This is a genomic window from Streptomyces smaragdinus, from assembly GCF_009604385.1.
Classification (GTDB): domain Bacteria; phylum Actinomycetota; class Actinomycetes; order Streptomycetales; family Streptomycetaceae; genus Streptomyces; species Streptomyces smaragdinus.
In genome coordinates this window covers 112,242-165,625 of sequence record NZ_WEGJ01000010.1, presented here as the reverse complement: position 1 = coordinate 165,625, position 53,384 = coordinate 112,242, and the positions used below count along the sequence as shown (strand labels likewise).

At 72.0% G+C, this 53,384-nt stretch carries 62 protein-coding genes and 1 tRNA gene (2 of these 63 cut by a window edge); 35 read left to right on the top strand and 28 right to left on the bottom strand.

Annotated elements, in window-relative coordinates; all coding sequences use genetic code 11:
* From SRB5_RS16345 to SRB5_RS16330, 4 genes are all read left to right on the top strand, one after another.
* On the top strand, positions 1-1,170 hold the 3' portion of the coding sequence (locus SRB5_RS16345) for a hypothetical protein (RefSeq protein WP_153452695.1). Its footprint begins 327 nt before the window's first position; only the last 1,170 of its 1,497 coding nucleotides appear in the window; its start codon lies off the left edge, out of view; the stop codon is at positions 1,168-1,170.
* A 226-nt stretch (positions 1,171-1,396) separates the two neighbouring features.
* The gene (locus SRB5_RS16340) at positions 1,397-3,700 is read left to right on the top strand and encodes an RNA degradosome polyphosphate kinase (protein ID WP_153452735.1); all 2,304 of its coding nucleotides are present in this window, start codon (positions 1,397-1,399) and stop codon (positions 3,698-3,700) included.
* Positions 3,687-4,634, top strand: coding sequence for a CHAD domain-containing protein (locus SRB5_RS16335; protein ID WP_323377997.1), 948 nt, complete (start codon positions 3,687-3,689; stop codon positions 4,632-4,634). The genes SRB5_RS16340 and SRB5_RS16335 overlap by 14 nt, the downstream gene beginning before the upstream one ends.
* A complete protein-coding gene (locus SRB5_RS16330; protein WP_153452694.1) occupies positions 4,631-5,047 on the top strand; it encodes an NUDIX hydrolase in 417 nt (138 codons plus the stop codon). Before SRB5_RS16335 ends, SRB5_RS16330 begins: the two co-directional genes overlap by 4 nt.
* Positions 5,048-5,108: 61 nt before the next feature.
* On the opposite strand, the gene mshD is transcribed toward SRB5_RS16330, so the two are convergent.
* Positions 5,109-6,038 carry a mycothiol synthase gene (gene mshD, locus SRB5_RS16325; RefSeq protein ID WP_153452693.1) on the bottom strand — a complete coding sequence of 310 codons (930 nt, stop codon included), beginning with the start codon at positions 6,036-6,038 and terminating at the stop codon, positions 5,109-5,111.
* A gap of 205 nt (positions 6,039-6,243) precedes the next feature.
* On the opposite strand from mshD, the gene SRB5_RS16320 reads away from it, so the two are divergent.
* A complete protein-coding gene (locus SRB5_RS16320; protein ID WP_153452692.1) occupies positions 6,244-8,031 on the top strand; it encodes a bifunctional metallophosphatase/5'-nucleotidase in 1,788 nt (595 codons plus the stop codon).
* Between the two features lie 74 nt (positions 8,032-8,105).
* Here SRB5_RS16320 and SRB5_RS16315 read toward each other — a convergent pair whose 3' ends face one another.
* From SRB5_RS16315 to SRB5_RS16290, 6 genes are all read right to left on the bottom strand, one after another.
* Entirely contained in the window at positions 8,106-8,525 is a 420-nt protein-coding gene (locus SRB5_RS16315; protein WP_153452691.1) for an SSI family serine proteinase inhibitor, read from the bottom strand.
* 100 nt (positions 8,526-8,625) lie between these two features.
* Positions 8,626-10,095: a sensor histidine kinase gene (locus SRB5_RS16310; protein WP_323377996.1), complete on the bottom strand. Its 1,470-nt coding sequence runs from the start codon at positions 10,093-10,095 to the stop codon at positions 8,626-8,628.
* Positions 10,092-10,811, bottom strand: a complete 720-nt coding sequence (locus tag SRB5_RS16305) for a response regulator transcription factor (RefSeq protein ID WP_323377995.1) — start codon at positions 10,809-10,811, stop codon at positions 10,092-10,094. The genes SRB5_RS16310 and SRB5_RS16305 overlap by 4 nt, the downstream gene beginning before the upstream one ends.
* Before the next feature lie 3 nt (positions 10,812-10,814).
* Positions 10,815-11,756, bottom strand: coding sequence for a S1C family serine protease (locus SRB5_RS16300; protein ID WP_153452690.1), 942 nt, complete (start codon positions 11,754-11,756; stop codon positions 10,815-10,817).
* 89 nt (positions 11,757-11,845) lie between these two features.
* Positions 11,846-12,862, bottom strand: a complete 1,017-nt coding sequence (locus tag SRB5_RS16295; RefSeq protein WP_323377994.1) for a LacI family DNA-binding transcriptional regulator — start codon at positions 12,860-12,862, stop codon at positions 11,846-11,848.
* Positions 12,863-12,928: 66 nt separating this feature from the next.
* Positions 12,929-13,687 carry a response regulator transcription factor gene (locus SRB5_RS16290; RefSeq protein WP_153452689.1) on the bottom strand — a complete coding sequence of 253 codons (759 nt, stop codon included), beginning with the start codon at positions 13,685-13,687 and terminating at the stop codon, positions 12,929-12,931.
* A gap of 360 nt (positions 13,688-14,047) precedes the next feature.
* Between SRB5_RS16290 and SRB5_RS16285 the strand changes: the two genes are divergently transcribed.
* A complete protein-coding gene (locus SRB5_RS16285) occupies positions 14,048-14,836 on the top strand; it encodes an alpha/beta hydrolase (protein WP_153452730.1) in 789 nt (262 codons plus the stop codon).
* Between the two features lie 4 nt (positions 14,837-14,840).
* On the opposite strand, the gene SRB5_RS16280 is transcribed toward SRB5_RS16285, so the two are convergent.
* The 7 genes from SRB5_RS16280 to SRB5_RS16255 form a co-directional block, all read right to left on the bottom strand.
* On the bottom strand, positions 14,841-15,083 hold the full coding sequence (locus SRB5_RS16280) for a DUF3099 domain-containing protein (protein WP_153452688.1): 243 nt from the start codon (positions 15,081-15,083) through the stop codon (positions 14,841-14,843).
* A 67-nt stretch (positions 15,084-15,150) separates the two neighbouring features.
* Positions 15,151-15,438: a DUF1416 domain-containing protein gene (locus tag SRB5_RS16275; RefSeq protein WP_153452687.1), complete on the bottom strand. Its 288-nt coding sequence runs from the start codon at positions 15,436-15,438 to the stop codon at positions 15,151-15,153.
* Positions 15,439-15,469: 31 nt separating this feature from the next.
* Positions 15,470-16,309, bottom strand: a complete 840-nt coding sequence (locus tag SRB5_RS16270; protein WP_153452686.1) for a sulfurtransferase — start codon at positions 16,307-16,309, stop codon at positions 15,470-15,472.
* Between the two features lie 215 nt (positions 16,310-16,524).
* The gene (locus SRB5_RS37740) at positions 16,525-16,602 is read right to left on the bottom strand and encodes a putative leader peptide (protein ID WP_407703928.1); all 78 of its coding nucleotides are present in this window, start codon (positions 16,600-16,602) and stop codon (positions 16,525-16,527) included.
* A gap of 180 nt (positions 16,603-16,782) precedes the next feature.
* Positions 16,783-17,457 (bottom strand): LmeA family phospholipid-binding protein, encoded by a 675-nt coding sequence (locus tag SRB5_RS16265; RefSeq protein WP_153452685.1) that lies wholly within the window; start codon positions 17,455-17,457, stop codon positions 16,783-16,785.
* Positions 17,458-17,545: 88 nt separating this feature from the next.
* On the bottom strand, positions 17,546-18,271 hold the full coding sequence (locus SRB5_RS16260; RefSeq protein ID WP_153452684.1) for an LmeA family phospholipid-binding protein: 726 nt from the start codon (positions 18,269-18,271) through the stop codon (positions 17,546-17,548).
* Positions 18,272-18,323: 52 nt separating this feature from the next.
* Positions 18,324-19,106 carry a class I SAM-dependent methyltransferase gene (locus tag SRB5_RS16255; protein WP_323377993.1) on the bottom strand — a complete coding sequence of 261 codons (783 nt, stop codon included), beginning with the start codon at positions 19,104-19,106 and terminating at the stop codon, positions 18,324-18,326.
* Positions 19,107-19,233: 127 nt separating this feature from the next.
* Between SRB5_RS16255 and mshA the strand changes: the two genes are divergently transcribed.
* From mshA to SRB5_RS16240, 3 genes are read left to right on the top strand one after another with little or no spacing between them, the layout of a single operon-like run.
* Positions 19,234-20,607, top strand: a complete 1,374-nt coding sequence (gene mshA, locus SRB5_RS16250; RefSeq protein ID WP_407703925.1) for a D-inositol-3-phosphate glycosyltransferase — start codon at positions 19,234-19,236, stop codon at positions 20,605-20,607.
* Positions 20,600-21,088, top strand: a complete 489-nt coding sequence (locus tag SRB5_RS16245) for a type III secretion system chaperone family protein (protein ID WP_153452682.1) — start codon at positions 20,600-20,602, stop codon at positions 21,086-21,088. The genes mshA and SRB5_RS16245 overlap by 8 nt, the downstream gene beginning before the upstream one ends.
* Before the next feature lie 60 nt (positions 21,089-21,148).
* Positions 21,149-21,910 carry a phosphoglyceromutase gene (locus SRB5_RS16240; protein WP_153452681.1) on the top strand — a complete coding sequence of 254 codons (762 nt, stop codon included), beginning with the start codon at positions 21,149-21,151 and terminating at the stop codon, positions 21,908-21,910.
* A 71-nt stretch (positions 21,911-21,981) separates the two neighbouring features.
* On the opposite strand, the gene SRB5_RS35890 is transcribed toward SRB5_RS16240, so the two are convergent.
* Together SRB5_RS35890 and phoU are read right to left on the bottom strand one after the other, a co-directional pair.
* Positions 21,982-22,146 (bottom strand): hypothetical protein, encoded by a 165-nt coding sequence (locus SRB5_RS35890; RefSeq protein ID WP_194292943.1) that lies wholly within the window; start codon positions 22,144-22,146, stop codon positions 21,982-21,984.
* Between the two features lie 117 nt (positions 22,147-22,263).
* A complete protein-coding gene (gene phoU / locus SRB5_RS16235) occupies positions 22,264-22,929 on the bottom strand; it encodes a phosphate signaling complex protein PhoU (RefSeq protein ID WP_153452680.1) in 666 nt (221 codons plus the stop codon).
* Between the two features lie 201 nt (positions 22,930-23,130).
* Here phoU and SRB5_RS16230 point away from each other — a divergent pair, with 201 nt between their 5' ends.
* Both SRB5_RS16230 and SRB5_RS16225 read left to right on the top strand, forming a co-directional pair.
* Positions 23,131-24,399 carry a sensor histidine kinase gene (locus SRB5_RS16230; protein WP_153452679.1) on the top strand — a complete coding sequence of 423 codons (1,269 nt, stop codon included), beginning with the start codon at positions 23,131-23,133 and terminating at the stop codon, positions 24,397-24,399.
* 133 nt (positions 24,400-24,532) lie between these two features.
* Positions 24,533-25,213, top strand: coding sequence for a response regulator transcription factor (locus SRB5_RS16225; RefSeq protein WP_323377992.1), 681 nt, complete (start codon positions 24,533-24,535; stop codon positions 25,211-25,213).
* Positions 25,214-25,289: 76 nt separating this feature from the next.
* Here the strand turns inward: SRB5_RS16225 and SRB5_RS16220 are convergent, their stop codons facing one another.
* Positions 25,290-25,964 carry a DUF461 domain-containing protein gene (locus SRB5_RS16220; protein WP_323377991.1) on the bottom strand — a complete coding sequence of 225 codons (675 nt, stop codon included), beginning with the start codon at positions 25,962-25,964 and terminating at the stop codon, positions 25,290-25,292.
* 514 nt (positions 25,965-26,478) lie between these two features.
* On the opposite strand from SRB5_RS16220, the gene SRB5_RS16210 reads away from it, so the two are divergent.
* From SRB5_RS16210 to SRB5_RS16180, 7 genes are all read left to right on the top strand, one after another.
* Positions 26,479-26,961 (top strand): CarD family transcriptional regulator, encoded by a 483-nt coding sequence (locus SRB5_RS16210; protein WP_153452678.1) that lies wholly within the window; start codon positions 26,479-26,481, stop codon positions 26,959-26,961.
* Between the two features lie 317 nt (positions 26,962-27,278).
* On the top strand, positions 27,279-28,034 hold the full coding sequence (ispD, locus tag SRB5_RS16205) for a 2-C-methyl-D-erythritol 4-phosphate cytidylyltransferase (RefSeq protein WP_153452677.1): 756 nt from the start codon (positions 27,279-27,281) through the stop codon (positions 28,032-28,034).
* Positions 28,035-28,044: 10 nt separating this feature from the next.
* The gene (ispF, locus tag SRB5_RS16200; protein ID WP_153452725.1) at positions 28,045-28,521 is read left to right on the top strand and encodes a 2-C-methyl-D-erythritol 2,4-cyclodiphosphate synthase; all 477 of its coding nucleotides are present in this window, start codon (positions 28,045-28,047) and stop codon (positions 28,519-28,521) included.
* Positions 28,522-28,619: 98 nt separating this feature from the next.
* Positions 28,620-29,024 carry a PPOX class F420-dependent oxidoreductase gene (locus SRB5_RS16195; protein ID WP_323377989.1) on the top strand — a complete coding sequence of 135 codons (405 nt, stop codon included), beginning with the start codon at positions 28,620-28,622 and terminating at the stop codon, positions 29,022-29,024.
* Positions 29,025-29,105: 81 nt separating this feature from the next.
* Positions 29,106-30,500 (top strand): cysteine--tRNA ligase, encoded by a 1,395-nt coding sequence (cysS, locus tag SRB5_RS16190; RefSeq protein WP_323377988.1) that lies wholly within the window; start codon positions 29,106-29,108, stop codon positions 30,498-30,500.
* An 89-nt stretch (positions 30,501-30,589) separates the two neighbouring features.
* A complete protein-coding gene (gene rlmB / locus SRB5_RS16185; RefSeq protein ID WP_323377987.1) occupies positions 30,590-31,543 on the top strand; it encodes a 23S rRNA (guanosine(2251)-2'-O)-methyltransferase RlmB in 954 nt (317 codons plus the stop codon).
* Positions 31,544-31,689: 146 nt separating this feature from the next.
* A complete protein-coding gene (locus tag SRB5_RS16180; RefSeq protein WP_153452721.1) occupies positions 31,690-33,162 on the top strand; it encodes a DoxX family protein in 1,473 nt (490 codons plus the stop codon).
* A gap of 61 nt (positions 33,163-33,223) precedes the next feature.
* Here SRB5_RS16180 and SRB5_RS16175 read toward each other — a convergent pair whose 3' ends face one another.
* From SRB5_RS16175 to SRB5_RS16165, 3 genes are all read right to left on the bottom strand, one after another.
* Positions 33,224-33,952 carry a nucleotidyltransferase family protein gene (locus tag SRB5_RS16175; protein WP_153452676.1) on the bottom strand — a complete coding sequence of 243 codons (729 nt, stop codon included), beginning with the start codon at positions 33,950-33,952 and terminating at the stop codon, positions 33,224-33,226.
* A 47-nt stretch (positions 33,953-33,999) separates the two neighbouring features.
* Entirely contained in the window at positions 34,000-34,413 is a 414-nt protein-coding gene (locus SRB5_RS16170) for a hypothetical protein (protein WP_323377986.1), read from the bottom strand.
* 214 nt (positions 34,414-34,627) lie between these two features.
* The gene (locus tag SRB5_RS16165) at positions 34,628-35,743 is read right to left on the bottom strand and encodes an ABC transporter ATP-binding protein (protein ID WP_153452675.1); all 1,116 of its coding nucleotides are present in this window, start codon (positions 35,741-35,743) and stop codon (positions 34,628-34,630) included.
* A gap of 183 nt (positions 35,744-35,926) precedes the next feature.
* Here SRB5_RS16165 and SRB5_RS16160 point away from each other — a divergent pair.
* The 7 genes from SRB5_RS16160 (at position 35,927) to SRB5_RS37735 (ending at position 39,267) form a co-directional block, all read left to right on the top strand.
* Positions 35,927-36,000: transfer RNA gene (locus SRB5_RS16160), tRNA-Thr, on the top strand.
* Positions 36,001-36,267: 267 nt separating this feature from the next.
* Entirely contained in the window at positions 36,268-36,636 is a 369-nt protein-coding gene (locus SRB5_RS16155; RefSeq protein WP_323377985.1) for a hypothetical protein, read from the top strand.
* A 92-nt stretch (positions 36,637-36,728) separates the two neighbouring features.
* Positions 36,729-37,202 (top strand): carboxymuconolactone decarboxylase family protein, encoded by a 474-nt coding sequence (locus SRB5_RS16150; RefSeq protein ID WP_153452674.1) that lies wholly within the window; start codon positions 36,729-36,731, stop codon positions 37,200-37,202.
* A 14-nt stretch (positions 37,203-37,216) separates the two neighbouring features.
* Positions 37,217-38,131 carry an RNA polymerase sigma-70 factor gene (locus SRB5_RS16145; protein WP_323377984.1) on the top strand — a complete coding sequence of 305 codons (915 nt, stop codon included), beginning with the start codon at positions 37,217-37,219 and terminating at the stop codon, positions 38,129-38,131.
* Between the two features lie 58 nt (positions 38,132-38,189).
* Positions 38,190-38,381: a helix-turn-helix transcriptional regulator gene (locus SRB5_RS16140; RefSeq protein WP_153452672.1), complete on the top strand. Its 192-nt coding sequence runs from the start codon at positions 38,190-38,192 to the stop codon at positions 38,379-38,381.
* Positions 38,371-38,781: a hypothetical protein gene (locus SRB5_RS16135; RefSeq protein WP_153452671.1), complete on the top strand. Its 411-nt coding sequence runs from the start codon at positions 38,371-38,373 to the stop codon at positions 38,779-38,781. The genes SRB5_RS16140 and SRB5_RS16135 overlap by 11 nt, the downstream gene beginning before the upstream one ends.
* Positions 38,782-38,886: 105 nt before the next feature.
* Positions 38,887-39,267, top strand: coding sequence for a peptidase inhibitor family I36 protein (locus SRB5_RS37735; RefSeq protein WP_407703927.1), 381 nt, complete (start codon positions 38,887-38,889; stop codon positions 39,265-39,267).
* A gap of 74 nt (positions 39,268-39,341) precedes the next feature.
* On the opposite strand, the gene SRB5_RS16125 is transcribed toward SRB5_RS37735, so the two are convergent.
* A complete protein-coding gene (locus SRB5_RS16125; protein ID WP_153452669.1) occupies positions 39,342-40,277 on the bottom strand; it encodes a CBM35 domain-containing protein in 936 nt (311 codons plus the stop codon).
* A 226-nt stretch (positions 40,278-40,503) separates the two neighbouring features.
* On the opposite strand from SRB5_RS16125, the gene SRB5_RS16120 reads away from it, so the two are divergent.
* On the top strand, positions 40,504-41,001 hold the full coding sequence (locus SRB5_RS16120; RefSeq protein ID WP_153452668.1) for a lamin tail domain-containing protein: 498 nt from the start codon (positions 40,504-40,506) through the stop codon (positions 40,999-41,001).
* 31 nt (positions 41,002-41,032) lie between these two features.
* Here SRB5_RS16120 and cdgB read toward each other — a convergent pair whose 3' ends face one another.
* Positions 41,033-42,673: a diguanylate cyclase CdgB gene (gene cdgB / locus SRB5_RS16115; protein ID WP_153452667.1), complete on the bottom strand. Its 1,641-nt coding sequence runs from the start codon at positions 42,671-42,673 to the stop codon at positions 41,033-41,035.
* 320 nt (positions 42,674-42,993) lie between these two features.
* Here cdgB and SRB5_RS16110 point away from each other — a divergent pair, with 320 nt between their 5' ends.
* The gene (locus tag SRB5_RS16110; protein WP_153452719.1) at positions 42,994-43,482 is read left to right on the top strand and encodes a flavin reductase family protein; all 489 of its coding nucleotides are present in this window, start codon (positions 42,994-42,996) and stop codon (positions 43,480-43,482) included.
* Between the two features lie 6 nt (positions 43,483-43,488).
* Here the strand turns inward: SRB5_RS16110 and arfB are convergent, their stop codons facing one another.
* Positions 43,489-43,953 carry an alternative ribosome rescue aminoacyl-tRNA hydrolase ArfB gene (gene arfB, locus SRB5_RS16105; protein WP_153452666.1) on the bottom strand — a complete coding sequence of 155 codons (465 nt, stop codon included), beginning with the start codon at positions 43,951-43,953 and terminating at the stop codon, positions 43,489-43,491.
* A 144-nt stretch (positions 43,954-44,097) separates the two neighbouring features.
* On the opposite strand from arfB, the gene SRB5_RS16100 reads away from it, so the two are divergent.
* Both SRB5_RS16100 and SRB5_RS16095 read left to right on the top strand, forming a co-directional pair.
* Positions 44,098-44,673 carry a TerD family protein gene (locus SRB5_RS16100; protein WP_153452665.1) on the top strand — a complete coding sequence of 192 codons (576 nt, stop codon included), beginning with the start codon at positions 44,098-44,100 and terminating at the stop codon, positions 44,671-44,673.
* Between the two features lie 91 nt (positions 44,674-44,764).
* Positions 44,765-45,007, top strand: coding sequence for a GNAT family N-acetyltransferase (locus tag SRB5_RS16095; protein WP_153452664.1), 243 nt, complete (start codon positions 44,765-44,767; stop codon positions 45,005-45,007).
* A gap of 10 nt (positions 45,008-45,017) precedes the next feature.
* Here SRB5_RS16095 and SRB5_RS16090 read toward each other — a convergent pair whose 3' ends face one another.
* Positions 45,018-45,608 carry a Uma2 family endonuclease gene (locus tag SRB5_RS16090; protein ID WP_228390083.1) on the bottom strand — a complete coding sequence of 197 codons (591 nt, stop codon included), beginning with the start codon at positions 45,606-45,608 and terminating at the stop codon, positions 45,018-45,020.
* Positions 45,609-45,633: 25 nt separating this feature from the next.
* On the opposite strand from SRB5_RS16090, the gene SRB5_RS16085 reads away from it, so the two are divergent.
* Positions 45,634-46,131, top strand: a complete 498-nt coding sequence (locus tag SRB5_RS16085) for a hypothetical protein (protein WP_323378000.1) — start codon at positions 45,634-45,636, stop codon at positions 46,129-46,131.
* Positions 46,132-46,141: 10 nt separating this feature from the next.
* Here SRB5_RS16085 and SRB5_RS16080 read toward each other — a convergent pair whose 3' ends face one another.
* Positions 46,142-46,804, bottom strand: coding sequence for a pentapeptide repeat-containing protein (locus SRB5_RS16080; RefSeq protein ID WP_153452661.1), 663 nt, complete (start codon positions 46,802-46,804; stop codon positions 46,142-46,144).
* Positions 46,805-46,900: 96 nt separating this feature from the next.
* On the opposite strand from SRB5_RS16080, the gene SRB5_RS16075 reads away from it, so the two are divergent.
* The 5 genes from SRB5_RS16075 to SRB5_RS16055 all read left to right on the top strand — a co-directional run bounded on the left by SRB5_RS16075 (position 46,901) and on the right by SRB5_RS16055 (position 51,386).
* On the top strand, positions 46,901-47,896 hold the full coding sequence (locus SRB5_RS16075) for a zinc-binding dehydrogenase (RefSeq protein WP_153452660.1): 996 nt from the start codon (positions 46,901-46,903) through the stop codon (positions 47,894-47,896).
* 47 nt (positions 47,897-47,943) lie between these two features.
* Positions 47,944-48,321 (top strand): hypothetical protein, encoded by a 378-nt coding sequence (locus SRB5_RS16070; RefSeq protein ID WP_153452659.1) that lies wholly within the window; start codon positions 47,944-47,946, stop codon positions 48,319-48,321.
* Positions 48,322-48,751: 430 nt separating this feature from the next.
* On the top strand, positions 48,752-49,603 hold the full coding sequence (locus SRB5_RS16065) for a helix-turn-helix domain-containing protein (RefSeq protein ID WP_153452658.1): 852 nt from the start codon (positions 48,752-48,754) through the stop codon (positions 49,601-49,603).
* Positions 49,604-49,618: 15 nt separating this feature from the next.
* Complete coding sequence (locus tag SRB5_RS16060; RefSeq protein WP_323377983.1) at positions 49,619-50,188, top strand: class IV adenylate cyclase; 570 nt, start codon at positions 49,619-49,621, stop codon at positions 50,186-50,188.
* A gap of 670 nt (positions 50,189-50,858) precedes the next feature.
* Positions 50,859-51,386 (top strand): DUF6879 family protein, encoded by a 528-nt coding sequence (locus tag SRB5_RS16055; protein WP_153452718.1) that lies wholly within the window; start codon positions 50,859-50,861, stop codon positions 51,384-51,386.
* 14 nt (positions 51,387-51,400) lie between these two features.
* On the opposite strand, the gene SRB5_RS16050 is transcribed toward SRB5_RS16055, so the two are convergent.
* The 3 genes from SRB5_RS16050 to nagA form a co-directional block, all read right to left on the bottom strand.
* Positions 51,401-52,246 (bottom strand): class II fructose-bisphosphate aldolase, encoded by an 846-nt coding sequence (locus tag SRB5_RS16050; protein WP_153452657.1) that lies wholly within the window; start codon positions 52,244-52,246, stop codon positions 51,401-51,403.
* Positions 52,246-53,172 carry a 1-phosphofructokinase family hexose kinase gene (locus SRB5_RS16045; protein ID WP_153452656.1) on the bottom strand — a complete coding sequence of 309 codons (927 nt, stop codon included), beginning with the start codon at positions 53,170-53,172 and terminating at the stop codon, positions 52,246-52,248. The genes SRB5_RS16050 and SRB5_RS16045 overlap by 1 nt, the downstream gene beginning before the upstream one ends.
* 129 nt (positions 53,173-53,301) lie before the next feature.
* Positions 53,302-53,384 carry the final stretch of an N-acetylglucosamine-6-phosphate deacetylase gene (nagA, locus tag SRB5_RS16040; protein WP_153452655.1) on the bottom strand. 1,057 nt of this gene lie beyond the right edge of the window, so only the last 83 of its 1,140 coding nucleotides appear in the window; its start codon lies beyond the right edge, outside the window; it ends in the stop codon at positions 53,302-53,304.

Sequence of the window (53,384 nt, the reverse complement as noted above, 5' to 3'; positions counted from 1 at the left end):
GGTGCTTCGTACGGCGGTCAGCAGGGCGTCGCCGAGGGCGGCTCGTACGGCGGTCCGCAAGGTGTCGCCGAGGGCGGCTCGTACGGCGGTCAGCAGAGTATCCCGGACGGTGGCTCCTACGGCGGTCAGCACGCCTACGCCACCGACGCCGCCGAGACCGCGTTCCTCCCGCCCGTGGCCGCCGCCGCGCAGGAGATGACCGCCGTCATGCCGCCCGTACCGGCGCAGCAGGACGCGGCGGGCGGTCCCTGGCCCGACGGCTGGGAGCGCCGCCCCGGGGAGCAGGCCCCCCGGCGCCCGCGCCCCGCGCGGGGCGCCCGCCCCGCGCGCCCCGGACCGGCAGCACCCGGCACCCCCGGCGTCCCCCCGAACCAGAGCGAGCCCACCGTCTACGGCGCCCCCACCCGCCGCCGCCCCCTCCCGTCCGCGGAGGAGCTGCGCGAGGGCGGCACGACGATGATCGCCCCCGGTCTCGAGCCGGCCGGGATCACCGCCGGCATCGCGCTGGCCCTGGCCGTCGCGGCCCCCCTCGCACGTCCGGGGCTGGCCGTCGTCGTGCTGGGCCTGCAGGCGGTGACGGCCGCCGGCTGGTTCCGGCTGAACGGTATGTGGCCCGCCCGCCAGGGCATCGCCGTCGCGTTCGCCGGCGGCCTCACGGCGTCCGTCGCGATGCTGTTCACCGGCCGCGAGCACGCCCCCGCCGCCGCCCTCGGGGCGCTCGGCGTCTGGCTGCTGCTGGCGGTCGCGGCGCAGGTCCGCGGCGACGTCCCCGGCGCCGAACGGCTCACGGCCCTCTCCGCCACCCTCGCGTCGACGGCGTTCGCCGTGGCCGCGTCCGGCTACCTCGCCGCCGAGCCCGCCGCCGTCACGGTCGGCGCCCTCGCGGTCGCGGCGGCCACCGTGGTCCGCGCGATCCCGCTGCCGCCGACCACGTCACCGCTGGTGGCGCTCTTCGGGGCGACCGTCATCGGCGCGGCGGCGGGCGCCTTCACGTCCCTGGGCGTGGCGGGCGCGCTGCTGGGCCTGGTGGCGGGCGCCGCGGCGCTGGCCGGGCTGCACGTCTCGAGCTACGACCGCCCCTCGCGCTTCGTCCACCTGACGGCGGGCGTCGCCCTGCCCCTGACGATGGCGGTCCCGGCGGTGTACCTGCTGGGCGAGTGGCTGGCGTAGGACAGGGACGTACCGGCCGCGTACCTCCCGCGGGTGCGCGGCCGACGACGCCCGCCCGCCACCTTGCCGTTACCGACGGTTAAGGCGGGCTTGCGACGATCGGCCCATGCGGCGCCCCACCACCCCCCTCGCTGCCGTACGCGACCTGCCGTCCGTACGGGATGCGGAGCCCCCGGCTCCGGGCCTCGCCGTGCCCGAACCGGCCGGGGCGCGGAACAATGAGGGCATGGAAGAGCCCGCCACCACCGCCGAGCCCCGATCCGCCGACGGCGTGACCGCCGTCCCGGTGACCTCGCGCTCCGGCCAGCCCGCCGCCCAGTCCGCGGCCCAGCCCTCCGTCGGCTCCATCGCCGCCCACCGGCCGCACGCCGTGGCCGTGACGGGCGTACCCGGGATGGACCCCGACATCGACGCGGACGCCGACGACTACGAGGACGACGCCGAGGGCGGTGTCGAGCTGCCGCAGGGCCGGTTCCTGGACCGCGAGCGCTCCTGGCTGGCGTTCAACGAGCGGGTCCTGGAGCTCGCCGAGGACCCGGCGACCCCGCTGCTCGAACGGGCGAACTTCCTGGCCATCTTCGCCAGCAACCTCGACGAGTTCTTCATGGTCCGCGTCGCCGGCCTGAAGCGCCGGATCGCCACCGGAGTCGCCACCCGCAGCGCCAGCGGACTGCAGCCCCGCGAGGTGCTGGAGCTGATCTGGACCCGCTCGCGCGAGCTGATGGCCCGGCACGCCGCCTGCTACCAGCAGGACGTCGCCCCCGCGCTGGCCGACGAGGGCATCCACCTGATCCGGTGGCACGAGCTGACGGACAAGGAGCAGGCCCGCCTGTTCACCCTGTTCCGCCAGCAGATCTTCCCCGTGCTGACGCCCCTGGCGGTCGACCCCGCCCACCCGTTCCCGTACATATCGGGCCTGTCCCTGAATCTGGCCGTCGTCGTACGCAACCCCGTCTCCGGCCACGAGCACTTCGCCCGCGTCAAGGTCCCCCCGCTCCTCTCGCGCTTCCTGGAGGTCGGCAACCACAGCGGCGTCCAGCGCTTCGTCCCCCTCGAGGACGTCATCGCGGCGCATCTGGAGGAGCTCTTCCCCGGCATGGAGGTGCTGGCCCACCACACCTTCCGGGTCACGCGCAACGAGGACCTGGAGGTCGAGGAGGACGACGCGGAGAACCTGCTGAAGGCGCTGGAGAAGGAGCTCATGCGCCGCCGCTTCGGCCCGCCCGTACGGCTGGAGGTCGAGGAGTCGATCGACCCGTACGTACTGGACCTGCTGGTCCGCGAGCTGAAGATCTCCGAGGCCGAGGTCTATCCGCTGCCCGGCCCGCTGGACCTGACGGGCCTGTTCGGCATCGCCTCCCAGGACCGGGCGGAGCTCAAGTACCCCAAGTACATCGCCGGCACCCACCGCGACCTCGCCGAGGTCGAGTCCGCGTCCGCGCCCGACATCTTCGACGCGCTGCGCAAGCGGGACGTGCTGCTGCACCACCCGTACGACAGCTTCTCCACCTCCGTGCAGGCGTTCCTGGAGCAGGCCGCCGCCGACCCGGACGTGCTGGCGATCAAGCAGACGCTGTACCGGACGTCCGGCGACAGCCCCATCGTCGACGCGCTCATCGACGCCGCCGAGAGCGGCAAGCAGGTGCTGGTCCTGGTCGAGATCAAGGCCCGCTTCGACGAGCAGGCGAACATCAAGTGGGCGCGCAAGCTGGAGGAGGCCGGCTGCCATGTGGTCTACGGGCTCGTCGGCCTGAAGACCCACTGCAAGCTGTCGCTGGTCGTCCGCCAGGAGGGCGAGACGCTGCGCCGCTACAGCCATGTCGGCACCGGCAACTACCACCCCAAGACCGCGCGGCTGTACGAGGACATCGGCCTCCTCACCGCGGACCCGCAGGTGGGCGCGGACCTGTCCGACCTGTTCAACCGGCTCTCCGGCTACTCGCGCCGCGAGTCCTACCGCCGCCTCCTCGTCGCCCCGACGTCCCTGCGCGACGGGCTGGTGCAGCGGATCAACAAGGAGGCCGCCAACGCCCGCGCGGGGCGGCCCGCGCACGTCCGCTTCAAGATCAACTCGCTGGTGGACGAGGCCGTCATAGACGCCCTCTACCGCGCCTCGCAGGCGGGCGTCGTGGTCGACGTCTGGGTCCGCGGCATCTGCGCCGTCCGCCCGGGGGTGGCCGGGCTGTCGGAGAACGTACGGGTGCGCAGCGTGCTGGGCCGCTTCCTCGAGCACTCCCGGGTGTTCATCTTCGAGAACGCCGGCGAGCCCGAGGTCTGGATCGGCAGCGCCGACATGATGCACCGCAACCTCGACCGCCGCATCGAGGCCCTGGTGCGGGTCACCGACCCGTCCCACCGGGCGTCCCTGGTCAAGCTCCTCGACACGGGGATGTCGGACACGGTGGACGCCTGGGAGCTCGGCCCGGACGGCACCTGGGAGCGCCAGAGCCTCGATCCGGAGGGGCAGCGGCTGCCCAACGTCCAGGAGATGCTCATCGACGCCCGGAGGCGCCGGCGTGGTTCGGGGTGAGGCGGCCGCACGGCCGGCGGGGGGCGGCGCCGCCCGTACGGTGCTGGCGGACTATCTGGGGGCGCGGGCCACGGAGCTGCTGCGCGGCCTGCGGCAGTACGACGAGGCCGGAGGCCGTCCGGCGGCCGACGCGGCATGGCTCGTACGCGGCGCGGCGCGGCGGATCTGCGTCACGCTGGGCGCGCATCCGGGGAAGACCGATCCGGAGTGGGCGCGGCAGCTGTGCGGGGAGCTCCAGTGGTTCTCCGAGCTGATCGTCCGTGAGCACGTCCAGGCGGCCCGGCTGGAGCGGCTGCTGGCGGGCCTGCACCGGCTGAGCGGCGCGGACGAGGCGGGCTCCGGCCGGGCGGCCGGGGCGGCGCGGGCGGCGGCGCTGCTGCGGCGCAGGCTCGGGCTGGCGCGCGGCCGGGCGCACACCGCGGCGCTGGACGCGATGGGGTCGGGGCGGTTCCACGCCGCCGTGGACGCGGTGGCGCTGCTGGCGTCGGAGGCTCCCCCGGCGGGGGAGGGCTCGGCGGATGTGCTGCGGGACGCCGTGGAGGCCGCGGAGAAGCGGCTGGCGGAGGCCGTCGCCCGGTTACCGCTGCGGCGGGCCGGTCACCCGTACAACGCGGAGGCGCTGGCGCGGGGGCTCGATCCGGGGGCGGCGCAGGACGTGCCGTGGCGTCAGGTACGGACGCTGTTGCGCCACGTCCGGTACGCCCACGAGCTCCTCGCCCCCGCCGCGCCGCCGCATCTGACGGCGGCCGGACGAGCCCTGGACCGGCACCGGGACGCCGAGCAGGCCGCCGAGGCCGCGGCCGCCGCCGCGCACACCCCGCGCATCACGCCGCCCACGGCGTACGCGCTGGGGGTGCTGCACGCCGACCAGCGGCACGAGGTGGAGGCGGCGCGCTTCACCTTCGGGCGGCTGTGGGAGCGGGGAGCGGGATGACGGACACGATCCGCGCCGCCGGGTGCGTGCTGTGGCGGCATGCGCCCGGGGGCGGGCCGGTCGAGATCGCCCTCGTCCACCGGCCGCGGTGGGACGACTGGTCGCATCCCAAGGGCAAGCTGAAGCGCGGCGAGGACGCCCTGGCCGGCGCGCTGCGCGAGGTCGAGGAGGAGACGGGCTACCGCTGCGCGCCCGGGGCCCGGCTGCCGGCCGCCCACTACGAGGTGGACGGGCGGCCGAAGACCGTCGAGTACTGGGAGGCCGAGGCGGGTACGGGCCGCTTCACGCCGAACGACGAGGTGGACCGGTTGCTGTGGCTGCCCGCCGGGCCGGCGCGGGCGCGGCTGACGCGGGACCGGGACCGGGAGCTGATCGACGCGGCGCTGGCGGCGCTGCATTCTTCCGGGGGATAACCCCCGGACCCCCAGCCGGACAAGCGGGTCGGCCGGGGTTCCGGGTGCGGGCCGCCGGCGCTCAGCCCTCCGTGCGGTACATCAGATCCGTCTCGTGCGTCGTGAACCCCAGCCGCTCGTACACCGTCACCGCCGGTACATTGTCCGCGTCGACGTACAGCATCGCCGTCGGCATCGCCCGGTCCCGGGCCAGATAGCGCAGGCCCACCGTGGTCAGCGCCTTGCCCAGGCCGCCGCCCTGGGCCGCGGGGTCGACGCCCAGGACGTACACCTCGCCGAGGCGTTCGGCGCTGTGCACCTTCGTCCAGTGGAAGCCGATCAGCTTCCCGTCCCGCTCGGCGAGGAAGAAGCCGCGCGGGTCGAACCACGGCTCCGCCTTGCGGTCGTCGAGGTCCCGCTGGGTGAGCGTGCCCTGCTCGGGGTGGTGGGCGAACGACGCCGCGTTCAGCGCGAGCCACGCCGCGTCGTCCTCGCCGGGGACGAAGGTCCGTACGGACACGTCCGGCGGGAACGACGGCTCGGGCAGGTCGAGGTCCGCCAGCGGGCGTCGCATCTGGCGCAGCTCGCGGAACAGGGTCAGGCCCAGCAGCTGCGCCAGATGACGCGCCGCCGGATGACCGCCGTGCGCCCACACCCGCAGCCGGTGCCCGGACTCCTCCAGCAGCGCCTGCATGACGGCCCGCCCGTGGCCGTGCCGCCGGTGCGCGGGGTGGACGACCAGCTCGGCCGCGGGGGCCTCCACCGGGTCGTTGTCCTCCAGTTGCGCGTAGCCGGCGAGCTCCGCGCGGTCGTGCAGCAGCAGATGCCGTACGCCGGGACGCCGGCCGCCGCGCAGCTGCAGCCGGCCCTGCTCGGACACGGCCTGGCGGCCGTCGGTCCGGGCCGCCGCGTCCAGCAGCGCGAGCACCGCGTAGACCTGGGAGGGCGTGAGTTCGTCGTGGAACTCCACCCGGCGGGAGAGATGCGACGCAGCGGCTCCGGAGTCACTCATGGTGCGCATGCTAGGCCCTGCGCGGTGAGCTGCGGAATCGTGGGGCCCGCCAAGCGGGTGTCCGGCTTCTCCCCGCCCGGAGCGTGCGCCTCCGGAACGGCCACGGTTCACCCATATTTCACTCCCGGGCCGTGACACGCTACGCGCGTTGACCTTAGGCTGCCCCCCGTCTTGACAACCCGTCGCGTGTTTGTGGGGAGAGTGCATGAGGGTTCGTACCTATGTGAGCGGGGTGGCCCTGCTGGCCGCCACCGCCGGGCTGATGGGGGCGGCCCAGCCCGCGGGCGCCAGCGCCCCGGGCATCGCCGAGAAGCCCGTGAAGGACAACGGGCGCACGGTCGATGTGCAGTTGCTGTCCTTCAACGACTTCCACGGCAACCTCGAGGTTCCCACGGGTTCCTCCGGCCGGCTCACCGAGATCCAGCCGGACGGCAGCGTGAAGACCATCGAGGGCGCCGGTGGTGTGGAGTACCTGACGACCGCGCTGCGCGACGCCCGCGCCGGTAAGCGCTACAGCATCACCGCGGCGGCCGGTGACCTGATCGGCGCCAGCCCGATCACCTCCGCGCTGTTCCACGACGAGCCGACCATCGAGGCGATGAACGGCCTCGGCCTGGACGTCACGAGCGTCGGCAACCACGAGTTCGACGAGGGCCGGGCCGAGCTGCAGCGCATGCGCGACGGCGGCTGCCACCCGGTCGACGGCTGCTACGAGGAGGGGCGGACCTTCGAGGGCTCCGACTTCCCGTACCTCGCGGCGAACGTCACCGACGACACGACCGGCAAGCCCGTCCTCGACCCCACGTTCGTGTGGCAGAAGGACGGCGTGAAGATCGGCTTCATCGGCGTCACGCTCGAGGGCACGCCGAACATCGTCTCCGCCGAGGGCATCAAGGGCCTGTCGTTCGGCGACGAGGTCGAGACGATCAACAAGTACGCCGACAAGCTGCAGCAGCAGGGCGTCAAGTCGATCGTCGCGCTGATCCACGAGGGCGGCGTCCCGGTCAACGGCTCGTACAACTACGACTGTGACTCCGGCGGTCCGGGCACCGGTGTCTCCGGCCCGATCGTGGACATCGCCAAGGGTGTCTCGCCGAAGGTCGACGCGCTGGTCACCGGGCACACGCACAACGCGTACGTCTGCGACATCCCCGACCCGGCGGGCAACCACCGACTGGTCACCTCCGCCTCGTCGTTCGGGCGGCTCTTCACCGACACGACGCTGACGTACGACAAGGCCACCGACGACATCGTGCGTACGGCCGTCGCGTCCGCGAACCACGTCGTGTACCGGGGCACCGCCGCGTCCGACATGACGTCGCTGATCAAGCACTACCAGGACATGGCGGCCCCGGTCGCCAACCGGCCGATCGGCTGGATCGCCGGAGACATCAAGCCGAGTGGGGGTCCGGACGACTCGCCGCTCGGCAACCTGATCGCGGACGCCCAGCTCGCACACGCCCAGAGCCTCGACCCGAAGGCGTCGGTGGCGCTGATGAACCCCGGCGGGGTTCGGGCCGATCTGACGTACGCCTCGTCCCCGATGGGTGAGGGCGACGGTGTGGTGACGTACCGGGAGGCGTTCACGGTGCAGCCGTTCGCCAACACGGTGAACCTGCTGGACCTGACCGGCGCACAGCTGCTCACCGTGCTCCAGCAGCAGGTCAGCGGCCTCAACGCGGCGTCGCCGAAGATCCTTCAGCCGGCCGGTGTGACGTACACGCTGGACATGACGCGTACCGGCGCCGACCGGATCGTCGCGGACTCGGTGCTGGTGGCCGGCGCTCCGCTGGACCCCGCCGCGACCTACCGGGTCGCCGTCAACTCGTTCCTCGCGGGCGGCGGCGACGGCTTCGCCGAGATCGCCAAGGGCACGAACCCGCTCGTCGGCAGCGACGACCTCGCGGCCCTGGAGCAGTACCTGGCGGCCAACTCGTCGGCGTCCGCGCCGCTGCAGCCGCCGGCCGCCGACCGGGTGAACGTCGTCAGCTGATCCGCGGCGCACGACGAAACGGCCGGTGCGGGGTCTCCCCGCACCGGCCGTCTCATTCCCGGGGGACGGTGCCCTCAGTACTTGAAGACGTTGGCGGTCGCCAAGTTGGCCTCACACCGGTTCGGGTAGACCTTCGAGACGAACTTGACGTCCTTGCGCTGCCAGTTGCCGTAGGCGTACAGGCGGACCGGGTTGAACTCGCGGGTGCAGCGGCCCCGCTTGTGGTCGAGCTTGCGGAAGTCACCGCCCGCCTTGCGGAGTTCCCCGCACGCCTCGCGCGGGGTGGGGTGCGTGCCGCCGGGAGGGGCGCACTCGAGGTAGGCGACGTCCAGCGGGTCGCCGCTGCGCGTCTCCTGCGCGATCAGGATCAGGTGGGAGGCGGCCTCCGGCTGACGGAAGGACTCGGACGGTGCCTGGGCGGCGGTGGCCGTTGCCGGCGCGGAGAGTGCGATCAGCGCGGCGGTGCCGGCTGTGAAGAGGCTGAGGTTTCGCATGTGGAAACGATGGCTCGGGCCCGGGGCATATGCCCTCACCGTCACTCGTCAGTGGCGTTTCATACCGTATGTTTCGTTCGCCTGTTTAATATCTTTCGTACTAAATATCGGGTGGAGGCGTCGCGGCACCCGGAAGGCGTAGCACCGCGACCGTCCCGCCGCCCTTCGCCGGCGCCAGATGCACGGTGCCGCCCGTCTGTTGGGCGGTTCGCGCCACGATCGACAGCCCGAGTCCGGATCCCGGCAGGCTCCGCGCGCCGGGGGAGCGCCAGAAGCGTTCGAACACGTGTGGCAGGTCTGCGGGTGCGATTCCGGCCCCGTGGTCACGGACAGTGAGCTCGCCGTCCGTCAGCCGGACGTCGACCGTTCCCCCGGACGGGGAGAATTTCACCGCGTTGTCGAGCAGGTTCACCAGCGCCCGCTCCAGCGCGGCGGGCTCCCCCCGTACGTACCAGGGCGTCAGCTCGGCGCCGATCGCGATGCCGGCGCCGCGCAGCCGCGCCCGCTCCACGGCCCGCCCGGCGATGTCGTGCAGGGCGACTACGGGGAGTGGCCGGCCGTGCGGGTCGGCGTCGGGGCGGGAGAGCTCCTGGAGGTCGCCGATGAGGGCGGCGAGTTCGGTCATCTGCGCCTTGACGGACGTCAGCAGCTCGGCGCGGTCGTCCGGGGGCAGGGGGCGGCCGGTCTGCTCGCTGCGGACGAGGAGCTCGATGTTCGTACGGAGGCTGGTCAGCGGGGTCCGCAGCTCGTGCCCGGCGTCGGCGATGAGCTGCTGCTGGCGGTCGCGGGAGGAGGCGAGGGCCTCGGTCATGGCGTTGAAGGAGCGGGAGAGGCGGGCGATCTCGTCGTCGCCCGCCACGGGGATGCGGACGCTGAGGTCCTCGGTCTGGGCGATGTGCTCGACCGTGCCGGTGAGCCGGTCGACGGGGCGCAGGCCGGCGCGGGCGATGCCGAGGCCGGCGGCGCCGGCCACCAGGACGCCGGCTCCGGCCACCCCGGCCAGGACCCAGGCGAGGGTGGTCAGGGGGTCGGTGACCTCGCTGAGGGGGCGGGCGATCGAGATGGCGAACGGCTGGCCGTCGAGGTCTGGGCTGTTGCTCTGGATGAGGCCGCCGGGCCGGGTGTAGACGCGCCAGGGTTCGCCGTGCGAGTCGACCGTGTGGATGACGCCCGCGCGATCGCCGCGCGGGCCGGTGCCCGAGACCGCGGCGATCCCCCGGTCCGTCTCCGTGGTCGCGATCGTGTGCTCGCCGCCGGTGAGGCAGGCCGTGCCGTCCGGCAGCACCCACTGGGCGGTGAGGTCCTCGAGCACGACCGAGCCCATGCCCGGACCCACGGGCCCCCGGGGCAGGCCGGTGTCCTCCCGTTCGCCGACGCAGCCGTACCGGAAGGACCCCGGGTCGGTGGGCGCCTGGGCCTGCCGCAGCGACCGGTCCAGCTGGTCCATCAGCTGGCCCCGGGTGATCACCCAGCAGGCGAGCGCGGCCACCGCTACCGCCACCGCCACCGCGCACGCGGTGAGGAGCGCCAGGCGCGAGCGCAGCGGGAGGCGCCGGAGGCGGCCGGTCACCGGGGGGCCTCGGGGGAGCGCAGGACGTAGCCCACGCCCCGTACCGTGTGCACCAGCCGGGGCGCGCCGTCCGCCTCCGTCTTGCGCCGCAGGTACATCACGTACACGTCGAGGGAGTTCGACGACGGCTCGAAGTCGAAGCCCCACACCGCCTTCAGGATCTGCTCCCGCGTGAGCACCTGCCGCGGATGCGACAGGAACAGCTCCAGCAGCGTGAACTCCGTCCGCGTCAGCTCGATGACCCGTCCGCCCCGTACGACCTCCCGGGTCGCGAGGTCCATCCGCAGGTCGGCGAACTCCAGCGCGTCGTCCGCGGGCTCCTCCGCCGCGCCGCCCGCGTACGAGGAGCGGCGCAGCAGGGCGCGGATGCGGGCGAAGAGCTCGTCGAGCTCGAACGGCTTGACGAGGTAGTCGTCCGCCCCCGCGTCCAGCCCGGTGACCCGGTCGCCGACGGTGTCCCGGGCGGTGAGCATGAGGATCGGCGTGCGTACGCCCGTGGCGCGCAGCCGGCGGGCGGCGGTGAGGCCGTCCATCCGGGGCATGAGGACGTCCAGGACGATCAGGTCGGGCGCGAAGGCGGCGGCCTTGTCCAGCGCGTCGAGCCCGTCGACGGCGAGCTCCGTCGCGTACCCCTCGAAGGAGAGGCTGCGCTGCAGGGCCTCGCGTACGGCGGGCTCGTCGTCCACGATGAGGATGCGGGACTGCTCGGTCGTCACGGACTAATTGTTCCGCAGGTCGGCCACTATGGTCCTGACGTCGTTGACGGGGATCGCGAAGCCGAGGCCCACGCTGCCGGCGTTGCCGCTGTACATCGCGGAGTTGATGCCGACGACCCGGCCGCTCAGGTCCACGAGCGGGCCCCCGGAGTTGCCGGGGTTGATGGAGGCGTCGGTCTGGAGCGCCTTGTACGTGGTGGTCTCGCCGCCGAGCTGCCCGTTGTACTCCTCGCCGCCGAAGCCGAACGGCCACTGGCCCCGGGGCTGCTGCTGCTCCTGCTCCTTCTGGACGGTGACGTCGCGGTTCTTGGCGGAGATGATGCCGCTGGTCACGGTGCCGGTGAGGCCCTCGGGGGAGCCGATGGCGACGACCTCGTCGCCGACGTCGGCCCGGTCGGAGTCGCCGAGGGTGGCGGCCTTGAGGCCGGTCTTGCCGGTGGCCTTGATGAGGGCGATGTCGTTGTCGGCGTTGGTGCCGACGACCTCGGCGGGGGCGGTGGAGCCGTCGTCGAAGCGGACGGTGAGCTGCTGGGCGCCCGAGACGACGTGGTTGTTGGTGATGATCTCGCCGTCGCCGGTGACGATCACGCCGGAGCCGGTGGCCTGGCCGGCCCCGCTGACGGCCTTGATCTCCACGACGCTGGGGCTGACGGCCCTCGCCACGGCGGCGACGGCGGAGTCGCCCTTCGTACGGGAGACGGGGGAGCCGGTGGTGACGCCGGAGCCGGCGACGCCCGCGGCGTGGTCGTCGCGCCACTGGCCGACCAGGGCGGCCGACCCGCCACCGGCGAGCGCGGCGACCAGCGCCACGGCGGCGAGCAGCGGCAGGGGGCGGCGGCCCCGGTGCCGGGGGGTGGGGGAGGGAGCGGTGACGGGTACGGGCTCGGGGGCGCGGTGGCGAGGGTCGGGCGCGGGCCAGTGGGGGAACGTCTCATCGCTGCTCATGCCAACGACTCTCGGCGGCGAAGATGAGAATCGTCTGAGACCGGACTGAGAAGCCCGACAGAAGCCTGTATGCCCCAAATAAGGACCGCTCAGGAGCAGCCGCAGGACTTCCGCACCACCAGCGCGCTCGGGAACTGCCGGATCCGCTCCCGCCGCGACATCGGCCGCGGGTCGTCGAGCAGCAGATCGACCGCCGCCCGCGCCATCGCCGGCCGGTCGGACGCCACCGTGGTCAGCGGCGGGTCCGTGAGCGCCGCCTCCTTCACGTCGTCGAAGCCGGCGACCGCCAGCCCGCCGGGGACGTCGATCCGCAGCTCGCGCGCCGCGCGCAGCACGCCGATCGCCTGGTCGTCCGTGGTGCAGAAGATCGCCGGAGGCCGGTCCGGGCCGGACAGCAGACCCAGCGCGATCTCGTACGCGTCGTACCGGTTGTACGGGGCCTGGAAGAGCCGCCCCTCGGTGGAGATCCCCGCCTCCGCCATGGCCCGCCGCCAGCCCTCCACATGGTCGGTGACCGGGTCGCCGACGACGGGGGTCTCCTCGATCCCGCCCAGACAGGCGACGTACGGGTGGCCGTGCTCCAGCAGATGCCTGGTGGCGAGATGGGCGCCGCCGAGGTCGTCGGTGATGACGACGAAGTCGTCCGCCGAGTCACGCCGCTCGTGCAGCAGCACCACCCGGGCGTCGGCGGCGTCGAGTTCGGCGGCGGCGGCCTCGCTGGGGCCCTGGCTGACGAGGATCAGCCCGGAGACGCGCATGCCGAGGAAGGCGCGCAGATAGTGGATCTCGCGTTCGTCGAGATAGTCGGAGTTGCCGACGAGGACCATCTTGCCCCGGTCGGCGGCGGCCTGTTCGACGGCGTGCGCCATCTCGGCGAAGAACGGCTGCCGCGCGTCCGGCACGATCATGCCTATGAGATCCGTCCGGCGCGACGCCATCGCCTGGGCGACCCGGTCGGGCCGGTATCCCAGCTCCGTGATCGCCGCGAGCACCCGCTCCCGGGTGGCGGGCGCCACCGGTCGGGGTCCGTTGTTGATCACATAGCTGACGACCGCGGTCGAGGTACCCGCGAGCCGTGCAACATCGTCACGCGTCACCTTGGCCACGGCAGTCAGTCTACGCGTGACCACCAGGCCGCACCCAGGGGACGATCACACTCCGTGAGACCGGAATCATGCCCGTCGCCCCGACCCTTCCGCGGCCCGCCTGGCCACGGACTCCGCCTCCGCCGCCGCGGACTCGGCGGCGGCCGTCTCGACCTTCTCGGGGGTGACGAAGCGGTAGCCGACGTTGCGGACCGTCCCGATGAGGGACTCGTGCTCGGGGCCGAGCTTGGCGCGCAGCCGCCGTACGTGCACGTCGACCGTGCGGGTGCCGCCGAAGTAGTCGTAGCCCCAGACCTCCTGCAGCAGCTGGGCGCGGGTGAAGACGCGGCCCGGGTGCTGCGCGAGGTACTTCAGCAGCTCGAACTCCTTGAACGTCAGATCCAGCACCCGGCCCTTGAGCTTCGCCGAGTACGTGGCCTCGTCCACCGACAGATCACCGTTGCGGATCTCCATCGGGCTGTCGTCCGCGGGGATCTGCGCCCGGCCGAGCGCGAGCCGCAGCCGCGCCTCGACCTCCGCGGGGCCTGCGGTGTCCAGGAGGACGTCGTCGATGCCCCAGTCGGCGGTCACGGCGGCCAGGCCGCCCTCGGTGACGACCAGCAGCAGCGGGCAGCCGGGGCCGGTGGAGCGCAGCAGCTGGCAGAGGCTGCGGACCTGGGGGAGGTCACGGCGGCCGTCGATGAGGATGACGTCCGCGCCGGGGGTGTCGATGAGGGCGGGGCCCTCGGCCGGTGCGACCCGCACGTTGTGCAGGAGCAGACCGAGTGCCGGCAGCACCTCCGTCGAGGGCTGAAGGGCGTTCGTCAGCAGCAGCAGCGAGCTCATGGGGCTCCTCCGGTCTTGCGGATCGTGCGGCTCGGCCTCGGGGTCGGTATGGGGCGGGGCATGATCGTGTCCCGCCTTTCAAGCACAAAAGGACCCGGGGGCAACGTCGCCCGGGTCCTTCTCCCCAGGAATATAGCCCACCTCGAGCCGGGTGGGCAGCGATGCACGGCCGTCCGATGACGGTCCGTGGCGCTCTCGGGCCGTGCGCGGTCCCTGCCCCGGGTGGCGTACGTCCCGGTGTTGACGGGTGGTTGGCGGGGTCCCGGAGCGGGGCCCGCGGGGGTGTCCGGGGCGGGTCGTAGGGTGGATGACGTGGCGAATGACATAGTTCCGCGGCCCGGTGACCTGGCGACCGTGCTCATGACGGAGGACCGGACCCCGATCGAGGCCGCTTATCGGGCGGGCCCGGACGCCGGGGGGCCGGTGCTGGTCGTCGCGCACGGATTCTCCGGTTCGCTGCGGCGGCCCGCGCTGGTGCACGCGGCGGAGGTGTTCGGGCGGTACGCGGGGGTGGTGACGTTCTCGTTCCGCGGGCACGGGCGGTCCGGGGGGCGGTCCACCGTGGGGGACCGGGAGGTGCAGGACCTGGCGGCGGCGGTGCGCTGGGCGCGTGCGCTGGGCCACGAGCGGGTGGCCACGGTGGGGTTCTCGATGGGCGGGTCGGTCGTGCTGCGGCACGCGGCGCTGCACCGGGCGCCGGAGGGCGGCTCGAGCGAGGGCGGGGGCGGGAGCGAGAGGGAGCGTGCGGGGCGCACGGGCGCACACGCCGATGCCGTCGTCTCCGTCAGCGCCCCGGCGCGCTGGTACTACCGGGGCACCGCCCCGATGCGCCGGCTGCACTGGGCCGTGGAGCGGCCCCTGGGGCGCGCCGTGTCGCGGGCGGCGCTGCGGACCCGTATCCACCACGAGCGCTGGGACCCCGTACCGCTGTCCCCCGTGGCGGCGGCGCCGCTGATCGCCCCGACGCCGCTGCTGATCGTCCACGGCGACCGCGACGCCTACTTCCCCCTGGACCACCCGCGCTCGCTGGCCGCCGCCGCGCCGCACGCGGAGCTGTGGCTGGAGGAGGGCTTCGGGCACGCGGAGAACGCGGCGCCCGACGAGCTGCTGGAGCGGGTGGCACGGTGGGCGGTGCACGAGGCGGGCTGACGGCTCAGAGCTCGTCCCACCACTTGTCGCCCCGCTCCCACCGGTTCGCGACGATCGCCGCGACGGGCGGCATGAACGCGGCCACGACCGCCATCGCGATCGCCACGCCCGGGGCCCACTGATAGACGATCCCCGCCCCCGCGAAGAGCGCGACCGCCCCCAGCATCACGGCGAAGTAGCGGCGCCGGCGATGGTACTGGCTGCGCGGGACCCGGGGATCCAGGTCGAAGCGCGGGTGGCCTCGCATACCTCCAGCGTACGACCGGGGGCCGCCCCCGTCGCGGGTGCGGCCCCCGGGCCCGTACAGACTGTCCTCAGACCGCGATCGCGACCTCGGCCAGACCGCCCTGCTGGGCGACGACCGTACGGTCCGCCGTGCCGCCCGGGACCAGGGCGCGCAGCGTCCACGTGCCCTCGGCCGCGTAGAACCGGAACTGCCCGGTGGCCGAGGTCGGGACCTCGGCGGTGAACTCGCCGGTCGAGTCCAGCAGCCGCACGTAGCCCGTCACGGGCTCGCCGTCGCGGGTGACCTGACCCTGGATGGTGGTCTCACCGGCCTTCGCCGTGGAGGCGTCGGGGCCGCCGGCCTTTGCTCCGCACATGAAACTGTCCTTTACGTCGGTGGGTTCGGGGTTACTTGGCGGGGCCGAGCTCGATCGGCACGCCGACCAGCGAGCCGTACTCGGTCCACGAGCCGTCGTAGTTCTTCACGTTGGCCTGGCCGAGCAGCTCGTGCAGCACGAACCACGAGTGGGCCGAGCGCTCACCGATGCGGCAGTACGCGATGGTGTCCTTCGCCAGGTCCACGCCCTCGCCCTCGTAGAGGGCCTTGAGCTCCTCGTCGGACTTGAACGTGCCGTCGTCGTTGGCCGACTTGGACCACGGGATGTTACGGGCGGACGGCACGTGGCCCGGGCGCTGCGACTGCTCCTGCGGCAGGTGCGCGGGCGCCAGCAGCTTGCCGGAGAACTCGTCGGGGGAGCGCACGTCGACCAGGTTCAGCGTGCCGATGGCGTCGACGACCTCGTCGCGGAACGCGCGGATCGAAGCGTCCTGCGGCTGCGCGGTGTACGAGGTGGCCGCGCGCTGCGGGACCTCGGCGACCAGGTCGCGGGAGTCGAGCTCCCACTTCTTGCGGCCGCCGTCGAGGAGCTTGACGTCCTGGTGGCCGTACAGCTTGAAGTACCAGTAGGCGTACGAGGCGAACCAGTTGTTGTTGCCGCCGTACAGCACCACGGTGGAGTCGTTGGCGATGCCGCGCTCGGAGAGCAGCTGCTCGAACTGCTCCTGGTTCACGAAGTCGCGGCGGACCGGGTCCTGGAGGTCCTTCTGCCAGTCGATGCGGATCGCGTTCCTGATGTGGTTCTTCTCGTACGCGGCCGTGTCCTCGTCGACCTCGACGATGACGACCTGGGGGTTGTCGAGGTTGGCCTCGACCCAGTCGGCGTCCACGAGGACGTCACTGCGGCTCATTCTGTTCTCCTCCGGGGCAGTTGCGGCGGCTTGCGGTGTCTGAGCGTGGTTCGCGCCGGGGCGGACACGCGGTCCGGGGGCGCGGTGGGCCGCTGTGACGCGCGCGGGCATACGGGGAGGCATGGGCGCGCGGGGCGGCGGGAAGGTCCTCGGTCGGGGATCGGGCCGGGGCCGGTCAGGGACGGCGGCCCGGGGTCAGAGCTCGGGGACCCGTGTCAACGGCGACAGAGCATGGCGGCAACACGGCACAGGTCCACTGCCCGCCGTTTGGTGAGATCCGCCTGTCGCCTCATGTGTCCGATCGTAGGGACGGGCTGCGGCGCTGTCACCAGCGTGTCGTATGGTGAGACGAGATCGTCCGGAATATGGGAACGTATGAGGCTTCAAACGCCCCGCTCCCCCGGCGGGGGCGGGGCGCCGGGCCGGTTCTCCCGGGCTGTGGGCGTTACGGTCTCAGCCAGTGATACGGGCGGTCAGCCGACGAGCGCCACGTTCTCGCCGGTCACGCCCACGGTGACCCCGTTGGCGCCGGCCCGGGCCTCGGTCAGGCGCAGTCCGGCGGGCAGGCCCTTGACGACGTACGTGGTGTTGATGGCGTCCAGCGCGGATGTCGGCTGCTCCTCGGTGGCGACGGCCTGCAGCGTGATCGCGTTGCCCTCCGCCTTGATCTCGGCGAAGGTGTCCACGTCGATCTTCTCCCCGGCCACCTCGACCGCGCCCTTGGCCCTGACCCGGCCGTTGTCCGCGTAGGTGAAGGTGAGCGTGTCGCCGGTCTTCTGGTCGAACTGGTCGTACCCGATCAGCGCCGTGCCCTCGGCGGTCCCGGCGACGGCGGAGTCGTAGCCGCTGCCGATGCGGACGTCCTCGAGGGTCGCGGAGAACTCCGAGATCATGATCTGGCCGAGCTCCGCCTCCTCGGCCGTGACGCCGGTGAGCTTCAGGTCCACGGCGTCCAGGTTCTTGCTCATCGCCTGGGTGAGGAAGGGGAAGCCGCGGATGGTGACGGAGGTGTGGCCGCCGAGGCCCAGCCGGGTGTTGACGCGCGAGGCGGCCTCGTCCTCGGCGAAGTTGACCAGGACCCGGTCGGCGACGACCAGGACGATCGCGAGGATCGAGCCGATGATGAGCAGGATGCGGAGTGCGCGCATGCCGGTGGGTCCCCCGTTGTGATGAGCGGTGTCAGCAATCTACTGCGTGCGGTCGGTGGATCCCCTGCCGGGGCCGGAACATCCGCTGTCAGCGGGACAGTTCGACGTTCGTGCCCTTGCCGGAGATGGCGATGCCATCCCGATTGACCTGGACGTCCTTCAGCTCGATGCCCGACGGGAGGTCGTCGATCTTCCACTCGTAGTCGATGCGTTCGCGGAGGTAGTCCGAAAGGCCCGGCACCGCGTCCGCGCCCTCGATGTTCGTCGCGCGCAGATGGATCGTGTCGCCGTTCTCCACGGTGATCGTGCCCGTCGCGCTGTTCTCGATCCGCTGCCCCAGGAACGTCACGCCCACCGTGGCCTTCACCTGGTCCTGACCGGCCAGGTCCTTGCCGCCGTACGAGACGCGCACCACGTTGCCCGGGATGGCCCGGCCGACGTCCGCGTAGCTGAAGCGGACGTCGCCCGTGGCGCGGGCCGCCGTCGCGTGGTCCCAGCTGCCGCCGCTCACCTTCAGGTCGTACAGCCGCGCCTTCGCCTCGACCAGGGTGAGCGACGAGTCGCCCTCACCGGCGGCGCGGACGCCGCTGAGGTTCACGTCGACGCGGCCGAAGCGGCGGTGGAGGACCTGGGTGAGGAAGGGGAAGCCGCGGATGGTGATCTCCGGCGACTTCGAGAGGTCGTACTCCTGCCGGATCCGGTCCTCCGCCTCCGCCTGTACGAGCCGTACCGCGACCCGGTCGGCGGCGAGGGCGAGGGCGGCGAGCGTGACGACGACGATCAGGCTGACGCGGGCGAGGCGGAGTGGACGCATGATGCCGGTCAGGGTAGCCGGGTCCGGCCCCCGGCGGACCCCCACCCGTGGATCACGGCGCCACCGCGGCCCAGTCCACCGTGACCTCCCCCTGCCGCCACCGCCGGGCGTCGTCCAGCACCGGCCACTCCCCGGCCAGCGAGGTCACCGCCCGCACCCACCGCTGCCGGGCGCTCAGCGGCGCGTAGGGGGCCGCCGCGGCCCACGCCCGGTCGAAGTCCCGCAGGAAGGCGTGCACGGGCTCGCCCGGCACGTTGCGGTGGATGAGCGCCTTCGGCAGGCGTTCCGCCAGGTCGGACGGCGCTCCCAGGGACCCCAGCCGGGCCGCGAGCGTCAGCGATTCCGGACCGCCGGGGGTGAGCGCGACCCAGACGTGGCGCCGGCCGATCTCGTCGCACGTCCCCTCCACCAGCAGCCCGCCCGGCGCCAGCCGCCCGCACAGCCGCGCCCACACCCCGGCGACGTCCCCCTCGTCGTACTGCCGCAGCACGTTCGCCGCCCGGATCAGCACCGGCTTCCCCGCCACGGGCACCTCGAACCCCCCGCGCACGAACGTCAGCCCCTCGCGCGCGTAGGGCGCCGCCGCCGCGACCCGCGCCGGATCGATCTCCACCCCCACCACCCGCACCCCGGGAGCCACCGCCCGCAGCCGCGCCAGCAGCTCCACCGCCGTCCACGGCGCCGCCCCGTACCCGAGGTCGACGGCCACGGGAGCCGCGGCGGCCCGCAGCGCCCGCCCGTGGACGGCGGCGATCCAGCGGTCCATCCGGCGCAGCCTGTTCGGGTTGGTCGTGCCCCGGGTGATGGAGCCGACGGGACGTGCGGGTGAGGTCACGTGCCCCAGGGTAGGCGGGGGGTACCCGTTGGTACGGCCCCCGGGAATGCGCGGGCGATCGGAACGGTTCCATGCTGGAGGGGGATTAGGTCGAACGTATCCGCGACGAGGAAGGGCCCAGGTCACCGTGAGCCTGCGCACGCGCACCACCCCCGTACGCCCCCACCGGCGAGGGCTGGCCGCCTCTGTGCTGGGTGCCGCGCACCGGCGCCCGCGGCGGATCGCGATGCTCTCCGTGCACACCTCCCCCCTGCATCAGCCGGGCACCGGCGACGCCGGCGGGATGAACGTGTACATCGTGGAGCTGGCCCGGCGGCTCGCCGCCCAGGGCATCGAGGTCGAGATATTCACCCGCGCCACCACGGCGTCCCTCCCGCCGGCGGTCGAGCTGACCCCCGGCGTGCTGGTGCGGCACGTGGACGCCGGCCCGTACGAGGGGCTGAAGAAGGAGGAGCTGCCCGCGCAGCTCTGCGCCTTCACCCACGGCGTGATGCGCGCCTGGGCGGGGAACCGGCCCGGGCACTACGACCTCGTGCACTCCCACTACTGGCTCTCCGGCCACGTCGGCTGGCTGGCCGCCGAACGCTGGGGCGTCCCCCTCGTCCACACCATGCACACCATGGCCAAGGTCAAGAACGCCGCCCTCGCCGAGGGCGACACCCCCGAGCCGTCCGCCCGCGTCATCGGCGAGACGCAGATCGTCGAGGCCGCGGACCGGCTCATCGCCAACACCGACGGCGAGGCGTACGAGCTGATCAGCCATTACGACGCCGACCCGGCGAAGGTCGCCGTCGTCCACCCCGGCGTGAACCTCGACCGCTTCTGCCCCGGCCCCGGCGGCATCGACTCCGGCCGCGCCCTGGCCCGCGCGGCCCTCGGCCTGCCCCCCGACGCGTTCGTCCCGCTGTTCGCCGGCCGGATCCAGCCGCTGAAGGCCCCCGACGTGCTGCTGAAGGCCACCGCGATCCTCCTGGAGCGCGAGCCGGCGCTGCGCGAGCGGCTGGTGGTCCCCGTCGTGGGCGGCCCGAGCGGCAGCGGGCTGGCCAAGCCGGAGGCGCTGCACAAGCTGGCGGCGCGCCTGGGCATCTCGGACGTCGTGCGGTTCGTGCCGCCGGTGGGGCAGGACCGGCTCGCGGAGTGGTTCCGGGCGGCGTCGGTGCTGGTGGTGCCCTCGTACTCGGAGTCCTTCGGTCTGGTCGCCGTCGAGGCCCAGGCCTGCGGGACGCCGGTCGTCGCGGCGGCGGTGGGCGGGCTGCCGGTGGCGGTACGGGACCAGGTCAGCGGGATCCTCGTGAGCGGCCACGACCCGGCCGACTACGCCGACGCGCTGCACCGCCTCGCCGCCGACACCTCCCTCGCCGCCCGGATGTCGCGGTCCGCCGCCGGCCACGCGCAGGGCTTCGGCTGGGACGTCACCGCCGCCGCCACGGCGGAGGTGTACGCGGCTGCGATGGCGGAGCACCGGGCCGCGCGCGGTCGCCTACGATCGGCTCATGTCTGACGCGCGCACGGTCATCGAGCGAACCTTCACCGAGGCCGGCCTGGAGTGGGAGAGCCCGCGGGACGGCGCCTACGTCGTCACCCTGCCGGGCACCCGCAAGCTGTCGACGACGTGCTCCCTGATCGTCGGCAAGCACTCCCTGTCCGTGAACGCCTTCGTCATCCGCCACCCCGACGAGAACGAGGCGGCCGTCCACCGCTGGCTCCTGGAACGCAACCTGCGCCTGTACGGCGTGAGCTACGCGGTGGACAAAACGGGCGACATCTACCTCACGGGCAAGCTCCCGCTCTCCTCGGTCACCCCCGACGAGATCGACCGCCTCCTGGGCACGGTCCTGGAGAACGCGGACGGCAGCTTCAACACCCTCCTGGAGCTGGGCTTCGCCTCGGCGATCCGCAAGGAGTACGCGTGGCGCACCTCACGCGGCGAATCCACCCGCAACCTGGACGCGTTCCGCCACCTCACGGGGCAGGAGGGCTGACCCGGTCTCGGGGGGCGAGACGCTGCGCGGCCACAAGCGGCGATAGGTAGGCTCACGCCCATGGCCGACGCACCGTACAAGCTGATTCTCCTCCGCCACGGCGAGAGCGAGTGGAACGCGAAGAACCTGTTCACCGGGTGGGTGGACGTCAATCTCACCGACAAGGGCGAGAAGGAGGCGGTCCGCGGCGGTGAGCTGATGAAGGACGCCGGGCTGCTGCCCGACGTCGTGCACACCTCGCTGCAGAAGCGGGCCATCCGTACCGCCAATCTGTCCCTGACCGCGGCCGAGCGGCACTGGATCCCGGTGCACCGGTCCTGGCGGCTGAACGAGCGGCACTACGGCGCGCTGCAGGGCAAGGACAAGGCGCAGACCCTCGCGGAGTTCGGCGAGGAGCAGTTCATGCAGTGGCGCCGCTCCTACGACACCCCGCCGCCGGCCCTCGAGGACGGCACGGAGTTCTCGCAGAGCGACGACCCGCGCTACGCCGGCATCCCGGCCGAGCTCCGGCCGCGCACGGAGTGCCTGAAGGACGTCGTCGGGCGGATGCTCCCGTACTGGTACGACGGCATCGTCCCCGACCTCCTCGCCGGCCGTACGGTCCTGGTCGCCGCGCACGGCAACAGCCTGCGCGCGCTGGTCAAGCACCTGGACGGGATCTCGGACGCGGACATCGTGGGCCTGAACATCCCGACCGGCATCCCGCTCTACTACGAGCTGGACGCCGACCTGCGCCCGGTCACCAAGGGCGGCACGTACCTCGACCCGACGGCGGCGGCCGCGGCGATCGAGGCGGTCGCGAACCAGGGCAAGAAGAAGTAGCCGTAACACGTCGTACGAACGCCCCGGCCGGTGATATCGGCCGGGGCGTCGCTGTCCGCGCGGGGGAGAGGTCAGTGGCAGCAGTTCCCGCCGCACTGGCAGGAGCCGCCCGACTGACAGCCGCAGCCGCAGCCGGATCCGCAGCCGCAGGCTCCCAGGAGCGGCAGCTGCCGGGGCTCGGCGGCGGGGTGGGCGTCGCGGGAGTCGCGGGAGGGGGGAGTGGGAGAGTCCGCCATGGATGGCCTCCTCGGAGGTGGGCGGTCGGAGGTGCTTCCACCTCCATTCATGCCCGCCCGTACAGGCGCGTCAACGGCGCGCGGAGGCATACAGCGCGGTCCGAACGCCGCCCGCGCCTACCCCTCCGCCGACGCGACCTCCTCCGCGTGCTCGCCCGTCACCAGGTACACCACACGTCCCGCGCACGACACCGCGTGGTCGGCGAATCGCTCGTAGTAGCGGCCGCACAGCGTGGTGTCGACCGCCGTCTCGATGCCCTCCTTCCAGCGGTCGTCCATCAGATGCTGGAAGAGCTTGCGGTGCAGCGCGTCCATGGCGTCGTCGTCGGTCTCCATCTCCAGCGCCATGTCGACGTCCTTCGTGGTGATGACGTCGGCGCACTTGGCCATCAGCCGCTGCGCCAGCTGGCCCATCTCCATGATCGTCGAGTGCAGGTGACCCGGCACCGCGGAGACGGGATAGCGCAGCCGCGCCAGCTTCGCCACGTGCTTGGCCAGATCGCCGGACCGCTCCAGATCGGCGCTCATCCGCAGGCTCGTCACGACGATCCGCAGATCCGTGGCCACCGGCTGCTGCCGGGCGAGCAGCTGGATCGCCCGCGCCTCCAGATCCTGCTGCAGGGCGTTGACCTTCTCGTCGCCCTCGATCACGCTCTCCGCCAGCTGCAGATCGGCGTCGAGCAGCGCGGTCGTGGCGCGCCCCATGGCGGATCCGACGAGGCGGGCCATCTCGACCAGCCCCTCGCCGATCGAGTCGAGCTCCTCGTGATAAGTGTCCCGCATTCCAGTCCTTCCACCGGCTGTCCCACGGCACGACCGGCCGGGGGGCCGTCATCGCCATATTTCCGCAGCATCCACCATGCAGGTGACCCGTGCCAGCTTTGTGAATCGGGGCCGACGCCAGGGTGAACTCTTGGCGACTGTAGTTCGAGCTCACACCCGGATGGGTGTGGAAGGCGCCCACCGCGTGCCTAACCTGGAGTCATGGACCTGAACGCGGCGGTCGCCGCCGTGGCCGCGATCGGCGGCCTGTGCACCGGCGTGATCGCCATGCTGGCGTTCCGCTGGAGCGAACGCGAGCAGGCCCGCCCCACCCGTAGCTCCCTGCATACGGAGGCGGTCCTGCCCCCGGGCGTGGACACGGTCCTGTCGGTGCTCCGCTCGTCCGCCGTGGTGCTGGACGAGGAGGACGCCGTCGTCAAGGCCAGCTCCGCCGCGTACGCCCTCGGGCTGGTCCGCGGCGGCCGGCTCGCCGTCGAGCCGATGCTCGCCATGGCCCGCCAGACCCGGCGGGACGGCGAGATACGGCAGGTCGAGCTGGACCTGCCCCGCCGCTCCGGCCGCGGGGAGGCCCTGGCCGTGTCCGCGCGGGTGGCGCCGCTGGGCTCGCGGCTGGTGCTGCTGCTGGTCGAGGACCTGACGGAGGCGCGCCGGATCGAGGCCGTCCGCCGGGACTTCGTGGCGAACGTCAGCCACGAGCTGAAGACCCCGGTCGGCGCCCTGTCGCTGCTTTCCGAGGCGGTCATGGACGCCGCCGAGGACCCCGAGGCGGTCATCCGCTTCGCCGGCCGGATGCAGATCGAGGCCACCCGGCTGACCAACCTGGTGCAGGAGCTCATCGACCTGTCCCGGGTGCAGAACGACGACCCGCTGGAGGACGCCGAGCGGGTACGGGTCGACGAGCTGGTCGCCGAGGCCATCGACCGGTGCCGGCACGCCGCCTCCACCAAACAGATCACCATCGCCGCCGGCGGTATCGACGGCCTCACCCTGTGGGGCAACCGCGGCCAGCTCGCCGCCGCGCTCGGCAATCTGGTCGAGAACGCGGTGAACTACAGCCCGTCGCGCACCCGGGTCGGCATCGCCGCCCGCCGGATCACCGCCCCCGGCGGCGACCTCGTCGAGATCGCGGTCACCGACCAGGGCATCGGCATCTCCGAGAAGGACCGCGACCGCGTCTTCGAACGCTTCTACCGCGTCGATCCCGCCCGCTCCCGCGCCACCGGCGGTACGGGACTGGGGCTGGCGATCGTCAAACACGTCGCCGCCTCCCACGGCGGCGAGGTCGCCGTATGGAGCTCGGAAGGACAGGGCTCCACGTTCACCCTGCGGCTCCCCGAGGCGGCCACATCCCGTCGTGACGGCCGCGGCCGCGACGGCGAGGTGAGCGGCGCCCTCATCGAACCCTCCGGCGTCGAGGATGACGCCGACGACTCCCACGCATCCCACCCCGCTCCGGAGGCAATTCAGTGACCCGAGTGCTCGTTGTCGAGACTGCGGTCTCCCGGGGGGCGACCCCCCGAACCCCCACGTGCCCAGCCGGTGCCGTGGCAGCCGGTTCGCAGGCTGTTGACCATGTTGGAAACACCAGGCCGGAGGTCCACCGGTGACCAGAGTGCTCGTCGTCGAGGACGAGGAATCGTTCAGCGACGCACTGTCGTACATGCTGCGCAAGGAGGGCTTCGAGGTCGCGATCGCGCCCACCGGGCCCGAGGCTCTCGACGACTTCGAACGCAACGGCGCCGACCTGGTGCTGCTCGACCTGATGCTCCCGGGGCTGCCGGGCACCGAGGTCTGCCGTCAGCTGCGCAGCCGTTCCAATGTCCCGGTGATCATGGTGACCGCCAAGGACAGCGAGATCGACAAGGTCGTCGGGCTGGAAATAGGAGCCGACGACTACGTGACCAAGCCCTTCTCTTCCCGCGAGCTCGTCGCCCGGATCCGCGCCGTGCTGCGCCGCCGCGGCGAGCCCGAGGAGGCCGCCCCGGCCGCGCTCGAGGTCGGCCCGGTGCGGATGGACGTGGACCGGCACGTGGTCACCGTCGGCGGGGCCAAGGTCGACCTGCCGCTGAAGGAGTTCGACCTGCTGGAGATGCTGCTGCGCAACGCCGGGCGCGTGCTCACCCGGATGCAGCTGATCGACCGGGTCTGGGGCGCGGACTACGTCGGCGACACCAAGACGCTGGACGTGCACGTCAAGCGGCTGCGCGCCAAGATCGAGCCGGACCCGGGCGCCCCCCGGTTCCTGGTCACGGTGCGGGGGCTCGGCTACAAGTTCGAGCCGTAAGGAGCCCGGGCGTCACGCACGAAATCCGGCGGGACCGTGAGTCACGGTCCCGCCGGATCCCGTTGCGGGTATGTGCTCAGTCCGTGCTTGCCGACGGCGAGACGCCCGGCTGCGCGGCGTCCTCCGTCCCGGGCGTCGCGGGGCTCTCGGAGCCGCCGGGCGTCGCGGAGCCGGCTGCCGGCTCGGTGTCCGCCGCGTACTCCGTCGAGGTCGGCGTCGGCGCCGCCCCGGTGGCGCCCGGGGCCGGGGCCGAGGGGCCGAAGTCCTTGTACGTGCCGCTGGCCGACCGCACGGCCGCCCGCATCGTGACCGCGCCCGTGTCCGAGAACCGGAACACGACCTTCTTGGCGTTCCCGTCCATCAGCCCCTCCGGGATGGACTCGAGGGCCGCCGACGCGTTGCCCTCGCCGCCCAGCATCACCGAGCCCTGCGCGGGCACGGTGACGGTCGTGGCGCCGTCGGGGGCGCGCAGCAGGACCTTGGTGCCCTTCTCGAGGGTGACCTCGCTCAGGGTCTCCGGCCGGGTGCTGTTGTTGAAGATCCGGGCGGACACGGAGGCCTGCTGGCCGGCGCCCTCGCCGGAGGTGATGACCAGACCGTTCTGGATCTGGATGTCGCCCTGCGTCACGGCGGCGTTGTCCGGCTTGATCTGACCGGTCGCCGCGTGGTTGCCCGCCGCACACGCGGAGAGGGCCAGCGGGAGGAAGAGGGAGGCCGCGGCAAGGATGCCGCGTCGAAGGCTGCGGCTCACGGCGGCGCAACTCCTAGGACGTGCTAGTGCTGGTGGGACTTCGGTGATCACACTACCGATCAGTCGCCCGCCGCTCGCATGCGACCCACCCCGGCGGGCGAACGGCACGCGCGCTAATGCCGTCCGAATCCCCAATCCACGATCACCCGCAAGCCGCTCCGGTCCTGCTGAGAGCGCTATCCCTATTGCCGGGATGATCGCAGGGAATGATCAATTCAAGATTTTGCCTCGCGTTGCTCCGTAGAGCCGAACGGAGCACGTGAACTGCACCATACGGACCCCGGCAAAAGGGACGTTTGCCTCGCAGCGCGAGCTGTGCGACGGTTGTAACGCGTGCGTTTCACCCCCGCCGCAGACACGTTCCGACCTGCGGAAACCCCCTTGACGTGGCTGCGGGAAGCACGATACGGCCGTGGTTGTCAAGCCCCGAGATAGGCCCTGACCTGCGAAAACGCCATTCAGAAGCAGCCGTTTCCGTGTTACCCTGGATAGCCACGGAAGGGGTACCTGTCACATGACGTTCAAGGTTGGCGACACCGTGGTCTATCCCCATCACGGGGCCGCGCTGATCGAGGCAATCGAAACTCGCCAGATCAAGGGTGTGGACAAGACCTACTTGGTGCTGAAAGTCGCCCAGGGTGACTTGACGGTGCGCGTACCGGCGGACAATGCGGAGTTCGTGGGCGTACGCGATGTAGTGGGCCAGGAAGGACTCGAGCGGGTCTTCGAGGTGCTCCGCGCACCTTATGCCGAAGAACCCACGAACTGGTCGCGTCGTTACAAGGCGAACCTGGAGAAGCTCGCGTCCGGCGATGTCATCAAGGTCGCGGAGGTTGTCCGGGACCTGTGGCGCCGGGAGCGGGAGCGTGGCCTTTCCGCGGGCGAGAAGCGCATGCTCGCCAAGGCCCGGCAGATCCTGGTGAGCGAGCTGGCGCTCTGCGAGAACACCAACGAGGACAAGGCCGAGGCTCTCCTCGACGAGGTTCTCGCCTCCTGAACGGCGCTCCGCCTCGAATCGGCGCCGAAACGGTGCTCTTTCGAAAATCCCGGTGGCGGACACCGAAATCGCTGGGCGAACTTGAATGATCGCCGACAAGTGAACAACCACGATGCCGCGGTGCCCGATGATTCATCGGGCGCTGCGGCATGTGTGCATCCCCGCGTGGTGCGCGCCACGTCCTGATTGACTGGCCCCACGCCGACCACGCCGGGTCGCTGCCGCTGCATGCGTCACGGAAGGGGCGGCAGCAGATCCCCCGGCACTCCAAGGCCATACCCATCACACTTCGAGGTCGAAACCTGATCACCGTGGCTATGACACAGACCACACCCCCCGATCCCCCCGGCCGCACCGCCGCCGTCATCCCTGCCGCCGGCCGCGGCGTCCGCCTCGGCCCGGGCGCCCCCAAGGCCCTGCGCGCCCTGAACGGCACCCCGATGCTGGTGCACGCCGTCCGGGCGATGGCCCGCGCCCGCGCCGTGTCCCTGGTCGTCGTGGTGGCCCCGCCCGAGGACGCCGCCGTGGCCGAGGTCCGGGCGCTGTGCGCGGACGTCACGAGCGGCGCGGACGTCGTCGTGGTGGCCGGCGGTGACACCCGTCAGGAGTCCGTGGCCCGGGGCCTGGCCGCGCTGCCCGCGGACGTGGACGTCGTCCTGGTGCACGACGCCGCCCGCCCCCTGGTCCCCGTCGACACGGTGGAGGCCGTGGCCGCCGCCGTACGGGCCGGAGCCCCCGCCGTCGTCCCCGCGCTCCCGCTCGCCGACACCGTCAAGCAGATCGCCGCCGCGCCCCCCGGCGACCCCGAGCCCGTCGTGGCCACCCCGGACCGCTCGCTGCTGCGCGCCGTCCAGACCCCCCAGGGCTTCGACCGCGCGGTGCTCGCCGCCGCCCACGAGAAGATCACCGTGGCCGGCGACGGGGCGACGGACGACGCCGGGATGGTCGAGCGGCTGGGGGAGCCGGTGGTGCTGATCCCCGGCCACGAGGAGGCGTTCAAGGTCACCCGGCCCCTGGACCTGGTCCTGGCCGAGGCGGTCCTGGCCCGCAGGAGGGAGAGCGGTGGCTTCTGACCTGCCCCCGATGCCCCGGGTGGGCATCGGCACCGACATCCACGCCTACGAGGAGGGCCGCGAGCTCTGGGTCGCCGGCCTCCGCTGGACGGACGCGGGCCCCGGGCTGGCCGGGCACTCCGACGCCGACGTGGTCTGCCACGCCGCCTGCAACGCCCTGTTTTCCGCCGCCGGCCTCGGCGACCTCGGCGCCCACTTCGGCACCGGCCGCCCCGAGTGGGCCGGCGCCTCCGGCCTGACCCTGCTGCGGGAGGCGGCACGCATCGTGACGGACGCCGGCTTCGTCATCGGGAACGTCGCCGTGCAGGTCATCGGCCCCCGCCCCAAGATCGGCAAGCGCCGCGACGAGGCCCAGAGGCTGCTCACGGAGGCCGCCGGCGCCCCCGTCTCGGTCTCCGGCGCCACCACCGACGGCCTGGGCTTCCCCGGCCGCGAGGAGGGACTGATGGCCGTCGCGACGGCCCTGGTGGCCCGTACGGCGGGATAAGCGGCGCCCGGGAGGGTGAGTGCGCGGCGCGTACGCCGTGTCGCGCCGCGCACGACGGGTACTACGCGTGAGACCCGTACCTCCCGGAAGGACCCCCCGTGACCGTCGCGCTCAACGACACCATCCGCCGCCTGCTCGACACCCCCGTCTTCATCACCGTCGCCACCATCCAGCCCGACGGCAGTCCCCAGCTCTCCCCGGTCTGGGTCAAGCGCGACGGGGACGCGGTGCTGTTCTCCACCACCACCGACCGCCGCAAGACCCTCAACATCGGCCGCGACCCCCGCGTCAGCCTGCTGCTCATGCCGTTCGACGAGCCGTACACCTACGCCGAGATCCGCGGCACCGCCACCCTGACCGAGGCGGGCGGCCAGGACCTGATCGACGAGCTGTCGCTGAAGTACACCGGCAAGCGGTACGCCGACCACAACCCCCGCGCCAAGGACGAGGCGGCCCGCGTCGTCGTCCGGGTGACACCCCGCAGGGTCGTCGGCCGGCTCTGACCCGGTGACGATTGCGTGTCCGCCGCCCACAACCGCCTGACAGGGGTCTGAACAGCCCCGGCGGCCCACTACCCTGGGAGGGTGACTATTCGGCTGTACGACACCGGCGCCCGGCGGATCCGTGACTTCACCCCGATCACCCCGGGCTGCGTCTCGATCTACCTGTGCGGGCTGACCGTGCAGTCCGCCCCCCACATCGGGCATGTCCGGGGCGCGGTCAACTTCGACATCCTGCGCCGCTGGCTCACGTACCGCGGCCACGAGGTCACCCTCGTGCGCAACGTGACCGACATCGACGACAAGATCATCACCAAGCAGGCCGAGCAGGGCCGCCCCTGGTGGGCGATCGGGTACGCGAACGAGCGCAGCGTCAACCACAGTTACGACGCGCTCGGCGTGCTGCCCCCGACCTACGAGCCCCGCGCCACCGGCCACATCCCCGAGATGATCGAGATGATGCGCGGCCTCATCGAGCGCGGCCACGCCTACGCCTCCGAGGGCAACGTCTACTTCGACGTACGCTCCTTCCCGGAGTACCTGGCGCTGTCCAACCAGGAGCTCGACAACCTCCTGCAGCCCGGGGGCGAGGGCGAGACCGGCAAGCGCGACCCCCGCGACTTCGCGATGTGGAAGGCCGCCAAGCCCGGCGAGCCGTCCTGGGAGACGCCGTGGGGCCGCGGCCGGCCCGGCTGGCACCTGGAGTGCTCGGCGATGGCGCACAAGTATCTGGGCCGCTCCTTCGACATCCACGGCGGCGGCATCGACCTGATCTTCCCGCACCACGAGAACGAGATCGCGCAGGCCAAGGCCTACGGCGACGACTTCGCGCGGTACTGGATGCACAACGCCTGGGTGACGCTCAGCGGCGAGAAGATGTCGAAGTCGCTGGGCAACTCCGTGCTGATCGCCGACATGCTCGAGCGCTGGCGCCCCATCGTGCTGCGCTACTACCTGGGCAGCCCGCACTACCGCTCGATGATCGAGTACAGCGAGGAGGCCCTGTGCGAGGCGGAGGCCGCCTTCGCCCGGATCGAGGGCTTCGTGCAGCGGGTGGTGGAGAAGGCCGGACCGGTCGAGCCCGCCGCCGAGGTGCCGCCCGCGTTCGCCGAGGCGCTGGACGACGACCTCGGCGTCCCGCAGGCGCTCGCCGTCGTGCACACGACGGTCCGCCAGGGCAACGCCGCGCTGTCCGCCGACGACAAGGAGGCGGCCGTCGCCCGGCTGGCCGAGGTCCGTGCGATGCTGGGCATCCTGGGCCTGGACCCGCTCTCCGCGCAGTGGGCGGCCGGCGAGGCGGAGAGCGGCGAGAAGCTGCACGGGGTGGTCGACACCCTGGTCCGCGTCGTGCTCGAACAGCGCGAGGCGGCCCGGGCCCGCAAGGACTACGCGAGCGCGGACGCCATCCGCGACCAGCTCCAGCAGTCGGGGCTCCTCATCGAGGACACCCCCGACGGACCCCGCTGGACGCTGGGCTGAGGCAGCCCGCCTCGAACGTGCCGCCCGCCCCCGCGGGCGGCACACTCATGACGTAAGTACGTACGTAACAGCAGAAACAGGTGACCACCGTGGCCGGGAACAGCCAGCGCCGAGGCCGGCGCACCGCCAACAAGAAGGGCGCGACCGTCGGCACCGGTGGCAAGGGGCGGCGTTCGCTGGAGGGCAAGGGCCCGACCCCGCCCGCCGAGATGCGCAAGGGGCACGCCAAGCAGCGCGCCGCGCAGGCCCGCGCCCGCAAGGCCACCGGCCGCCCCGCGCCCCGGCGCGGCGGGCCGAAGGGCAGCAGCGAGCTCGTCGTCGGCCGCAACCCCGTCTTCGAGGCGCTGCGCGACGGCGTGCCGGCGAAGACGCTGTACGTCCAGCAGTTCATCGACAACGACGAGCGCGTGCGCGCCGCCCTCCAGCTGGCCACCCAGCGCGGCGACGTCAATCTGATGGAGGCCCCGCGCCCCGAGCTCGACCGGATGACCAACGGGCTCAACCACCAGGGCCTGGTCCTCCAGGTCCCGCCGTACGAGTACGCCCTCCCGGACGAGCTCAGCGCCGCCGCCCACGACCTCGGCGAGGACCCGCTGATCGTCGCCCTGGACGGCGTCACCGACCCGCGCAACCTCGGCGCCGTCGTCCGCTCCGTCTCCGCCTTCGGCGGCCACGGCGTGGTCGTCCCCGAGCGCCGCGCCGCCGGCATGACGGCCGGCGCCTGGAAGTCCTCCGCCGGCACCGCCGCCCGTACGCCCGTCGCCCGCGCCACGAACCTGACGCGGGCGCTCGAGGGGTACAAGAAGGAGGGCATCACCGTCGTGGGCCTGGCCGCCGACGGGGACGCCGAGCTGCACGAGCTGGCCGCGCTGGAGGGGCCCGTGTGCATCGTCGTCGGCTCCGAGGGCAAGGGGCTCGGGCGGCTGGTCGGCGAGACGTGCGACTTCAAGGTGCGGATCCCGATGCCCGGCGGCGCCGAGTCGCTGAACGCCGGTGTGGCGGCGGGGATCGTGCTCTACGAGGTGTCGCGCCGGCGCGCCTGAGGTCCGTCGGGGCGTTGACGCGCCCCCGACACTTTTGTCCGTGTCCTATTACGGTGTCACTCGGTTAGATGAGTGTGGACACCAGAACGCCGCGCCCACCCAAGGGTGGACGCTCGCAGGCTGTGCAGGAGACCGGCGCGCTGACGATGGTGCGGGTCCCCAGTGACCCGGCGCGGATCAGCGTCAGCAATGTGAGCTTCCGGGTGCGTCTCGGGCCGAGCTCCGGCGCGCGGGGGGCGCCGGGCGCGCCTGGCTTGTCGGTCGCGCGCCCCGGCGCGCGCCCGGCCGCCGCGCCCCGGGTGCGCAAGCCCGTGGTGTGGAGCGGCCGGAGCGCCCCGGACGACCCCATGACGGGGCAACTGCGCCAGGCCGTACGCCGGTCGGGGGCGCGCCCCGCGCTCGCCGTCGACGCCACGGCGACGCAGCTGCTGCCGCGTATCGAGCCGCACCCGACGACCCAGCTCCCGCTGATCGGCCCCCAGCGCGGCGGGGACGACACCCGACTGCTGCCGCCGCCACGGGAGTTCGACGGTTCGTCGTACGACGAGGAGTACGACGACTACGGCCCCGGCGACGACACCCGCGCCCGCCGGCACGGCGCCGACCCCGTCCGCCACGCCTACTACCCCGGGCGGCGGATGAACCTGGGCGTGGTGCTGCTGCCGCTGCGGATCTTCCTCGGCTTCGTCGCCATCTGCGCCGGCATGGGCAAGCTCTCCGACCCGCTGTACTTCGACGAGGGCGAGCGCGGCCGGCTCACGGGCTGGCTGGACGCCCTCGACCCGTGGACGGTCGCCCAGCCGCTGCACGCCTACGCGCAGGCGCATCCGGTGGGCGCGGGGCTGACGGTGGCGTTCCTCCAGATCGTCGTCGGCGTGCTGACGATCTGCGGCCTCTGGCAGCGGATCGCGGCGGGCGCCGGCGTGCTGCTCGCGGGCGGGCTGATCGCGACGATCAGCTGGCGGACGGACCCGTCGTACGACGCCACGGAGTTCATCTACCTCGCCGCCTGGTCCCCGCTGCTCATCGCGGGCGCCCCCGTCTACTCCCTGGACGCCCGGCTGGCGGGGCAGGCCTGGCGCCGGCTCGGGCCGCGCTCGGCGCTGTGGGAGCTGCGGCGGTTCGTGCTGCGGCGCGGGGTGGTGTACGCGACGGTGATCGTCGGGGTGACGCTGCTCATCGGGTCGATCCTGGGCAGCGCGGTCCGCTCGGCCACCACGATCAACGTGCCGGGGCCGGGCGAGCCGCCGGTGAACCACCTTCCCGGCGAGACGCTCCCGGCCACGCCGGGCGCCGAGGGACGGGGCGGGCCGGCGGGCCCGGGCAGTCCGTCGCCGGCGGAGTCCGCGACGGCGGGGGCGTCGGCGGCGGAGGACGCCGCGCCGTCGGCCGGGCCCACGGCCGGCGCGTCCACCACGGCCCCGGGGAGCGACGGGGAGGCGCCGGCCCGGACGACGGCGCCCACGCAGGACGCGCCGCCGTCGGTGCCGCAGCCGTCGACCTCGGCGGGCGGGACGACGGGCGGCGCGACGCCGGGCGGGGGCTCGGGCGAGGGCGGCGGGACGAGCGGGGGGACGGCGGAGGAGCCTGACAAGCTGCTGGGCGGGCTGCTGGGGTAGCCCGTCAGGTACGAAGGAGGGGCGGCCGTCCATGTGACGGCCGCCCCTCCTTCCGTACGTATCAGTGCCCCGCGAGCTCCTTCGCGGCCTCCGTCAGGTCCTTCGCCGTGTCGATGGCCCGCCAGTACGCCCCCTGCGGCAGCGGGTAGCCGGCCAGCCGGCGCTGGCGGGCCAGCCGGGGGAACGTCGTGCGCTCGTGGTCGCCGCGGTCCGGGAGCATGGCCGTGAAGTCCGCGGAGAAGACGTACACCCCCGCGTTCACCGGATACGGGGACAGGGGCGCCTCGATGAAGTCCAGGACGTGCCCGAACTCGTCCGTCTCGACGACCCCCCACGGGATCCGCGGGCGGGCCAGGGCCAGGGTGGCGGCGGCGTCGCGCTCGTGGTGGAAGTCGGCCATCTCGCGCAGCGAGAAGCGCGTCCAGATGTCACCGTTCGTGGCGAACCACGGCTCGCCGGGGCGGGGCAGGGAGGCCGCCGCGTACTTCAGCCCGCCGCCGCGGCCGAGCGGCTCGCTCTCCACCACGGTCGTCACCTTCAGCGGCAGCGACGCCGAGTCCAGCCACTCCTCGAGCACCTCCGCCAGATGCCCGCACGACACGACGGCGTCCGTCACGCCCTCCGCCGCCAGCCAGGCCAGCTGGTGCCCGATGATCGGCGTCCCCGTCCCGGGGATCTCCACCATGGGCTTCGGCCGGTCGTCGGTGTACGGACGAAGCCGTGACCCCTGGCCACCGGCCAGGACCACGGCTTGCGTCGGACGAGCGGATGGGCTCGAGTGATCGGTCATGCGAGCACCCTATGCGGCGGTACGCGCCCGCCGTACGGACGGGGCCGTCAGCGGGCCCCGGACACCCCGGAGGCGAACGACGTGTCGCACACCGGGCGGGAGAAGCGCTGGGCCCGCGCCGCGCCGTACTTCGCCACGGCCGCCTGACCCAGCGCGCGGGCGATGGACCCGCAGTGCTTCGCCAGCGACGGGGTGGCGGCCATCTCCTGCTGCAGCGCGGTGAGGGCGGCGCCCGGGTCCTTCTCCTGCAGCTCGGCGAGCAGCCGGGAGCGCAGGACGTCCTGCGGGGCGGGGGAGCCGGCCTTCGACGAGGCGTCCGAGGAGGACGCGTTCAGAAGCCGGGACTCCGTCGGTCCGTCTGTCCACGGGACGGTCGCGACGGCGAGCGTCCCCGACAGGACGAGGACGACGGGGAGCACAAACGCGAGAGTTCTGCCGATGCGGCGGGCTGCCTGGTTCACAGTCGGGATCGTAGCGACCCGTAGTGATTTGGCGACATTGAGTCACTCTAACGAGTGGCTTATTCCCGGATATTCGAATTCGGGTGTTGACTTCGGTGGGTGAAGTGACCGATGTGTCCGACGATTTGTCGATTCTTACGCGGATACGGCGACGGCGCCGCCCCCTGTGCGGAGGGTCGGCGCCGTCGTCTGCGTACAGCGGGTGCGCTCGGGCTCAGCCGAGGCGCACGCCGGTGGAGGTGGAGAACACGTGGGTCTCGCCGGAGCGCGGGATGACGTGGATCGTCTCGCCCTTCTCCGGGACGGCGCGGCCGTTCACACGGACGACCAGGTCCTTGCCCTCGTCGCCGACCTGGGCGGTGCCGTACACGTAGGCGTCGGCGCCGAGCTCCTCGACGACGTTCACCGTGACGGCCAGACCGGCCTTCTCGTCCTTGGACAGCGACTTGGCGTCGCCGTTGGCCAGGTCGAAGTGCTCCGGGCGGACGCCGACGGTGACGGTGGTGTCACCCTTGTCGGAGGCCGCGCCGAGGGCCTCGCGGTCGACCGGGACGATGCTGTTGCCGAACTTCACGCCGCCGTCGTGGATCGGGACCTCGACCAGGTTCATGGCCGGGGAGCCGATGAAGCCGGCGACGAAGAGGTTCGCCGGGCGGTCGTACATGTTGCGCGGGGAGTCGACCTGCTGGAGCAGACCGTCCTTGAGGACGGCGACCCGGTCGCCCATCGTCATGGCCTCGACCTGGTCGTGGGTCACGTAGACGGTGGTGATGCCGAGGCGGCGCTGCAGCGACGCGATCTGCGTACGGGTCTGGACACGGAGCTTGGCGTCGAGGTTCGACAGCGGCTCGTCCATGAGGAAGACCTGGGGCTGACGCACGATGGCGCGGCCCATCGCGACACGCTGGCGCTGACCGCCGGAGAGGGCCTTCGGCTTGCGGCCGAGGTACTCGGTGAGGTCGAGGATCTTCGCCGCCTCCTCGACCTTCGCCCGGATCTCGTCCTTCGGGCGGCCGGCGATCTTCAGGGCGAAGCCCATGTTGTCGGCGACGGTCATGTGCGGGTACAGCGCGTAGTTCTGGAACACCATCGCGATGTCCCGGTCCTTCGGCGGCAGGTGGGTGACGTCGCGGTCACCGATGCGGATGGAGCCGCTGTTGACGTCCTCGAGCCCGGCGAGCATGCGCAGAGAGGTGGACTTGCCGCAGCCGGAGGGGCCGACGAGGACGAGGAACTCGCCGTCCTCGATCGAGATGTCGAGACCGTCGACGGCGGGCTTGGTGCTGCCCGGGTAGATCCGGGTCGCCTTGTCGAACGTGACCGTAGCCATACGTGTCGCACTCCTTCACCGGCAGGAACGTGCCGGACGATCCGAGTAAAGGTTTAGTCCACTTCTGTGAACCCAGCCGACGGTAACCCGCCCCACCCCCGTTTGTCAGCACCCCTCTTTCCCGGACCCCGCTAAAACCGGACGCGGCACCCCCACCCCTGCCGGGTAGACTGACGCGGTCGCGCCGCCTTAGCTCAGCTGGTTAGAGCATCTGTCTTGTAAACAGAAGGTCGTCGGTTCGAATCCGACAGGCGGCTCTACCCCTCACCAGGGGATACGGTTCGAACAAAGGCCCCTCGCGAAGATCGCGGGGGCTTTTGCGTGAGCGATGCGTGGCGGGGACCCGGACGGTGACCCGGCGGAGGCCTGCGGCGTGGATCGGTGTCATGTGACGGAGGTCATATCTGGCCCGGATCGCGTCAATGATCTCCTCGTCTGTCATGCTCAGATCGTCCCAGGTCGAGGTGCTTCACGCAGCGAACGGTTCGCGACCGCCTGCGGGCGGGCGAGGGTGGAGGCCGAGGGTGCTGGAAGGCGTGCTCATCGCGGAGAGTCTGCGGGTCGGGGCCGTGCTCGACGAAGTCCCGTTGCGGGTCGGGAAGATCGCGCGGGTCGAGGTCGGTGGGGTGGGGGACGGGCAGCCCCGGCAGTGGACGCTGGTTCATTTCGTTGCCGATGAGCGTGATGCTGAGCGGCTGGCCGGGCAGCTGGCCGGCGCGGTCTCGCCCGAGGGTGGGTGGTACGTCAACTACAACACCGGGGCCGAGGCGTTCGTCGTCTTCGCCGGGCACGTGGTGCGCTACCCCCGTGGGGACGCTGCCGGGCGTGAGGAGGCCAAGGCCTACGCGCGGGGCGTCGGGATTCCCGAGGGGCAGCTCGACTGGCGGGACTGAGGGAGACGCGGGTCACAGTGTGCGCGTGTCACTGGGGTTCGGGGGGCCTCGTCTCGGGGGTGTAGTCACTCGAGAGGCATGAGGAGCACGCCATGAACGCACGGATCGATTTCTTCGCCAGCCAGACCGCCGCCCCCGCCATGAAGCACTTCATGGCCGTCGGCCGCGCCATGAAGGACTCGCCCCTCCCCGCCGTCACCCAGGAGCTCGTCGCCCTGCGCGTCAGCCAGATCAACGGGTGCGGGGTCTGCGCCGACATGCACACCAAGGACGCGGCCGCCGCCGGGGAGAGCGCGGTGCGGCTGAACCTCGTCGCCACGTGGCGGGAGGCCACCGTCTTCAGCGACGCCGAGCGGGCCGCGCTGGAGCTGGCCGAGGAGGGGACGCGGGTCGCCGACGGGGCCGGCGGGGTGAGCGACGAGGTGTGGGCGCGGGCCGCCGAGCACCATGACCAGGAGCAGCTCACCGCCCTCGTGATTCTGGTCGGCTTCATGAACACCGCGACCCGGCTGAACGTCATCACCCGCCAGCCCGCGGGCGGTTACCGGCCCGGGCAGTTCCACTGAGCGGGGGCGGGGCCGTGAGCAAGGTCGAGGAGTTCGAGGAGCTGCGTCCGCTGCTCTTCTCCATCGCCTACCGGATCCTCGGCAGCGTCGGCGAGGCCGAGGACGCGGTGCAGGAGGCGTGGCTGCGTTACGACGGGACGACCGCCCGTATCGAATCGCCCAGGGCCTACCTGTCGGCCACGGTGACCCGCCTCGCCATCGACGTACTGCGCTCCGCCCGCGTCCGGCGGGAGCAGTACGTCGGCCCCTGGTTCCCCGAGCCGCTGCTCGCCGACCCGTACGAGGACCCCGAGCGGGCCGCCGAGCTCGCGGACTCCGTGTCGATGGCCGCGCTGCTCCTGCTGGAGCGGCTCAGCCCGCTGGAGCGGTCGGTGTTCGTGCTGCGGGAGGTCTTCGGCTTCGGGTTCGACGAGGTCGCGGAGGCCGTGGGGCGCTCGCAGGAGGCGTGCCGGCAGCTCCTCGTACGGGCCCGGCGGCACATGCGCGAGGGCCGGCCGCGGTTCGAGGCGGACCGGGCGGAGCGGCAGGAGCTGGCGGACCGCTTCTTCGCCGCGCTGACGAACGGCGACGTCGGCGAACTCCGTACGCTCCTGGCCGCCGACGTCCAGCTGACCGGCGACGGCGGCGGAAAGGCTCCGCAGCTGGCCCGGGCGGTGAGCGGCCGCGACAAGGCGGCGCGGCTGCTGGCCTCCGTGCTGCCCCGACTGGCCCGGATCGGCGTCACGTTCGAGCAGCGCGAGATCAACGGCCGCCCCGGCGCGGTCTTCCACGACCGGGACGGGAGGGTGCTCCACACCCTGGTCCTCGAGGTACGGGACGGGGTCGTCCAGACGGTCCGCTCGGTGATCAACCCGGACAAGCTCGCCCACCTCGGCCCGGTGGCCGACGCGTGGGCCCTGGACCGCGAGGTGAAACGCCTGCGCTCTTGACCCGGCCGGGATGTCAAGGATACTTTCCATCACAACGGCGATGTAAAGGGTGCTTGACATGAGGAACGACGTCCGGGACCTCCGCAGGGCCAGGGGCCTCTCCCAGGAGCAGCTCGGCCGCGAGCTGGGGGTGTCCCGGCAGACGATCAACGCGATCGAGCAGGGCAGATACGCTCCGTCGCTTCCTCTGGCGATCCACCTCGCCCGCTTCTTCCGGCAGAGCGTTGAGGAGGTCTTCCATGTCGACTGAGCGCAGGACCCGCGTACGGGGCCGGCGCCGCTGGATCCCGGTGATCTGGTGCTGCCACGGCGGGGTGTACGTGGCGGTGTTCCTCGCCCGCGGCAGACCCCTCCCCGCGGCGCTCACGGCGGCGTTCGTCGCCCTGGTCGCCGTCGGGCTGGCGTTCGAGATGCGCGGCCCGATCGCCACGCAGCCCCGCCTGCTGGGCTGGGAGCAGGACGAGCGCCAGCAGCGGATCCACCAGCAGGCGATGGCCCTGGTGGGCTACGCGACGGTCGCGGGGGTCGCGATCGCGGGCTTCGTCGCGACCCTCACGCACGCGGCCGCGGCGTTCTGGCCGATGCTGGCGCTGGTCGCCCTGATCGCGGTGTACGGGGTGGGGCTGGCGGTGTTCCGGCGGTGGACGTGAAGCCCTGACCGGTGCTCGCGAATGAGGGTGTGTCTTCGATGCGCTCAGGCGGGCGGATGAAGGCCCTGCATCGCGGCGAACGCTCTCCGCTCCTTGGCGATTACCGTGAGGCATCATAGGCTCTATTGGTCCATACCAATAACCGATGGGGAGGGGACGACTTTGAGGCTGCGTCTCTTGGCTTTGGCGGGCGCCACCGCGCTCGCGACATTGGCCCTGAACGGAGGGCCGGCGGTGGCTGCGACGAAGTGTGCGAGCGGCTCGCTGTGCACCTGGTCGGGAACGAACTTCACGGGGACCAAGCACACGTACAACACATCACCTGGTTGCGGCCCCGCCTCCGGGCGATCCGTCTCGAACCAGAGTGGACACACGATCAGGGTTCACAGCAGCACGTCGTGCTACGGGAGCTATTTCACGCTCAAGTCGGGCTACTCCTCGAGCAGCACGCCGTTTGCGATCAAGAGCATCGCGGTCTATGGCTGAACCCGAACGGCCTGCCTGAAGGAGAGACTCCCCTTCAGGCAGGCCGTTTCAGGTTCGGTGCGGATTCGGCAGCGTCAGCCGAGAGGCTCGACGCCGTCCACGTTTTCCGTGATCGCGAGCTCGTCGACGGCCGCGTCGCAGGACGGGCCGCCCTTGTCGCAGTAGAGGGCGATCTCGTTGTCACCCTTGTTCAGGTTGACGTTGACCCAGGTCGTGACCCACTTGTCCCACCCCTCGCCCTTCTTGGCGCCGGAGTAGTTCTTCAGGTTGACGCCCGAGTGGTTCGGCTGGCCGTTGACCAGGAGCGGGAGCGTCGAGTCCTGGCCGGGGACGCTGTAGCGCAGGTGCAGCTTGTACGTACCCGCGTCCGGGACCTTGATCTTCCAGGCCGCCGACGCGCCCGGCGTCGTGAATCCCGTCACGTACGAGCCGCTCTTCGAACCCGGGTACTGCGTGGCCAGCGCCGCCCCGCCCGTCAGGGTCAGGTCGGCGGCCTTGCCCATCGGCAGCTCGCCGTCCGGGTCCTCCGTCGGCTCCGCCTTGTCCTTCTTGTCCTCGTCGTCGCCCGCCGGCGCCGTCGCCGACGAGTTCGGGCCGTCCTTCTTGTCGTCGTCCCCGCCGAACATCATCGCCGCGCCGATCGCCACCGCGACCGTCACCACGACCGCTATCGCGCCCAGCACCAGCGGGTTCCGCTGCGGGCTGTCGCCGCCTCCGCGGTGGCCGCCGTCGTAGCCGTAGTCGTCGTTCTGCGGGGCGTAGGACTGGCGGGGCGCGCCGCCGTACGTTTCCGGGGCGGCGTAGTGGGCCGCGGGCTGGCCGTACTGGCGCTCGCCCACCGCGCGGACCTGGTTGTACGAGGTGCGGGGCACACCGGGAGCCGGCTGCTGGCCCATGGCGGCCGTGTCGCCTGCCTGGGGGGCGCCGCCCTCCTGTCGGTACAGGTGGGCGAAGGGGTCGTCGTCCGCAGACGGCTGCGCACCCGCACCGCTGTTGTAGCCGTCCGTCATTGCCCTGTCACTCCCTGCTGGTACCTCATTCCGGCACACCGCCGACGAAGTGCGAGCCTACCTGTTCGATCGGTGGGGCCGTTCCCGTACCACATATCTCGGACGGAGGTCCCGGTCACAGGGCCTGTTGGGGTCGCCTTCCAACCCACTGCGCCCATGCCCGACTTGGGTCGTTGACGTACTGTCGTGCGCCTTCCACCCGTTCCATCGCATGTCAGGGAAACATATGCGCGTACGTCACATCATGTCCGGCGTAGCGACCGCCGCCACGCTGACCGTCCTGGCGACGGCCACCCCGGCGCAGGCCACGGAGTACAGCTCGGCGCTGAAGATCCTCGGCGTCCAGTACAACGCCCCGGGCACGGACAACAACAGCTGCTCCGGCGGCAATACGTACAAGGAGTACGTGACGCTCAAGAACTACAACAAGACCTCGACGCTCAACCTCAAGGGTTACGTCGTCAAGGACGCCGCGGGCAACAAGTTCACCTTCAAGGCGAACCACTACCTGCAGCCCGGCGACTACGTCCGCCTGCGCGGCGGCAACGGCACCGACTCCGACGGCGGCAACGTCGTCTACCGCGACAACTGCAACTTCCTGTGGAACAACGACAAGGACTCCATCAAGCTCTACAAGCCCTCCGGCGCCGGCTCCGACTCGCACTCCTACACGGCGAGTACGGCCGACCGCGACGGCAACGGGTACATCACGTACCACGGTTGACCCGCCCGCACCGAACCCCGCCGGGCGTGCCTCACCCCGCCCGGCGATGGGCCTTGCCGCGGCGCTTCTCCGCGTACATCAGCTGGTCCGCGGACGACAGGACCTCCTTGACGGACATCCCGCACGCCGCCCAGCCCACCCCCACGCTGACGCCGACCCGCACCGTACGGCCGTCGTCGAGGCGGATCGGGGGGATGATCGTGTTCCGCAGCCGCAGGCAGAGGTCCGCGGCCTCCTGCGTGCCCAGGCCGTCCGCCAGGACCACGAACTCGTCGCCCCCGAGGCGCGCCACCGTGTCCCCGTCGCGGACCGCCGCCGTCAGCCGGTGCGCCACCTCGACCAGCACCGCGTCGCCCGCGTTGTGGCCGTAGTGGTCGTTGATCGCCTTGAAGCCGTCGAGGTCGCAGAAGAGCACCGCGAGGCCCCTGGTCGCGACGTCGTCGTCGGCCGGCGCCACCGCGTGCGTGTGCCTCGGCTCGTACGGGGCCCTGGCCGCCGCCGCCCACTCGTCGGCGTTCGCCGGGTAGAAGTGCCCGCCCGTGTCGGCGGGGTCCTCCAGCGGCGTCAGATGCGTGGCCCCCGCGTACACCTCGGGCACCCGGTCGCAGAGCCGGGCCGTCAGGCGCGCGCGCAGCTCGGCGCTGTTCGGCAGGCCCGTGAGCCCGTCGTGGCTGGCGCGGTGGGCCAGATGCAGCTCGCGGTGCTTGCGCTCCTCGATGTCCTCGACGTGCGTCAGCAGATACTGCGGGCCGTCGGCCGCGTCGGCGACGACGGAGTTGCGCAGGGAGGCCCAGACGTACGAGCCGTCCCGCCGCATCATCCGCAGCTCCGCCCGCCCGCCCTCGGCGAACGTCCGCATCAGCGTGCCCACGTCCTCCGGATGGACCAGGTCGGAGAAGGACAGCCGGCGCAGCGCCGCGGGCGCCCGGCCCAGCAGCCGGCACAGCGCGTCGTTCGTACGGATCAGCCGCCCGTGCTGGTCACCGCCGAGCTCGGCGACGGCCATCCCGCTGGGCGCGTACTCGAACGCCTGCCGGAAGCTCTCCTCCGACGCCCGCAGCGCCTGCTGCTCGCGCTCGAGGCGGACCAGGGCGCGCTGCATGTTGGCCCGCAGCCGGGCGTTGCCGATCGCGATCGCCGCCTGGGACGCGTACAGCTGCAGCGCCTCGCGGCCCCACGGGCCCGGTATCCGGCCGCTCAGCGGCTTGTCCACGGAGAGCACGCCCAGGAGCTCGCGGCCCGAGTCGTACATCGGGGCGAAGAGCCGGTCACCGGTGCACCAGTCGCCCGGCGTGACGGGATACGGGCAGGTCGGATGGGTCTGCGGGACGTCGTCGGCGTCCAGCACCCAGCCCTCGGAGTGCGGGATGAAGCGCAGCTCGCCCCAGCGCTCGCCCATGTTCAGCCGGCGCTCCCAGGAGGCGCGCGAGCCGACCCGGCCGGCCAGCATGGCCTCGGCGGCCGGACTGCCGGCGATCGCGGCGATGACCAGGTCGCCCTCCTGACGGACCAGGTTCACCGCGGACTGCTCGTAGCCGAGAGCGGTCACCAGACCGTCCGCCACACTCTGCAGCGTGTCGGCCATGCTGCGCGCGGTGTTCAGTTCGGCCAGCACCTGGTGCAGCCGGCGAAGGCTCGCCAACCGCACATACGGCTCCGCCTCGGTATCCATCAACGCTCTCCCTGAGCAAACGCCCCCGTAGCCACTCTGGAATCTGGTCACTCCGTTGCCGTTGCCCACTGAATCACAGTGTGCTGCCCCTCCGGTACACAGGGTCAGCACATAACCGCACTCTGTGACTCAAGTCACAGTGACCTCGCCGGGGTTCACCTGCCTGGTGTTGTGTCGAATGCCACTGGTCCTAGGACCGTCATGGGCCCAATGCCCGATACCGGGGGCCGACCGGCCCTATTACCGTTCATGACGTGCTGCAGAAGAGCCCTGGGCTGACTCATCCTGTTGGGGTGAGCGAGGATGAGTTCCGCGCCGCCATGTCGCGGCTGGCCGCGGGCGTGGTGCTGGTGACCGCGCGCGAGGACGCGTCGGAGGAGCTCGGCGACCTCACGGTCGGTGAGGACATCGGGATGACCGCGACGGCGTTCCTCTCCGTGTCCCTGGACCCGCCGCTGGTGATGGTCTCGCTGCGCAACGGCTCACGGATGGACGATCTGCTCGACGAGCAGCCGCTGTGGGGGGTGTCGGTGCTCTCGGAGAGCCAGCGGCACATCGCCGGGCGGTTCGCGATGAAGGGGCGGATCAGCGACCGGCTGCTGTTTGAGGACATTCCGTACGCGCGGGGGTCCGCGACGGGCGCTCCGCTGGTACGGGGGGCGCTGGCGACGCTGGAGTGCCGGACCGAGCAGCGGGTGGTCGCGGGGGATCACACGCTGGTGATCGGGCGGGTGCTGACGGCGGCGGTGCCGAGCGCCGAGGGCGGGCCGCTGGTGTACTTCCGGGGGCGGTACCGGACGCTGGGGTGACCCCGGTCAGTCCCAGCCGCCGCCCGCGCGGCCGCGCTTCGTCTGGGAGCGCTGCTTCTTCTCCCTCAGCCTGCGTTCGTTGATCCCCCGGGGGATCTTCGTCTTGCGCCGGGGCTTGGGCGGGGGCGCGGTGGCCTCCGCGAGGAGGGCGGCGAGCTTGACGGCGGCGGACTCGCGGTTGCGCCACTGCGAGCGGTGCTCGCTGGCCCGTACGGCGATGACGCCACCGTCGATCAGGCGGCCGGCGAGGCGTTCGAGGGCGCGGTCCTTCCACACCTGCGGCAGCGCGTCCGTCGCGGCGAGGTCGAAGCGGAGCTCCACCTGGCTGTCGCTGGTGTTCACGTGCTGCCCGCCGGGGCCCGAGGACCTGGAGAAACGCCAGACGAGCTCGGCCTCGGGGAGCGAGACGGAGCCCCGGACGACGTGGCGGCCCGGGGCGTGACCCCCGGTGCCGGGACTGTGGGCGGACATGCTCTTATGATCCCGTCCCGGTGTTCGATGTGTCACCTGGATAAGCCGGGCGGGGCGGAACCGCCGAAACCCTCCCGGCGTTCCGATAGGTGACGGTAGCTTCGAGCCAACCGGCTGCCGGAAACGACTAGGAGGGGACTTCCCATGGCTGTAAGCCTGTCCAAGGGCGGCAATGTCTCGCTGACCAAGGAGGCTCCGGGGCTGACCGCCGTGACCGTGGGCCTCGGCTGGGACGTCCGTACGACCACGGGCACGGACTTCGACCTCGACGCGAGCGCCATCGCGGTGAACCCGAGCGGCAAGGTCTACTCCGACAAGCACTTCGTGTTCTTCAACAACAAGGCCACGCCCGACCAGACGATCATGCACACGGGTGACAACCTGACGGGTCAGGGCGAGGGCGACGACGAGCAGATCAACGTCAACCTGGCCGCGCTGCCGCCGGACATCGAGAAGATCGTCTTCCCGGTCTCGATCTACGACGCGGAGACCCGCGCCCAGAACTTCGGCCAGGTCCGCAACGCGTACATCCGGATCATCAACCAGGCCGGCGGCACCGAGATCGCCCGCTACGACCTCTCCGAGGACGCGGCGACGGAGACCGCGATGGTCTTCGGCGAGCTCTACCGCAACGGCGCCGAGTGGAAGTTCCGCGCCGTCGGCCAGGGCTACGCCTCGGGCCTCGCGGGCATCGCCCAGGACTTCGGCGTGGGCGTCTGACGCCTTTGCCTGTTCCGCGTACGCCCCCGGCCGTCCGGCCGGGGGTTTTCGCGTTCCGGGTCGCCCCCTAGCCTGGGGGCCATGCGCCTCGATGATCTTCACGCCTCGGACCTGGACGGGCCGCTGCTCACCGAACTCACCGGTGTGCCGCCGGCTGGCGACGGCGCTGGAGGACCGCTTCCGCGCGGAGGGGCGTCCGGGGGCGCGGCTGGCGGTGCTGGAGGGGAATACGCGGGCGATGTCGTTCTGGACGTCGCTGGGGTACGAGGTGATCGATCACCGCCGGGATCAGGGGATGGGGCGGGAGTGCGCGGTGATGCAGAAGGGGTTTTGAGGGGGCGGTCTCAGAACTCGCTGGTGTCGAGGTCGAAGCCGAGGGGGTCGGGGAGGGTGATCGTCTTGGAGATGGTGACGGTGACGTCCCGGGTGTAGTGCTCGCCGGACGGCTCCGAGTAGAGGCTGACGGTTCCGGCCTCGCGGTCGACGAGCAGGTAGAAGGGGATTCCGGCGCGGGCGTATCCGCGGCGCTTCGCCAGGCGGTCGTTCGTCACGGTGGACGGTGCGGTGACTTCGCCGACCATCACCACCTCCGCCGGGTCCTGATACTCGAGCTTGTTCCCGTAGATGCCGCGCGGCGCGACGACGAGGTCGGGTGCGACTCTGCCGTCGGGGTCGGTGCCCGGGAGCAGGAGTCCGAGGCCCGTGCGGGTCGACCAGCCCTTGTTTGTACGGTGCTCCACCATCTGCTCGACCAACAGGCCGACGACCCTCGCGTGTGCGCCGGTCCCCGGGGGTCGTACCTGAATGTCCCCTTCGATCAGCTCCACGCGCCACCCTTCCGGGGCTGCCGAGCTCAGCGCTTCGAAGGCCTCCCCGACCGACTCGGCCGTGCTCCGGGCGCCGGCATGGGGCGCGTCATGCGGATGAGCTGACATGGAAACCTCCGTGGGATCATCGACCGTGCTCGACATCGGCTACAGCCTCTCCTCCCGTCACCCCGATCCGCCGCAGACCGACTACCGGGCCGCGGACGTGCGAGCGCTGCGGCACGATCTGTTCTGCGGGGACGTGTATCTCGCCGATACCGACACCGACCGGGAGCTGTCCACAGCCTGGGGATGGGTGCCCGTGCTCGACTTCGCGTGGGCGCTGTGCGACATCGCCGAGGAGCTCGACCGGGATCCGCTCGGGAGCCGGGCGTCGCGGGCGCAGCGGGCGGAGTTCGACTTCACCGAGTCCACCGACCGGCTCCGCTTCGAGCGGCGCTTCGGGTGGGTCGACGTACGGGCCGACTGGCAGGGCGACGGGGAGCCGCCGCTGCAGCTCTCGTACACCGAACTGCGCCGCGAGGTACGGGACTTCCTGCACGACGTCGTCGCCGACCTCACCGACATGCACGAGGGGCTGGCGCACAACCCGGTGATCTGGGACCTCCAGGCCCGCTTCCCCCGTATCTGACGCCCCGCGCTCAGACCGCCCGCACCTCCACCCCCGCCTGCGCCGCGAACGCCGGCGCCAGGTCGAACAGCTGCTCGGGGCTGATCACCGCCCCCCGCATCCGGTCCAGCCCCCGCCCCACCGACAGCTCCCGCGCCCCCCGCAGATCGACGTCCGCGAGCACCGCCTGCGACAGGTCGGCGCCCCGCACCGAGCTGCCGGGGAAGGCGACCCGCGTCAGCTTCGCCTCCTGGAAATTCGGCTCGACCAGCACACAGTCCTCGAAGACGACGTCCGTCAGCTGAGCCCCGTGCAGATTGAGGAACTCCGACTTCCCGCCCCGGATCACCACCCGCTCGAACACCGCCCCGTGCAGCTGCACCCCGCCCAGCCGCGCGTCGGTCACCTCCACGTCCCGCAGCGTCGCGTCCGCCAGATCCGTCCCCGTCCCCCGCACGCCCTCCAGCGCGCTGTCGATGAACCGCGCCGCCGTCAGCCGCGCGTCGTCCAGCACCACCCCCCGCAGCGCGCAGTCCAGGAACCGCGCCCCCGCCCCGTCCTGCCGCGTCAGATCGAGCCCGGCGAACTCCACCCCGTCGTAGTCCCCGTCCGGCTCCAGCTCCCCGCCGTCGAACGGCCGCAGCACCGGCAGGCGGACGTCGGGCAGGCGCGGGGTCTTCCGTCGGTTGCTCATACGCCCATCCTGACGCACGGGTCCGACATCGCCGCTTGACCTCAACCAGGGTTCAGGCCGGACGCTGGAACCAGACCCCAGGGAAGGAACCCCCGCATGCACGCCGTCCGACTCCACGCCTTCGGCCCCGCCGAGAACCTCACGTACGAGAAGGTCCCCGACCCCGTCCCCGCCCCCGGCGAGGTCCGCGTCGCCGTCGCGGCAGCCGGCGTCCACCTCCTCGACACGGCCCTGCGCGAGGGCGGCGGCCCCGGCCCGTACCCCCCGCCGGACCTGCCCACCATCCCGGGCCGGGAGATCGCCGGCACCGTCGACGCGCTCGGCGAGGGCACCGACCCGGCGTGGCTCGGCAAGCGGGTCGTGGCGCACATCGGGATGCGGCCCGGGGGATACGCGGAGCTCGTCACGACCGAGGCCGGGCGGCTGCACGAGATCCCGCCGGGGCTCGACGAGGCGGCGGCCGTCGCGATGATCGGCACCGGGCGGACGACGATGGCGTTCCTGCACTTCGCGGAGCTCACCCCGGCGGACGTCGTCCTGGTGACGGCGGCGGCGGGCGGGGTCGGCTCGCTGTTCGTGCAGTACGGGCGCAACCTCGGCGCCACGGTCGTCGGCCTGGCGGGCGGCCCGGCGAAGGTCCGCCGGGTGACGGAGCTGGGCGCGGACGTCGCGGCGGACTACACGGACCCGTCGTGGCCCGCGCGGGTCACCACCGCCCTGGCCGGCCGCACCCCCACGGTCCTGCTGGACACCGTGGGCGGCGGCGCGGCCCGCGCCGCCCTCGACCTCCTGGGCAAGGGCGGCCGTCACCTGATCCTCGGCTGGTCCTCGGGCGCCCCGCTGGAGGTCCCGGAGGAGGAGCGGCACCGTCGCGGCATCACGTCCCGCTCGGTCCTGGGCCCGAACTGGCTCGACGCGATCGGCGGCGTGAACCCCCTGCGCCGGATGGAGGAGGCGGCCCTGACGGAGGCCGCCGCGGGCCGCCTGACCCCGGCGGTCCAGCGCTTCCCCCTGGCCGGGGCGGCGGCGGCCCACCGCGCGCTGGAGGGGCGGGGGACGATGGGGAAGGTGGTGCTACTCACCGGGATCTGAGTAGCTGAGCGCTGGCGGCCCCACCGTCTCGGACGGACGCTGAAGACATGCCCGAGGGACTGCGCGAACCGCTGATGTACGTCGCCCTGACCGCCGTCGCGGCGGCCTCCTGGGCGGCCTGGCTGGGCTGGGACCAGCACCGCGACACCCACGCGGACGGCACGGAGACGGGCCCGTACGCGGCGTGGCAGGTGATCGGCCTCGCGCTGACCCTGCTGCTCCCGCTGCTCTGGTCGGCCACGCACGGCCACGCGACGGCGGCGGTGCTGGGGATCACGTCGGGGCTGGCCCTCGCGTCGTACGTGGACTGGTCGGACGACGCGAGCGGCCTGTACGTGATCGGGGTGGCCCTGCTGACGGTGGGCACGCTCACGGCGACGGGGGTGATCGCGGCGGTGGCGAGGTCGGCGATTGGGTCGCGGTGAGGCGGGCCCGTCCGTAGGGCGAGAGCTTGGCCCACATCGGACCTGTGCCCGAGCAGCAGGCCGGACACGATGGGTCCACTTATCGCTGGATTCCCTCCCCGCGACAGCGCGGGCAGGCGCAGGGAGGCCATCTGGGAAAGAAGTCCGGGATGCATGCGGCCGGATGGATCTCCCGAGTGGGTCCCCAGGTGCGTCCGCCGTCGCGGGAGACCCGCAGGGTGAGGAGGGGGCGTCGCGGGGGCGGTTCGGTGTCGCGCTGTTCCATGTCGTTGGTTCCTTGCGGTCGGTATTCCCCGGATCGGCTCGTGGGACCCCCGGGGTTCATCACATTTGGTGAGCATCCGCTCTCTGCATGTAGCGATTCGATCCCCCGGCGGTAATCTCACCGTGAGATGAGTTCTGATCCGATACGTGGATCCGGGGGCACACCATGCCGACCGTTCTGGTGCCGATCGATCTGCCCGACTGGGCTTGGGAGCGGGCGGAGTTACGCCAGGCCCTGCGCCGAAGGGACATCCGTACCGTCTTCCGACGCATCCAGCAATACGCGGGCGCCAGCCAGGCCAGGATTGCGGCGGCTACGGGGATGACGCAGTCACGCGTCAACGAGATCATCAACGGTCGGCGCGAGGTATCCCGGCTCGACGTCTACGAACGGATCGCCGACGGGCTTCGGATGCCCGACGACGCACGGCATCTGCTCGGCCTGGCGGCTTCCCGGGAGAAGCGCTCGGGTGGCGCCGCATTCGACCTCACCGCCTTTCCCGAAGTGGTCCGTGTCTACGCCTCCCAGGGCTCGGCGGCGGCGGAGATCCAGCAGCAGGTACGCGAGACGGAGCGGCTCGACGTACTCGCCGTCAGGGGCCTGGGGCTGGTCGGTCTCAACGACAGCCTTCTACGGGCATGTTTGGCGCGAGACGAGGACAGCGCTGGGCTGCGCGTACGGGTACTGCTGCTCGACCCGGACTCCGAGGCACTCGCCCGGCGCGCGGCGGAGATCGGGGAGTCCGTCGAGTCCCTCGCCGCCGGTGTACGCCTGACCGAGGCTCGGCTGCGGGAACTCGCCGACCGGTGCGACATCAAGGTCTACCGGTACCGCATGCTCCCCACCTGGCGGCTGATCCGAACAGGCTCCACGATGTTCGTCGGAGCCTTCGACGCCGGCTGGGAGGGCCACGAGTCGGCGACGTACAAGGTGATGGCGACAGCCCATGGGCCGCTGTACCGCGGGTTCAGCCGCATGTTCGAGGCGATCGTCGACGGCGCCGACCGCACGGTCTGACCGGAAGGGGACAGCGTGATCGAGGCAGAGCTCAAGGCGCGGGTACGGGAGCCCGAGGCTGTGGCGGACCTTCTCGAGGAGCGTGCTGCCGCAGAGGTCGCGGTGTACCGGGACACCTACTACGACCTTCCGGACGGCTTGCTCGAGAACGCCGGGAAGGAGCTGCGCGTACGGACGGTCCAGGGCTCGGGTGGCACCCGTACGGTCCTCACCTACAAGGGCGTAGCCGTAGACGAAGACTCTGGCTCGAAGCCCGAACACGAGACGGCCGTCGCCGACGCGGAGGCCGTGCATGCCATCGTGTGCGGGATGGGCTATGTCCCGGTCATCGCCTTCGAGAAGCACTGCCGGAACCACGCCTTCGAGGCGCGGGGCAGGCGGATGCTGGCCACGCTCGTCCGCGTACCGGACATCGACGGTACGTACCTGGAGATCGAGACGCTGGTCGAAGAACCCGACGTCCCGGCGGCCTTGGCGGACATCCGCGCCGTGTTCAGCGGCTTGGGTATCGGACCGGAGGATCTGACGCTTGAAACGTACACCGAAGCGGTGGCCGCGCGGCGCCGTGCAACTGATGCTTCATGACGCGGTGTTATGCGGGGCGATCGCTGTCCCCGGTCGACGGGGGATCGCTGGCGGCAGGTGAAACAACGCGGCTTTCGAGACCGCTGTAGGACAGCTGCTCCTGGTACCAACGCTCGCTCTCGGCGTTGCGGAAGTCGAGTTTGTGCCAGCGGGATGCCCGGAAGCCGGGCACGGAGCGCCAGTAGCCGGCGAGGGTGCAGAGGTGATTCCAGTCATTGCGGAGGCGCTCCAGCCGTTCCTCGGCTCGCACACGCTTTTCCAGTTCGCTGGGCTTTGGCGGCGGAGGGACTCCGATCGGGACGCGGACGCGGCCGGGAGTGCCCCGGAAATCGCCCACTCCGCGTCGAGCACCAATGTGGCAACCGCTTCTGCCAGTGCGGCGGCGGTGACGGACTCCTCGCTGCCCGAGGCGTGTGTGCCTTCCGCACGCTCCAGTCGGGGCAACAGGAAATCACCGATCTCCCACACCATGTCGATCGTCAGCTCATCGGCGTATCGCGGACTGTTCCCCGCCGGATCGACATCGCTCATCAAGCTGCCTCCACCTGCCCGGCCTTGCACTGTACATGGGTGTCATCCGTGAATTCCAGGCTCGAGTCCTTCACCATCGGGAGCAAGGGAGGCAGTGATCCCGTTCGTGTTCATCGGAGTCGATCCCGGGAGGCCGATGATGTCCTCAAGTGTTGCTGCGTTCGATGAACTGCTCGGTATCGCCAGGCACACCGCCGTGCACCTGGAGATGCGGGACGTCTACGCGGTCGATTACGAACACCCCCACTTCACGCAGTGGAGAGAGACCGGCATCCGCACCATCGACCCGATGCCGGACTACTTCCGGCATTGGGTCGATCTCATCCGCCGAACGGTGGCGCGCGGCGTAACCGTGCGACGGGCACGCATCGTGTCCGAGCCGGTCAGTGAGTACATCCGCTACGAGCATGCCGGTACGCCGATCAACCTCGCGGCAGGAGAGCGGGTGTGCTGGTTGCCGCGACGCCGCGCCTCGGATCTCGCCCTGCCCGGCAATGACTTCTGGCTGATCGACAGGACGATCGTCCGCTGGAACCACTTCACCGGCGAGGGCGCTTCCGCCGGCGGAGAGATGTCCGACGACATGGCGGTGGTCACCCTGTGCGCGACCGCCTTCGAAGCGGTGTGGAAGCGAGCCGTTCCGCACGCCGAGTACGAGATCCGGTGAGCCGTTACCGGACATCACCCCGCCCCGCTCACCACCCGCAAAAACCGCTCCACCGTCCCCGCCATCTCCTCCCGAGCCCGCGCCAGATACCGCCGCGGATCCACCCCCCGCGCATCCTCCGCCAGGTACCCCCGCACGGCCCCGGTGAACGCCGTGTTCAGCGCCGTCCCGATGTTGATCTTGCGCATCCCCGCAGCCACCGCCCGGCCGATCTCCGCGTCCGGCACCCCCGACGAGCCGTGCAGCACCAGCGGGACCGGGACCGCGTCCCGCAGCGCGCCGATCAGGGCGTGGTCCAGCACCGCCGTCCGCTCCGTCATCGCGTGCGACGAGCCCACCGCCACCGCCAGCGCGTCCACCCCCGTTGACGCGACGTACGACGCCGCCTCCGCCGGGTCCGTGCGGACGCCGGGGGTGTGGGCGTCCAGGGGGGTCTCGCCCGCCTTGCCGCCCACGCGGCCCAGCTCCGCCTCCACCCAGATGCCGTGGGCGTGGCCCCAGCGGACCGCCTCGGACGTGGCCCGGACGTTGTCCGTGTACGGGAGCTTCGAGGCGTCGTACATCACCGAGCTGAAGCCCTCCGCGTGCGCCTGGTGGAGCAGGTCGGGCGAGACGACGTGGTCGAGGTGGAGGGAGAGGTCGGCCGAGGACAGGCGGGCCACCGCGGCGGTGGCGGCGGCGATCGGGGCCAGGCGTCCGCCGTGGAACTTCACCGCGTTCTCCGAGAGCTGCAGGATCGCCGGGAGCCCCGCCGACTCCGCGCCCGCGGCGATCGCCTCCGCGTGTTCCAGCGTGATGACGTTGAACGCGGCCACGCCGCCGGACGCGGCGATCAGGGACGCGGTCGGGACCAGCGGCATCAGCGGCTCCTCAGGGCTACGGGCTCGACCCGCTCGAGCAGCGCGTCGTACGTCCTTCGGTCGAACTCCCCCGCCGCCGGCGCCGCCACCGTCGCCGCCGACAGCGCCACCGCGCGGGCGAGCCGCGACGGCCACGGCAGGCCCTCCGCCAGCGCCGACAGCAGGCCCGCGACCGCCGAGTCGCCGGCGCCGGTGGGGTTGCCGGCGATCGTCTCCGGCACCGCCGCCCGCCAGGCGCCGTCCGGGGTGACCGCCAGCATCCCCTCGGCGCCCAGCGAGGCCACGACCGCCCCGGCGCCGCGTCTGCGGGCGTCGCGGGCGGCGCGTACCGGCTCCGTGGACCCGGTGAGCTGGGCCAGCTCGGCGGCGTTGGGCTTGACCAGGTCGGGGCGGGCGGCGATGCCCCGGCGGAGGGGTTCGCCGCTGGTGTCCAGGAGGACGGGGATCCCGGCGGCGCGGGCGCGGCGGATCAGGTCGGCGTACGCGCCCACCGGGAGGCCCGGGGGCAGGGAGCCGCAGAGGGCGACGGCGGCGGCGCCGGAGAGCAGGGTGGCGTAACGGGCCAGGAACGCGCCCCATTCACCGGGGGTGATCTGGGGGCCGGGTTCGTTCAGCTGGGTGGTGTCGCCCGTGGAGGCGTCGACCACGGCGACCGTGCGGCGGGTGGTGCCGGCGGTGGGAACCAGCTCGTCCCGTACGCCCGTGGACGCGGCGAGCAGCGTGCGCAGCACCGCGCCGGTGGCCCCGCCGACCAGCCCGGTGACGACCGTCTCGTGGCCGAGGGCGGCCAGTACGCGGGCCACGTTGAGGCCCTTGCCGCCGGGGCGTTCGGCGACTTCCGTGACCCGGTTCGTCTCGTGGGCACGCAGCCGGGGCACCCGGTACGTGAGATCGAGTGCCGCGTTGAGCGTGACGGTGAGCAGCATAAGTGCGAATGATCATGCCAAAGCGGCGGCGACACGCCCAGACTCCGGGCGCGTCGCCGCCGTCATCGATACCGCATCGTGCTCTTTGGTGATCGCGAAGAGGGTGATCCAATCACCCAAACGCACGATTCAGGGCCGTACGACCCACTCGCCCTTCCGCATCACGCCCACCAGGGTGAACCCCTCGTCCAGCACCACCAGGTCCGCGTCCT

What these genes read in the sequence shown, in the direction of transcription:
- SRB5_RS16340 (WP_153452735.1), top strand. Translation starts at nt 1,397, where the DNA reads ATGGAAGAGCCCGCCACCACCGCCGAGCCCCGATCCGCCGACGGCGTG.
- SRB5_RS16330 (WP_153452694.1), top strand. Translation starts at nt 4,631, where the DNA reads ATGACGGACACGATCCGCGCCGCCGGGTGCGTGCTGTGGCGGCATGCG.
- mshD (WP_153452693.1), bottom strand. Translation starts at nt 6,038, where the DNA reads ATGAGTGACTCCGGAGCCGCTGCGTCGCATCTCTCCCGCCGGGTGGAG.
- SRB5_RS16320 (WP_153452692.1), top strand. Translation starts at nt 6,244, where the DNA reads ATGAGGGTTCGTACCTATGTGAGCGGGGTGGCCCTGCTGGCCGCCACC.
- SRB5_RS16315 (WP_153452691.1), bottom strand. Translation starts at nt 8,525, where the DNA reads ATGCGAAACCTCAGCCTCTTCACAGCCGGCACCGCCGCGCTGATCGCA.
- SRB5_RS16300 (WP_153452690.1), bottom strand. Translation starts at nt 11,756, where the DNA reads ATGAGCAGCGATGAGACGTTCCCCCACTGGCCCGCGCCCGACCCTCGC.
- SRB5_RS16290 (WP_153452689.1), bottom strand. Translation starts at nt 13,687, where the DNA reads ATGAGCTCGCTGCTGCTGCTGACGAACGCCCTTCAGCCCTCGACGGAG.
- SRB5_RS16285 (WP_153452730.1), top strand. Translation starts at nt 14,048, where the DNA reads ATGACGGAGGACCGGACCCCGATCGAGGCCGCTTATCGGGCGGGCCCG.
- SRB5_RS16280 (WP_153452688.1), bottom strand. Translation starts at nt 15,083, where the DNA reads ATGCGAGGCCACCCGCGCTTCGACCTGGATCCCCGGGTCCCGCGCAGC.
- SRB5_RS16275 (WP_153452687.1), bottom strand. Translation starts at nt 15,438, where the DNA reads ATGTGCGGAGCAAAGGCCGGCGGCCCCGACGCCTCCACGGCGAAGGCC.
- SRB5_RS16270 (WP_153452686.1), bottom strand. Translation starts at nt 16,309, where the DNA reads ATGAGCCGCAGTGACGTCCTCGTGGACGCCGACTGGGTCGAGGCCAAC.
- SRB5_RS37740 (WP_407703928.1), bottom strand. Translation starts at nt 16,602, where the DNA reads ATGAGGCGACAGGCGGATCTCACCAAACGGCGGGCAGTGGACCTGTGC.
- SRB5_RS16265 (WP_153452685.1), bottom strand. Translation starts at nt 17,457, where the DNA reads ATGCGCGCACTCCGCATCCTGCTCATCATCGGCTCGATCCTCGCGATC.
- SRB5_RS16260 (WP_153452684.1), bottom strand. Translation starts at nt 18,271, where the DNA reads ATGCGTCCACTCCGCCTCGCCCGCGTCAGCCTGATCGTCGTCGTCACG.
- SRB5_RS16245 (WP_153452682.1), top strand. Translation starts at nt 20,600, where the DNA reads ATGTCTGACGCGCGCACGGTCATCGAGCGAACCTTCACCGAGGCCGGC.
- SRB5_RS16240 (WP_153452681.1), top strand. Translation starts at nt 21,149, where the DNA reads ATGGCCGACGCACCGTACAAGCTGATTCTCCTCCGCCACGGCGAGAGC.
- SRB5_RS35890 (WP_194292943.1), bottom strand. Translation starts at nt 22,146, where the DNA reads ATGGCGGACTCTCCCACTCCCCCCTCCCGCGACTCCCGCGACGCCCAC.
- phoU (WP_153452680.1), bottom strand. Translation starts at nt 22,929, where the DNA reads ATGCGGGACACTTATCACGAGGAGCTCGACTCGATCGGCGAGGGGCTG.
- SRB5_RS16230 (WP_153452679.1), top strand. Translation starts at nt 23,131, where the DNA reads ATGGACCTGAACGCGGCGGTCGCCGCCGTGGCCGCGATCGGCGGCCTG.
- SRB5_RS16210 (WP_153452678.1), top strand. Translation starts at nt 26,479, where the DNA reads ATGACGTTCAAGGTTGGCGACACCGTGGTCTATCCCCATCACGGGGCC.
- ispD (WP_153452677.1), top strand. Translation starts at nt 27,279, where the DNA reads ATGACACAGACCACACCCCCCGATCCCCCCGGCCGCACCGCCGCCGTC.
- ispF (WP_153452725.1), top strand. Translation starts at nt 28,045, where the DNA reads ATGCCCCGGGTGGGCATCGGCACCGACATCCACGCCTACGAGGAGGGC.
- SRB5_RS16180 (WP_153452721.1), top strand. Translation starts at nt 31,690, where the DNA reads ATGGTGCGGGTCCCCAGTGACCCGGCGCGGATCAGCGTCAGCAATGTG.
- SRB5_RS16175 (WP_153452676.1), bottom strand. Translation starts at nt 33,952, where the DNA reads ATGACCGATCACTCGAGCCCATCCGCTCGTCCGACGCAAGCCGTGGTC.
- SRB5_RS16165 (WP_153452675.1), bottom strand. Translation starts at nt 35,743, where the DNA reads ATGGCTACGGTCACGTTCGACAAGGCGACCCGGATCTACCCGGGCAGC.
- SRB5_RS16150 (WP_153452674.1), top strand. Translation starts at nt 36,729, where the DNA reads ATGAACGCACGGATCGATTTCTTCGCCAGCCAGACCGCCGCCCCCGCC.
- SRB5_RS16140 (WP_153452672.1), top strand. Translation starts at nt 38,190, where the DNA reads ATGAGGAACGACGTCCGGGACCTCCGCAGGGCCAGGGGCCTCTCCCAG.
- SRB5_RS16135 (WP_153452671.1), top strand. Translation starts at nt 38,371, where the DNA reads ATGTCGACTGAGCGCAGGACCCGCGTACGGGGCCGGCGCCGCTGGATC.
- SRB5_RS16125 (WP_153452669.1), bottom strand. Translation starts at nt 40,277, where the DNA reads ATGACGGACGGCTACAACAGCGGTGCGGGTGCGCAGCCGTCTGCGGAC.
- SRB5_RS16120 (WP_153452668.1), top strand. Translation starts at nt 40,504, where the DNA reads ATGCGCGTACGTCACATCATGTCCGGCGTAGCGACCGCCGCCACGCTG.
- cdgB (WP_153452667.1), bottom strand. Translation starts at nt 42,673, where the DNA reads ATGGATACCGAGGCGGAGCCGTATGTGCGGTTGGCGAGCCTTCGCCGG.
- SRB5_RS16110 (WP_153452719.1), top strand. Translation starts at nt 42,994, where the DNA reads ATGTCGCGGCTGGCCGCGGGCGTGGTGCTGGTGACCGCGCGCGAGGAC.
- arfB (WP_153452666.1), bottom strand. Translation starts at nt 43,953, where the DNA reads ATGTCCGCCCACAGTCCCGGCACCGGGGGTCACGCCCCGGGCCGCCAC.
- SRB5_RS16100 (WP_153452665.1), top strand. Translation starts at nt 44,098, where the DNA reads ATGGCTGTAAGCCTGTCCAAGGGCGGCAATGTCTCGCTGACCAAGGAG.
- SRB5_RS16095 (WP_153452664.1), top strand. Translation starts at nt 44,765, where the DNA reads ATGATCTTCACGCCTCGGACCTGGACGGGCCGCTGCTCACCGAACTCA.
- SRB5_RS16090 (WP_228390083.1), bottom strand. Translation starts at nt 45,608, where the DNA reads ATGTCAGCTCATCCGCATGACGCGCCCCATGCCGGCGCCCGGAGCACG.
- SRB5_RS16080 (WP_153452661.1), bottom strand. Translation starts at nt 46,804, where the DNA reads ATGAGCAACCGACGGAAGACCCCGCGCCTGCCCGACGTCCGCCTGCCG.
- SRB5_RS16075 (WP_153452660.1), top strand. Translation starts at nt 46,901, where the DNA reads ATGCACGCCGTCCGACTCCACGCCTTCGGCCCCGCCGAGAACCTCACG.
- SRB5_RS16070 (WP_153452659.1), top strand. Translation starts at nt 47,944, where the DNA reads ATGCCCGAGGGACTGCGCGAACCGCTGATGTACGTCGCCCTGACCGCC.
- SRB5_RS16065 (WP_153452658.1), top strand. Translation starts at nt 48,752, where the DNA reads ATGCCGACCGTTCTGGTGCCGATCGATCTGCCCGACTGGGCTTGGGAG.
- SRB5_RS16055 (WP_153452718.1), top strand. Translation starts at nt 50,859, where the DNA reads ATGTCCTCAAGTGTTGCTGCGTTCGATGAACTGCTCGGTATCGCCAGG.
- SRB5_RS16050 (WP_153452657.1), bottom strand. Translation starts at nt 52,246, where the DNA reads ATGCCGCTGGTCCCGACCGCGTCCCTGATCGCCGCGTCCGGCGGCGTG.
- SRB5_RS16045 (WP_153452656.1), bottom strand. Translation starts at nt 53,172, where the DNA reads ATGCTGCTCACCGTCACGCTCAACGCGGCACTCGATCTCACGTACCGG.